Source organism: Turicibacter sp. H121, from assembly GCF_001543345.1.
GTDB lineage: Bacteria > Bacillota_I > Bacilli_A > MOL361 > Turicibacteraceae > Turicibacter > Turicibacter bilis.
The window spans coordinates 1,130,001-1,187,671 of sequence record NZ_CP013476.1 but is presented as its reverse complement, the minus strand read 5'-3'; the positions used below and the strand labels follow the sequence as shown (position 1 = coordinate 1,187,671).

Annotated in this window: 54 protein-coding genes and 2 riboswitches (2 of these 56 cut by a window edge); of the genes, 36 read left to right on the top strand and 18 right to left on the bottom strand. The window is 34.6% G+C overall.

Annotation, left to right across the window (positions count from 1 at the left end; genetic code table 11):
* On the bottom strand, positions 1–830 hold the 5' portion of the coding sequence (locus AT726_RS05775; protein ID WP_068759217.1) for a hypothetical protein. Its footprint begins 7 nt before the window's first position; the window shows 830 of its 837 coding nt (coding positions 1–830); it begins with the start codon at positions 828–830; its stop codon lies beyond the left edge, outside the window.
* A gap of 599 nt (positions 831–1,429) precedes the next feature.
* Entirely contained in the window at positions 1,430–1,765 is a 336-nt protein-coding gene (locus AT726_RS05770; RefSeq protein WP_082411231.1) for a manganese catalase family protein, read from the bottom strand.
* A gap of 246 nt (positions 1,766–2,011) precedes the next feature.
* On the opposite strand from AT726_RS05770, the gene AT726_RS05765 reads away from it, so the two are divergent.
* Positions 2,012–2,530, top strand: coding sequence for a nitroreductase family protein (locus AT726_RS05765; RefSeq protein WP_237252748.1), 519 nt, complete (start codon positions 2,012–2,014; stop codon positions 2,528–2,530).
* 15 nt (positions 2,531–2,545) lie between these two features.
* On the opposite strand, the gene AT726_RS05760 is transcribed toward AT726_RS05765, so the two are convergent.
* Entirely contained in the window at positions 2,546–3,841 is a 1,296-nt protein-coding gene (locus AT726_RS05760; protein ID WP_237297220.1) for an MATE family efflux transporter, read from the bottom strand.
* 395 nt (positions 3,842–4,236) lie between these two features.
* Here AT726_RS05760 and AT726_RS05755 point away from each other — a divergent pair, with 395 nt between their 5' ends.
* Positions 4,237–5,511, top strand: a complete 1,275-nt coding sequence (locus AT726_RS05755; protein ID WP_068759216.1) for an SLC13 family permease — start codon at positions 4,237–4,239, stop codon at positions 5,509–5,511.
* A gap of 52 nt (positions 5,512–5,563) precedes the next feature.
* On the top strand, positions 5,564–6,133 hold the full coding sequence (locus AT726_RS05750) for a hypothetical protein (protein ID WP_068759215.1): 570 nt from the start codon (positions 5,564–5,566) through the stop codon (positions 6,131–6,133).
* Between the two features lie 24 nt (positions 6,134–6,157).
* Here AT726_RS05750 and AT726_RS05745 read toward each other — a convergent pair whose 3' ends face one another.
* The 5 genes from AT726_RS05745 to AT726_RS05725 all read right to left on the bottom strand — a co-directional run bounded on the left by AT726_RS05745 (position 6,158) and on the right by AT726_RS05725 (position 11,802).
* Positions 6,158–7,459, bottom strand: a complete 1,302-nt coding sequence (locus AT726_RS05745) for an alanine/glycine:cation symporter family protein (RefSeq protein ID WP_055276656.1) — start codon at positions 7,457–7,459, stop codon at positions 6,158–6,160.
* Between the two features lie 116 nt (positions 7,460–7,575).
* Positions 7,576–9,036 (bottom strand): leucyl aminopeptidase, encoded by a 1,461-nt coding sequence (locus AT726_RS05740; protein WP_055276657.1) that lies wholly within the window; start codon positions 9,034–9,036, stop codon positions 7,576–7,578.
* Between the two features lie 164 nt (positions 9,037–9,200).
* Positions 9,201–10,013 carry a MetQ/NlpA family ABC transporter substrate-binding protein gene (locus AT726_RS05735; RefSeq protein ID WP_068759214.1) on the bottom strand — a complete coding sequence of 271 codons (813 nt, stop codon included), beginning with the start codon at positions 10,011–10,013 and terminating at the stop codon, positions 9,201–9,203.
* Positions 10,014–10,120: 107 nt separating this feature from the next.
* Positions 10,121–10,789 carry a methionine ABC transporter permease gene (locus AT726_RS05730; RefSeq protein WP_055242896.1) on the bottom strand — a complete coding sequence of 223 codons (669 nt, stop codon included), beginning with the start codon at positions 10,787–10,789 and terminating at the stop codon, positions 10,121–10,123.
* A complete protein-coding gene (locus AT726_RS05725) occupies positions 10,789–11,802 on the bottom strand; it encodes a methionine ABC transporter ATP-binding protein (protein ID WP_068759213.1) in 1,014 nt (337 codons plus the stop codon). Before AT726_RS05725 ends, AT726_RS05730 begins: the two co-directional genes overlap by 1 nt.
* Positions 11,803–11,925: 123 nt before the next feature.
* A riboswitch (SAM riboswitch) is annotated at positions 11,926–12,026 on the bottom strand.
* Between the two features lie 204 nt (positions 12,027–12,230).
* Here AT726_RS05725 and AT726_RS05720 point away from each other — a divergent pair.
* The 3 genes from AT726_RS05720 (at position 12,231) to pflA (ending at position 16,181) form a co-directional block, all read left to right on the top strand.
* Positions 12,231–12,812: a manganese efflux pump MntP gene (locus tag AT726_RS05720; protein WP_237297219.1), complete on the top strand. Its 582-nt coding sequence runs from the start codon at positions 12,231–12,233 to the stop codon at positions 12,810–12,812.
* A 380-nt stretch (positions 12,813–13,192) separates the two neighbouring features.
* Complete coding sequence (gene pflB / locus AT726_RS05715; RefSeq protein WP_055276661.1) at positions 13,193–15,418, top strand: formate C-acetyltransferase; 2,226 nt, start codon at positions 13,193–13,195, stop codon at positions 15,416–15,418.
* Positions 15,419–15,449: 31 nt separating this feature from the next.
* The gene (pflA, locus tag AT726_RS05710; protein ID WP_055276663.1) at positions 15,450–16,181 is read left to right on the top strand and encodes a pyruvate formate-lyase-activating protein; all 732 of its coding nucleotides are present in this window, start codon (positions 15,450–15,452) and stop codon (positions 16,179–16,181) included.
* Between the two features lie 242 nt (positions 16,182–16,423).
* On the opposite strand, the gene rbr (AT726_RS05705) is transcribed toward pflA, so the two are convergent.
* From rbr (AT726_RS05705) to AT726_RS05680, 6 genes are all read right to left on the bottom strand, one after another.
* Positions 16,424–16,966 carry a rubrerythrin gene (gene rbr, locus AT726_RS05705; RefSeq protein ID WP_068759212.1) on the bottom strand — a complete coding sequence of 181 codons (543 nt, stop codon included), beginning with the start codon at positions 16,964–16,966 and terminating at the stop codon, positions 16,424–16,426.
* A 125-nt stretch (positions 16,967–17,091) separates the two neighbouring features.
* Positions 17,092–17,634: a rubrerythrin gene (rbr, locus tag AT726_RS05700; protein WP_055276667.1), complete on the bottom strand. Its 543-nt coding sequence runs from the start codon at positions 17,632–17,634 to the stop codon at positions 17,092–17,094.
* Between the two features lie 161 nt (positions 17,635–17,795).
* On the bottom strand, positions 17,796–18,605 hold the full coding sequence (locus AT726_RS05695) for a Cof-type HAD-IIB family hydrolase (protein WP_068759211.1): 810 nt from the start codon (positions 18,603–18,605) through the stop codon (positions 17,796–17,798).
* A gap of 17 nt (positions 18,606–18,622) precedes the next feature.
* Positions 18,623–19,582, bottom strand: a complete 960-nt coding sequence (locus tag AT726_RS05690) for a polyprenyl synthetase family protein (RefSeq protein ID WP_237297218.1) — start codon at positions 19,580–19,582, stop codon at positions 18,623–18,625.
* Complete coding sequence (locus AT726_RS05685; RefSeq protein ID WP_055276672.1) at positions 19,563–19,997, bottom strand: hypothetical protein; 435 nt, start codon at positions 19,995–19,997, stop codon at positions 19,563–19,565. Before AT726_RS05685 ends, AT726_RS05690 begins: the two co-directional genes overlap by 20 nt.
* Before the next feature lie 76 nt (positions 19,998–20,073).
* Positions 20,074–20,493 (bottom strand): HIT family protein, encoded by a 420-nt coding sequence (locus AT726_RS05680; RefSeq protein WP_055276674.1) that lies wholly within the window; start codon positions 20,491–20,493, stop codon positions 20,074–20,076.
* Positions 20,494–20,661: 168 nt separating this feature from the next.
* Here AT726_RS05680 and AT726_RS05675 point away from each other — a divergent pair, with 168 nt between their 5' ends.
* The 3 genes from AT726_RS05675 to AT726_RS05665 are packed head-to-tail and all read left to right on the top strand — an operon-like array spanning position 20,662 to position 22,719.
* Positions 20,662–21,210: a Gx transporter family protein gene (locus AT726_RS05675; protein ID WP_055242915.1), complete on the top strand. Its 549-nt coding sequence runs from the start codon at positions 20,662–20,664 to the stop codon at positions 21,208–21,210.
* A gap of 13 nt (positions 21,211–21,223) precedes the next feature.
* Positions 21,224–21,994 carry an energy-coupling factor transporter transmembrane component T family protein gene (locus tag AT726_RS05670; protein ID WP_055242918.1) on the top strand — a complete coding sequence of 257 codons (771 nt, stop codon included), beginning with the start codon at positions 21,224–21,226 and terminating at the stop codon, positions 21,992–21,994.
* Between the two features lie 59 nt (positions 21,995–22,053).
* Positions 22,054–22,719, top strand: a complete 666-nt coding sequence (locus tag AT726_RS05665) for a uracil-DNA glycosylase (protein WP_068759210.1) — start codon at positions 22,054–22,056, stop codon at positions 22,717–22,719.
* Between the two features lie 36 nt (positions 22,720–22,755).
* Here the strand turns inward: AT726_RS05665 and gerQ are convergent, their stop codons facing one another.
* Together gerQ and AT726_RS05655 are read right to left on the bottom strand one after the other, a co-directional pair.
* Positions 22,756–23,469, bottom strand: a complete 714-nt coding sequence (gene gerQ, locus AT726_RS05660) for a spore coat protein GerQ (protein WP_055276677.1) — start codon at positions 23,467–23,469, stop codon at positions 22,756–22,758.
* Between the two features lie 24 nt (positions 23,470–23,493).
* The gene (locus AT726_RS05655) at positions 23,494–23,940 is read right to left on the bottom strand and encodes a cell wall hydrolase (protein WP_269465081.1); all 447 of its coding nucleotides are present in this window, start codon (positions 23,938–23,940) and stop codon (positions 23,494–23,496) included.
* Positions 23,941–24,060: 120 nt separating this feature from the next.
* On the opposite strand from AT726_RS05655, the gene pta reads away from it, so the two are divergent.
* Together pta and AT726_RS05645 are read left to right on the top strand one after the other, a co-directional pair.
* The gene (gene pta / locus AT726_RS05650; protein ID WP_055242926.1) at positions 24,061–25,026 is read left to right on the top strand and encodes a phosphate acetyltransferase; all 966 of its coding nucleotides are present in this window, start codon (positions 24,061–24,063) and stop codon (positions 25,024–25,026) included.
* A 129-nt stretch (positions 25,027–25,155) separates the two neighbouring features.
* Complete coding sequence (locus AT726_RS05645) at positions 25,156–25,407, top strand: DUF1450 domain-containing protein (protein ID WP_055242928.1); 252 nt, start codon at positions 25,156–25,158, stop codon at positions 25,405–25,407.
* A gap of 99 nt (positions 25,408–25,506) precedes the next feature.
* On the opposite strand, the gene AT726_RS05640 is transcribed toward AT726_RS05645, so the two are convergent.
* Positions 25,507–25,830 carry a hypothetical protein gene (locus tag AT726_RS05640; protein WP_055242929.1) on the bottom strand — a complete coding sequence of 108 codons (324 nt, stop codon included), beginning with the start codon at positions 25,828–25,830 and terminating at the stop codon, positions 25,507–25,509.
* Positions 25,831–26,041: 211 nt separating this feature from the next.
* On the opposite strand from AT726_RS05640, the gene AT726_RS05635 reads away from it, so the two are divergent.
* The 12 genes from AT726_RS05635 (at position 26,042) to AT726_RS05580 (ending at position 39,151) form a co-directional block, all read left to right on the top strand.
* Entirely contained in the window at positions 26,042–27,340 is a 1,299-nt protein-coding gene (locus AT726_RS05635) for an HD domain-containing protein (RefSeq protein ID WP_082411232.1), read from the top strand.
* A 30-nt stretch (positions 27,341–27,370) separates the two neighbouring features.
* Entirely contained in the window at positions 27,371–27,913 is a 543-nt protein-coding gene (rnmV, locus tag AT726_RS05630; protein WP_055276683.1) for a ribonuclease M5, read from the top strand.
* Positions 27,914–27,944: 31 nt separating this feature from the next.
* On the top strand, positions 27,945–28,817 hold the full coding sequence (gene rsmA / locus AT726_RS05625; RefSeq protein ID WP_055305917.1) for a 16S rRNA (adenine(1518)-N(6)/adenine(1519)-N(6))-dimethyltransferase RsmA: 873 nt from the start codon (positions 27,945–27,947) through the stop codon (positions 28,815–28,817).
* Positions 28,818–28,906: 89 nt separating this feature from the next.
* Entirely contained in the window at positions 28,907–29,719 is an 813-nt protein-coding gene (gene yabG, locus AT726_RS05620; RefSeq protein WP_055242936.1) for a sporulation peptidase YabG, read from the top strand.
* A gap of 111 nt (positions 29,720–29,830) precedes the next feature.
* Complete coding sequence (locus AT726_RS05615; protein WP_055242938.1) at positions 29,831–30,064, top strand: Veg family protein; 234 nt, start codon at positions 29,831–29,833, stop codon at positions 30,062–30,064.
* 96 nt (positions 30,065–30,160) lie between these two features.
* Positions 30,161–31,015, top strand: coding sequence for a 4-(cytidine 5'-diphospho)-2-C-methyl-D-erythritol kinase (ispE, locus tag AT726_RS05610; protein WP_068759209.1), 855 nt, complete (start codon positions 30,161–30,163; stop codon positions 31,013–31,015).
* 215 nt (positions 31,016–31,230) lie between these two features.
* A complete protein-coding gene (spoVG, locus tag AT726_RS05605) occupies positions 31,231–31,485 on the top strand; it encodes a septation regulator SpoVG (RefSeq protein WP_055242941.1) in 255 nt (84 codons plus the stop codon).
* A 262-nt stretch (positions 31,486–31,747) separates the two neighbouring features.
* The gene (glmU, locus tag AT726_RS05600; RefSeq protein WP_055242943.1) at positions 31,748–33,115 is read left to right on the top strand and encodes a bifunctional UDP-N-acetylglucosamine diphosphorylase/glucosamine-1-phosphate N-acetyltransferase GlmU; all 1,368 of its coding nucleotides are present in this window, start codon (positions 31,748–31,750) and stop codon (positions 33,113–33,115) included.
* A 116-nt stretch (positions 33,116–33,231) separates the two neighbouring features.
* Complete coding sequence (locus AT726_RS05595; RefSeq protein WP_055242944.1) at positions 33,232–34,206, top strand: ribose-phosphate diphosphokinase; 975 nt, start codon at positions 33,232–33,234, stop codon at positions 34,204–34,206.
* A gap of 228 nt (positions 34,207–34,434) precedes the next feature.
* Positions 34,435–34,995: an aminoacyl-tRNA hydrolase gene (pth, locus tag AT726_RS05590; protein WP_068759208.1), complete on the top strand. Its 561-nt coding sequence runs from the start codon at positions 34,435–34,437 to the stop codon at positions 34,993–34,995.
* A 27-nt stretch (positions 34,996–35,022) separates the two neighbouring features.
* Positions 35,023–38,553, top strand: coding sequence for a transcription-repair coupling factor (gene mfd / locus AT726_RS05585; protein WP_055242948.1), 3,531 nt, complete (start codon positions 35,023–35,025; stop codon positions 38,551–38,553).
* A 58-nt stretch (positions 38,554–38,611) separates the two neighbouring features.
* The gene (locus AT726_RS05580; protein ID WP_055242950.1) at positions 38,612–39,151 is read left to right on the top strand and encodes a stage V sporulation T C-terminal domain-containing protein; all 540 of its coding nucleotides are present in this window, start codon (positions 38,612–38,614) and stop codon (positions 39,149–39,151) included.
* Between the two features lie 395 nt (positions 39,152–39,546).
* On the opposite strand, the gene guaB is transcribed toward AT726_RS05580, so the two are convergent.
* Positions 39,547–41,022: an IMP dehydrogenase gene (guaB, locus tag AT726_RS05575; RefSeq protein WP_055242952.1), complete on the bottom strand. Its 1,476-nt coding sequence runs from the start codon at positions 41,020–41,022 to the stop codon at positions 39,547–39,549.
* A 495-nt stretch (positions 41,023–41,517) separates the two neighbouring features.
* Positions 41,518–41,618, top strand: a riboswitch (purine riboswitch).
* A 246-nt stretch (positions 41,619–41,864) separates the two neighbouring features.
* Here guaB and AT726_RS05570 point away from each other — a divergent pair.
* From AT726_RS05570 to AT726_RS05515, 13 genes are all read left to right on the top strand, one after another.
* Positions 41,865–43,526 carry a formate--tetrahydrofolate ligase gene (locus AT726_RS05570; protein ID WP_068759207.1) on the top strand — a complete coding sequence of 554 codons (1,662 nt, stop codon included), beginning with the start codon at positions 41,865–41,867 and terminating at the stop codon, positions 43,524–43,526.
* A gap of 256 nt (positions 43,527–43,782) precedes the next feature.
* The gene (gene purE, locus AT726_RS05565; protein ID WP_212723735.1) at positions 43,783–44,277 is read left to right on the top strand and encodes a 5-(carboxyamino)imidazole ribonucleotide mutase; all 495 of its coding nucleotides are present in this window, start codon (positions 43,783–43,785) and stop codon (positions 44,275–44,277) included.
* Positions 44,270–45,400: a 5-(carboxyamino)imidazole ribonucleotide synthase gene (gene purK / locus AT726_RS05560; protein WP_068759206.1), complete on the top strand. Its 1,131-nt coding sequence runs from the start codon at positions 44,270–44,272 to the stop codon at positions 45,398–45,400. Before purE ends, purK begins: the two co-directional genes overlap by 8 nt.
* 16 nt (positions 45,401–45,416) lie before the next feature.
* Positions 45,417–49,124 carry a phosphoribosylformylglycinamidine synthase gene (locus tag AT726_RS05555; RefSeq protein WP_055276694.1) on the top strand — a complete coding sequence of 1,236 codons (3,708 nt, stop codon included), beginning with the start codon at positions 45,417–45,419 and terminating at the stop codon, positions 49,122–49,124.
* Between the two features lie 310 nt (positions 49,125–49,434).
* A complete protein-coding gene (gene purC / locus AT726_RS05550) occupies positions 49,435–50,145 on the top strand; it encodes a phosphoribosylaminoimidazolesuccinocarboxamide synthase (RefSeq protein WP_055242960.1) in 711 nt (236 codons plus the stop codon).
* 10 nt (positions 50,146–50,155) lie between these two features.
* Entirely contained in the window at positions 50,156–51,586 is a 1,431-nt protein-coding gene (gene purF / locus AT726_RS05545) for an amidophosphoribosyltransferase (protein ID WP_068759205.1), read from the top strand.
* Positions 51,587–51,600: 14 nt separating this feature from the next.
* Entirely contained in the window at positions 51,601–52,626 is a 1,026-nt protein-coding gene (gene purM, locus AT726_RS05540) for a phosphoribosylformylglycinamidine cyclo-ligase (RefSeq protein WP_068759204.1), read from the top strand.
* A complete protein-coding gene (gene purN / locus AT726_RS05535; RefSeq protein WP_068759203.1) occupies positions 52,623–53,183 on the top strand; it encodes a phosphoribosylglycinamide formyltransferase in 561 nt (186 codons plus the stop codon). The genes purM and purN overlap by 4 nt, the downstream gene beginning before the upstream one ends.
* A 14-nt stretch (positions 53,184–53,197) precedes the next feature.
* Entirely contained in the window at positions 53,198–54,730 is a 1,533-nt protein-coding gene (purH, locus tag AT726_RS05530) for a bifunctional phosphoribosylaminoimidazolecarboxamide formyltransferase/IMP cyclohydrolase (protein ID WP_055242968.1), read from the top strand.
* 26 nt (positions 54,731–54,756) lie between these two features.
* Positions 54,757–56,010, top strand: coding sequence for a phosphoribosylamine--glycine ligase (purD, locus tag AT726_RS05525; RefSeq protein WP_068759202.1), 1,254 nt, complete (start codon positions 54,757–54,759; stop codon positions 56,008–56,010).
* A 132-nt stretch (positions 56,011–56,142) separates the two neighbouring features.
* Positions 56,143–56,487, top strand: a complete 345-nt coding sequence (locus AT726_RS13160) for a hypothetical protein (protein ID WP_237297217.1) — start codon at positions 56,143–56,145, stop codon at positions 56,485–56,487.
* Entirely contained in the window at positions 56,466–57,233 is a 768-nt protein-coding gene (locus tag AT726_RS05520) for a pyridoxal-phosphate-dependent aminotransferase family protein (RefSeq protein ID WP_237297216.1), read from the top strand. Before AT726_RS13160 ends, AT726_RS05520 begins: the two co-directional genes overlap by 22 nt.
* A gap of 19 nt (positions 57,234–57,252) precedes the next feature.
* Positions 57,253–57,671: the beginning of a phosphoenolpyruvate carboxykinase gene (locus AT726_RS05515; protein WP_237297215.1), read on the top strand. Its footprint extends 1,090 nt past the window's final position; 419 of the gene's 1,509 nt are visible here — the first part of the coding sequence; the start codon lies at positions 57,253–57,255; its stop codon lies off the right edge, out of view.

The following is a 57,671-nucleotide window of genomic DNA, read 5'->3' as shown; positions in this document are numbered from 1 at the left end:
TGCCCCCCTTTAAGCATAAAAACTGTTGGTTTTCCGACTTTTCGAGGAGTATATGGATCGTAAAGTGCATTAAATGTAGTTCCTTGTTGTAACGTTTGAGTTGGATCATCGAATCCAGTATAAGTTTGTGTTCGAATATAAGTAGTTGCAAGCGGTAAGTTTTCACACGTTAATGCGGTTTGATCAGCTCTTGTTCGTGGTGAAACAGTTTTTTTGTAAGTTGGTTGATCATCAGAATAATATTCATTTTCCATTAAATATAAGTTATAATCTTGCATCGTTGAATTTTTTAATGGTTTTTGCTCAACATAAACAATCTCATCACTTACAGGATATGTTTTTTTCTCAACAACTTTTTTTGAAACAGTTGGCTGCATTAATGGAACCTGTGCATCCACTGGTTCTAAATAGGCTTCAACATACGTTGTTTTTTTGTGTTGAGCAGTCGTTGCTTGTGTGCTAGCAACTTGTGGTTGAACGGGTTGGACTTGTTGAACCGGTTGGACTTGTTGAACAGGTTGAGGAATAACCACTGGTTGTGCCATTGGAACTCCACAAACCGGAGTAGGAACACCACAAGTTGGAACTGGGACAGTTTGAACAGCTGGGAATGCTTGTTGAACGGGTTGATAAGCAGTTGTGTTAGCTAATTGTGTTGTTGCTGAAGTTGGATAAGTAGCTGTAGGCATAACAGATTGTTGGGCTACTGGATAGCTAGATTGTTGTAGCATAGAAGATTGTTGTGCTGCTGGATAACTAGTTTGTTGTAGCATACCAGGTTGCATAAGCCCTGGATTTTGAACGGTTGTATTATAAGGATTATAAATCACGTTTGCACCAAATCAAAACGACTATGTTTTGACACTGTTCACATGAGCTCGCTAGACTCATGCAGTTCATTGAAGAACATCTCATATTTTCATATGAGTGCAGACTATATCATTACCCTTTTATAAAGTAGAAGGGTATCCTCCGCTTCGGCTATCAATCGCTTATAGCCTACTCCTATTTAGGATAGTCGTTGAAGTTTCCTCTATTCGAGGCTTACCTGCTGATGATCCATTGTCCTAGCACTTAGGATTTAACCATATGCCATCTCATTCATTTTTTCTACTTTCGTCACCTTCACGCTTAAAGCTATTCGCTTTTACGTTGTGGTTGAATGAGCTTTAGGAAATTCCAGCAATTCAAAGGATGTTGAAGAGTGATCTCTTACTCCATGCTCGTTTCTGAACATGGGAGGCATTACCTCCATATAACATGTTTAAGAAACTACATAACATCCTCCAAGTAATGAAGCTTCTTAAACTAATAGGCATCATCATCTTGCCTAATTTAAAATATGTCTATTGGCTTATAATGGTGACATTGAACGAGTATTAAAATAAAATCCCTTAATCATTAGATTAAGGGATTAGTATATCAATTATCATTTGCTATCTTTGAAAAAATATTTATCATGAGCTAAGTGCTCTTGAACATGAACTAGTGTTTCACCAAAGCGTTGGAAATGAACAATTTCACGTTCTCTTAAATAAGCAAGGACTTTTTTAACATCTTCATCTGTTGTCATATCGAGTAAGTGTTCATATCCAGCACGAGCGCGTTGTTCAGCCCCCATATTCGAGGTGATGTCAGCAACTGGATCACCTTTCATATCAATATAAGCAGCTGTCCAAGGTGTGTTTTCAGGATCAGCTAGGAATACAGAAGTACCACGTGAAGCATATATTCCATCAAAACCAGCACGTTTAATCTCTTCCATTGTTGCTCCAGTAGTTTATCTATAATTATATCAATTAGATCGTTTATTTGTAAGTGACTATTTATGACAGGATAAATAGTAGCGGGATTAAATTCTCATCCGCATGCTTTAGTATATGATCGACATTTTTCAATGAAAAGGATGATTATCTCGTTAAATTAAAATTTAAGAAATAAAATTATCGATTACGTTTAAAGATTTTGGATACGCTAATAATGTTAATAGTTGATGAAGGGAGATGATTTGTTGAATACACTAGAAGCAATTGCTAAACGAAGAAGCCATCATGAATTTAAAGGCACAAAATTATCGAAAAATCAGTTGGAACTATTAATCAAATGTGGTCTTAGTGCGCCAAGTTGTAATAATGAGCAGCCTTGGTTTCTAGTTGGTATTTTAAACTGTGAGATTATTCATCAATTAAATGATGAGATTGGAATGGTTAAAGGCCATATAGGACATGATTATTTTTATGGAGCACCAGCTCTAATTTTGATTTTAGGAGATAAACTTGCAACTAATGCTATGGTTGATTGCGCAGTGTGTACTCAAAATATTTTACTTGCTGCTGAAGATTTAAATCTTGCAAGTTGTTGGATTGATGAAGTTAAAGCGTTGAATCAAAGTGAAAAGTTTTATGACTATGAAGGAAAATTAAAAATTCCAGAGGGTTATGAATTTATGGGTGGTGTTGCCTTAGGCGAACGTGTAAACACACCGGAAGAACCTGAACAACGAAGAGGAACATGGACGATTATCGATTAAAAAAAGCGACGACAATTAATTGTCGTCGCTTTTTTTATTAAGATGATGCCAAGCTCGCCAAAGAATAAGGGCTGAAATAACAAAGGCCGTAAAATCAGAAATGGGAAAAGAATACCAGACACCGTTTAATCCAAGTGAGGTATATCGAGGTAAGATGAGAATAAGTGGGATTAAAATAATGAATTGTCTAAGGATTGAAAGAAATAGTGAAGGGATTGGTTTTCCTAATGATTGATAAAAGGTTGAGGCTACCATTTGTAGTCCGATGGTCCAAAAGAAAAGAAGTTGTAATCGTAAAACAAAAGTTGCCTCGGAAATTAAACTTTTATCTTTTGTAAATAAGTTAATCACCGTACTTGGAAATAAAATTCCGACGATTGATCCAATAGCCCCGATGATCGTCGTATATATAAGTGCGAGTTTAACGACTTGTTTAATTCGATCCGGTTGTTTGGCTCCGTAGTTATAACTAGCGATCGGTTGTAATCCTTGATTGATTCCCATGATTGGTAAAAAGAAAAAGGAGATGATTCGATTAACTGTTCCAAAGGCTGTTAGCGAAACAGTTCCTCCATAACTTCTTAAGGTTGCGTTCGTGATGAGAGCAAAGAGTGAGCTTGCTCCATTTCGTGCAAAGGCCGAAAACCCCACACTAATAATTGAAGTGGAAACTTTTAAATTTGGGATGAAGTATTTTCGCTCAAACTTAACAATACTGCGATGACTAAGAATAAAGAATAAAGAGAAAGCAGTCGCTAAGGCTTGTGCAAGGACAGTAGCTAAAGCTGCACCTTTAATTCCCCAGTTTAAAACAAAAATGAATAAAAGATCGAGTGCTATATTGAATAATGATCCAATTAACACTGTGATCATTGAAATTTTAATATTTCCTTCGGAACGAAAGACAGCGCTAGAAAGTAAAGCAAGAGCATTAAAAGGAATAGCCCAGATTGAAATGAGCAAATAATCACGTGCATAAGGAATTAATTCTTCATTTGATCCAAAGATATATAAGATTTGATTAATAAAAAAGAAGCTAGTAATCATTAATAAGATTGAGATAATGGTTGTCAAAATATAGGCATTAGTCATTACCTGATTAGCACGATTATTATTTTGTTCACCTAAACTTCTTGAAATTGCTGAAGCTGCTCCAATGGAGATCATTTGAGCAAATGCAGCATATAACGTTTGAATGGGAAAAACAATCCCAATCCCACCTATAGCTAAAGTTCCGATTCCTTTCGCTACAAAGATAGTATCGACTATATTATAAATCCCACTAGCAAGCATGGCGATAAAAGCGGGCATAGAAAAAGACAAAAGGAGTTTGCTAATTTTTTCAGTTCCCAAGAATTCACTACTACAATTTGCTTTCATTAATGTTTCACTCCATTACTTAAATCATTCTGTTTTAGTATGTCTAATTCTACGGGTATTAAAAAAATGTGGGTGTATTTTAAAATTAAAATAAGTCATCGTCTCATAGGACTAAATATTCAAAAAAAGTAAATATTAATAATTAGTATAAGTAGGTGATAAAACGGTTTATAAATTTGATTTTGTTCCATAAATTATGAAAATAATCCAATAATAAACTAAAATTATCTATTTTATCCCTAATTATTACATAAATTACGTGTATTAATTACTAATCAATTATCCTATAATGAATTCTGCAAAATTTTCATAAAGGAGTGAACATCTTGGAAAATCCACATTTTCTTCCTGCAATTATCATATTTCTGATTGCTTATGGAATTATTATTTCTGAAAAATTTAATCGAACTGTGATTGCATTAATTGCAGCAGTTCTAATGGTAGTTTTTCATATCTTTAATCAAGAACAAGCTTTAGAATTTATTGATTTTAATACCGTTGGTTTATTAATTGGAATGATGATTATTGTTAACATTTTAAAGCGTACAGGAATTTTCCAATACGTTGCAATTAAAACAGCTAAGTTATCAAAGGGAAGTCCTTGGCGAATTATGGTTTATTTCGCTATTATTACTGCTGTTTCATCTGCTTTACTCGATAATGTTACAACCATTTTATTAATTGCTCCAGTGACCTTTGTTATAACAGAAACATTAGGTTTAAATGCAATACCGTTTTTATTAACCGAAGTCTTTAGTGCAAATATTGGTGGGCTTGCGACATCAATCGGGGATCCAACCATCATTATGATTAGTGGGGCAACAGGATTATCTTTTACGGATGTTTTATTTAATTTAGGACCGATTGTGCTTGTTATTTTCACTGTTGTGTTATTGATTTTAAAACTTATATTCCATAAACAATTACACATTAGTGAAGATAATAAGAAGAAAATTGAACAGTTTGATGTGTCTAAGGCAATTACTGATTCAACCCTACTCAAAAAAAGTGGAATTATCTTATTGTTAACAATTGCTGGATTTGCTACACACCATGCAATCGGAATTGAATCAGCGACTATTGCCTCATTAGGTGCTGGTATTCTTTTATTAATTAGTAAAGTTGACGTAGAAGAAGTGTTAGAGGAAGTAGAGTGGCCAACCATCTTCTTCTTTATGGGATTATTCGTTATGGTTGGAGCACTTGAAACAGTAGGTGTCCTTGAAGTATTAGCAAGTGGATTAATTAGCCTAACAGGTGGAAGTGTGATGATTACGTCACTATTAATCTTATGGGTAGCGGCCATTGCTTCGGCTTTCTTAGATAATATCCCATTCGTCGCAACTATGATTCCGTTAATTTTAAATATCGGACAAATGACAGGAATGGATACAACGGCTTTATGGTGGTCATTAGCTTTAGGTGCATGTTTAGGTGGAAATGGTAGTATCGTTGGTGCTTCATCTAATGTTATTGTTAGTGGGATGTTGCACAAAAAAGGATATAAACTATCATTCGGTGACTTTTTGAAAATTGGGTTCCCAATCATGATAATTGCTGTTGCCATTTCCACAGTCTATATTCTGATCTTTTATGTCTAATTAGAATAAATATCCTATAAATACTATTACTTCTTTTAAAGGAGAATGAATTATGCCAAAATACTCGCGAACTTATAGACCTACTCGATCTTATACAACTTCAGGCGTTTTAACTCAAGCTAGTTATTTAGAAATGGAAGCTGAACAACATGAAATGAAACTAAGACAAATGGGGGGAGAAGTTCTCCAATTAAGTGCAAAATGTTGTTATGTGAGATTTCATATTGGAGAATTTAAATTATCTTATGTCTATAATATCAATCGATCAAATCGTTATTTCTTAGAACGTCTTAAACCGTATCCACTTCCCTTAAAAGAATACGAAAATGAAGATGATGTAATTGAAATGATTCGCCTTGATTTAGAACATTTCCAAAATGCAGCTAAGAGTAAAAATATCACTTCGTTTATTAAAATTAATCAAGAGTTAAATCGAACAGCTAAAGCGTTTGAAGATTTATTTTTATACTATAACGTAGAAACATTCCATACAGATACAATTTTACAAAAGCTAGATGAAATTAAGGATGAAATCCGTAAAACAGTAGATGATTCAGAACGTTTATTTGATGATGGTGAGCCATGCTCATTAATTCAATTTTTAGAAACTCCAGTAAAATAACAGAAAGGGTCGTAAAGTTTAACTTTACGACCTTTTCTTATTCATAATAACTTTAACCTCTTTAGCCAAATAACAAAGGGCCATAACATTAATTGTGGCAGTTAATGCAACTCCTAAGTCGACAAGTGACCAAATCAATGAGGCTGAGCCGATGGATGAAATCAAAATCACAATTAACACAATTACTCTGACAGGATAAAGAATCTTTTCATTCTTACATAAATATTTTACATTACATTCACCATAAAAATATCCAGTTAAAATGGTACTAAAAGCGAAGAAGAAAATAGAAATCGCTAAAATAACTCCACCAATTGGGCCAAATAGTTCTGTTAAAGCATACTGAGTTAACTCGATTCCATTACTGTGAGTCGTGCCAACTTCCACGGCATTAGTCACCATAATTAAAAAAGCAGTAATCGTACAAATAAATAGTGTTGTAACATAAACTCCAAAAGATTGAATATAGCCTTGATCAGTAGGATTATCGCTATTAGTTACCGCGGCTGCATGAGCACCCGATCCCATTCCAGCTTCATTAGAAAAAACACCACGTTTAATTCCAATGATGATGGTATACATCACGGTTCCTCCAATTAAGGGAGATGGCTGAAAAGCATCTTGGAAAATAGTCATAAAAAAAGTTGGAATATAATCAAAGTGAGTAATCATAACAAAAAGACCAATTCCTATATAGAATAGAGCCATAATTGGAACAATCTTTGATGTCATTTTAGCAATTGTTGAAGCCCCACCAAAAATAATCATTGAAGTGATCAATGCTAATCCAACTCCAGTTAATAGTGGAGGAATAGATAATACATCCCTAAATGACGTTGCAATAGTATTGGCTTGAATTGCACTGAAGCCAAATGTATAGGTTAAGACGATAATAAAAGCATAAATAACTGCAAATCCTTTTTGATGCATTCCATATTCAATGTAGTAAGCAGGCCCTCCAATATAAATATCCCCATCTCTTTTTTTATACAGTTGTGCAAGTGTACTTTCAACGAATGAAGCGGCTGCTGTAATTAAGGCGCTTATCCACATCCAAAATACACTTCCAGGTCCTCCGATGTAAATTCCAAGAGCAACTCCAGCTAATGAACCAACGCCTACTCGCGCAGCTAATGCCATTGTAAATGACTGAAAGGAGGACACACTACTATTAGATGATTTTTTAGTTAAGCACTGAATCATTTTTTTAAATCTAAATTGAACGCCTTGAAAATAGAACGTAAATATTAAACTAACAAATAACAATATTGGAATTGCTAAGTATGACCAGATAATATGTTCCAAATCTTTGACTAGTTCTGACATATTTAATCCTCCATCAATGTTTCATAATTAATATCTAATGTATTTTAAGAAGTGGAGGATTATGATTAAAAACAAAAAAAGAGATATCGTTAGACGATATCTCTTTAGATTAGGCATTATCCTTGTAATTCTAAGTATTTTGCGATTGTACGAACCATAACTCCAGTTCCACCTTTTGGACCTAAATCATAAGCTGTTTTTGAATCAGCAGTTCCAGCAATATCTAAGTGAATCCATGGTGTATCTTCAACGAATTCTTTTAAGAAGGCTGCAGCCATAATCGCTCCAGGTTTTCCGATTGGAGCATTGTTTAAATCAGCTACATCACTATTACGAAGAGCTTTTTGATCACGAGGGAATAAAGGCATTTGCCACATATATTCATTTGTTAAATCAGCAGCTTTCTGAAATTCATCTAAGAAGGCTTGGTTATTAGTAAAGGCTCCTGTTGTATCAGCACCTAATGCTGCAATAATTGCTCCTGTTAAAGTAGCTAAATCAATGATTTTGCTTGCACCTAAGTGTTTAGCAAATGTGATACCATCTGCTAAGATTAAACGTCCCTCAGCATCTGTGTTTGTTACTTCGACAGTTTTCCCACTCATTGTTGTTAGGATATCACCAGGTTTGATTGCATCTCCGCTAATCATGTTATCTGTTGATGGAATAACAAGTAATAAGTTGACTGGTAAGTTTAAGCGTACCGCAACTTGGAAAGCACCGAATGCAGAAGCGGCTCCCCCCATATCACCTTTCATTGCTTCCATCCCAGAACGTGGTTTTAGACAATATCCACCTGTATCGAACGTTAAACCTTTACCAACTAAGGCAGTGATATTTTCAAAGCGTGGTGTTCCTTGATATTTCACGACAATCATTTTTGGAGGTTGGACGGATCCGCGGTTAACACCAAGGATTCCACCCATTCCTAGTTGTTCCATTTCATCTTTTTCAACGATGCGAATTTCTAATTCATGTTCATTAGCGAATTGAGCGATATGACTCGCTAAATCTGTTGCCGTTAATTTATTACCTGGCTCATTTAATAATTGACGAGCACTGTTTGTTGCCTCTCCGTAAATCACTCCACGATTTAAATCATCTGTAATTTGTGAATCGCAATGGATGAAGAAATTAACAGGTGTTGTAGCTTTCTCTTCAGTCTTATAAGTTTCCATTTTATATGTTGATAAAGTGATAGCTTCAGCACAAACTGTCGCTAATTCATTAATTGAGACAGCTTTACAATCGAATGTTTCTAATAAGATGGTTACATCCTCTTTTGCTGCTTTTGCGACTTTTCCTAAAACTTTACGACATTTTTCAACCGTAAAATCTGTTGATTTGCCTAATCCCACAATATAAACTTTTTTACTTTCAATTTGCCCTAATGGATAAATTGGCGTGATATCTTTAAAGTTAGTTGGAATTAATCCCTCTTCTAATGAAACTGATAAACGTTTATTTAATGCTTTATCTAATTGAGTAATAATGTCATGAGAGATATCTGAGAAAACGCCAACTACTAAATTTGTTTTTTCATTTTTAATCTTTAAACTCGATTTGAATTCAATCATCGTTCTCACCCTTTCTTTGTTTCAATATTATACCATAAATTACCTGTATTTATGGTATAATCTATCAATTTATATTATGGCTCTTTTATAGCATTTATTATTTCATACTTTTTAAACGTAGGATATGAAAAAGCACTCGATTTACTTGAGTGCTTTTAAATGAATTATTCAGAAACAGGAACAACCGCTCCTGCATATGTTTCAACAATGAAATCTTGGATTTCTTTAGAACGTAAAACTTCAACTAATGTTTTAATATCATCACGGTTTTCATCTCCGCTATTAACAGCGATGATATTTACATAAGGAGATTCAGATCCTTCCATAGCAATAGAATCAGTCATTGGATTTAATCCACCGTCTAATGCATAGTTTGTGTTAATTAAAACCGCATCTCCTTCATTTTGTTCATAAACAGTAACTAACATACCTGGATCAATATCGGTTTTGAATGTTAAGTTTTTAGGATTTTCAATAATATCTTCTACTGTAGCAACACTAGCATCTACATTAGAATCTAAAGTAATTAATCCTTCTGTTTGTAATAAGGATAACATACGTCCATGATCAGCAACTGAATTACTCATGATAATTGTAGCGCCTTCAGGTAATTCATCTAAAGATTTATAATTTTTAGAGTAAATACCGATTGGCTCGATGTGAATTCCACCTGCATTAACTAGATGTGTTCCATGCTCTTCATTAAATCCCTCTAAGTAAGAGATGTGCTGGAAGTAGTTCGCATCTAATTCTCCTTCATCTAAAGTTGTATTGGGTAAGACATAGTCTTGGAATGTGACAACATCTAATTCAATTCCTTTTTCCTTAAGTAATGGTTTGGCTTGTTCTAAAATCTCTGCATGAGGAACAGCTGTTGCTCCAACTTTTAATGTTGTTTTCTCTTCACCACTATTTCCACATCCAACTAAAGAAATAGCTGCCACTAAACTTAATAAACCTAATGATAATTTTTTCATTTTTAACTTCCTCCTTAAATTTTCATATTCTTTGCTCGTTTTCCCCAACGAGTGATATATAAATCTTAATCAACTGATTAAGGATTTAACTGAATAAATAGTTTTTATTAACGTTTGTCAATTTGTTTAGTGATCATATCTCCGATAAACTGAATCACAAAGACAATTACTAAAATAATGACGGTTGCTACAAAAACAACGTCAAATCGATGACGTTGGAATCCATCTAAGTAAGCTAGATTTCCAAGACCACCTGCACCGATAACACCAGCCATTGCTGTATATCCAACAAGTGAGATCGTTGTAACCGTAATTCCTGAAACTAAAGCAGGTAAGCTTTCAGGAATGAGGACTTTTCGAATAATCGTCCAAAGTGAAGCTCCCATTGCAATGGAAGCTTCTATGACACCTTTATCAATTTCGCGAAGCGCGATTTCAACAAGACGCCCATAGAAAGGAGCGGCTCCTATAATTAAAGCTGGTAGGGCTGCATTCGGCCCAAGGACCGTCCCAACTAAGAATTTTGTAAAGTTTAACAAAAGAATGATTAAAATGACAAATGGAATTGAACGAAAAATGTTAACAAATGCTGATAAAACACGATTAATCCATTTATTTTCTAAGAGTTGATTCGGTGCTGTTAAAAATAAGACTAACCCGATAATTAATCCTAAAATAAAGACGAAGATACCTGCGATAGCAGTCATATATAATGTTTCAAGCGTTGCCGAGAACATTTTATCCCATTTGACATTTGGTAGTAATAATAAAAACATTATGAAATCACCTCAACTTCTACCCCAACTTCTTTTAAATAATTAAGAGCTGGAATGATTTCTAGACCCGTAAGTTGAACATAAAGAGAACCGTAGCCACCCTCTTGAGTTTGTACGACCTTTCCTTGAATAATATTAATGTCCACTTGGTAGTTACGAATAACGTTTGTGATGAAAGGTTGTTCTGCTTTTTCTTTTAGATATTTCAGAAGAACAATTTTTCCTTTAGGGAACTTTTTAATTAGATGTTCGACCGTCTCAATTGAGTCATCTTCACTCGCTACTTGTTTAACGAAACGTTCAGTAACTGGATGCTGAGGATTAGAGAAAACCGTTAAGACATCTCCTTGTTCAACGATACGCCCACTTTCCATAATCGCCACATGATGACAAATTTTTTGAATCACACGCATTTCATGTGTGATTAGAACAATAGTTAAGTTATATTTTTTATTAATTTGAACAAGTAAATCTAAAATTTCATCTGTTGTTTGCGGATCAAGGGCTGAAGTGGCTTCATCACAAAGTAGAACTTTAGGATTGTTAGCCAATGCACGTGCAATCCCAACGCGTTGTTTTTGTCCACCACTCAATTGAGAGGGATAATTGTCTTCTTTTCCACTTAAACCAACTAATTGAATAAGCTCTAAAACTCGTGGCTTGATTTCGTCTTTGTTTACTCCTGCAATCTCAAGTGAGAAGGCGATATTTTCAAATACCGTACGTGACCAGAGTAAATTAAAGTGTTGAAAGACCATTCCAATTTGTTGTCGAGCCAATCGAAGCTCTTTAGAGGAGATTTGAGTTAAATCTTTCCCATCAATGGTAACTGTCCCTTCAGTTGGACGTTCCAGTAAGTTTAACATTCGAATTAGTGTACTTTTTCCAGCCCCACTGTAACCGATAATTCCGAATATTTCCCCTTTTTGGATAGACAAGTTAACTGAATCTACAGCAGTGACACGTCCAGAATTCGTATTAAATATTTTTTTTATTTGATCAAGAACAATCATGAAATTCTCCCCTTTCGTTCTCTTAATCAGATGCTACAATTTTCTTATTTATGAAATAAAAAAACCTTTCTACTTCGATAAGCAGAAAGGTGTATTACATAATTTATATGTAGATCACACTTTCCCTTATCTTTCAGACAATGTCTGCAGGAATTGGCACCGTATCATGACTGATTGGTTGCCGGGCATCATTGGGCCTGTCCCTCCGCCTCTCGTGATAAGAGTTTGTTAAGTTGTATAAAATTGTAAATCTTAATAACTATTATAAATCCTATTTGTGGAAAGTCAATCATTTTTTACCATAAATGAAGCGAAGTTATTAAATCTTATATAAGGATAATACGAGATAGAAAAATTTTAATCATATATTTGTAGTGATTTAGATAAGATGTAAAGATACAAGGAAACTAAAGTTGGGGTGAGAATCGTTGAAAGAATATTTAGTAGTTATCATGATAATGTCAGTTGCATTAGCTATGGATGCATTTGCGGTCGCTATTACATTAGGAATGGATGGATTAGCCCATACAGTGAGAGATCGTCTTAAAGTATCCATTAGTTTTGGCTTTTTTCAAGGTCTGTTATTTGTCATTGGAATTGTTTCATTAAAGTTTGTTAGTGGAGAAATCACGACATATAATCATTTAATCGCTGGTGTGATTTTAATTATATTAGGTGTCAGAATGTTAAAAGAAGCTTTTGAAAGTTCGAAAGAAGAATATATTGAATCTCATGAGATGGGCTTCAATAAAAAAAAGGGTTTATCCTTAAAGTTACTTGCGATGTTTGGGATAGCGACAAGTATTGATGCTTTAGCAGCCGGAATTACTTACGGGTTAATTTACGAGCAATTAATTTTGGCTACTATTCTCATAGCAACTATTGCATTTTTATTTTCCTATATAGGATCAACCTTTGGAAAAACATTAGGGCATATGATAGGAAATAAAGCAAACATCTTTGGAGGAGTTATGATTATTTTACTTGGAGTTAACGCCTTATTTTTTTGATTACAATCAGTAGCAGATACGCTTTATTTTATTAGGAAAGAGATATCTTTTTTTAATATCAAAATTATGATTTTATCTTTATTTTCTATATTATATTGGTAAATTATCCATAAGATTGTAAGCGTAACCCCTTATATTAGAAAAAAATAAAAATATTTAAAAAAAATTAATGTATATAAGTTGATTTTTTCCAGTGTTGGAAATATAATAATAACTGTAAAAGATATATACGTTATAATGTTTAAGGGGAGTTATTAAATATTATGTTCGTATAGTGTAACCCCTTTACAAAGGGAAGAATCTTATTGTAAAATTATGGTAACAATAAGATTTGAAATTTCAGAGAGAGGTTCTTAAGAGAACTATAAGGAGGAACTATCATGGAAGCTTGGCAAGGCTTTAAAGGTACAGAATGGCAAGAAAAAATTGATGTGCGTGACTTTATCAATCAAAACATCACTGTTTATGAAGGGGATGACTCTTTCTTAGCAGGACCAACTGAAGCAACAACAAAATTATGGGACCAAGTAATGGAGTTAACTAAAGCTGAGCGTGAAGCTGGCGGAGTTTTAGACTTAGATACAAAAATCGTATCTACAATTACTTCTCATGAACCAGGATATTTAAATAAAGATTTAGAAAAAATCGTTGGTTTCCAAACTGACAAACCATTCAAACGTTCATTACAACCATTCGGTGGAATTCGTATGGCTGAAAAAGCTGCTGAATCTTATGGATTCCATGTAGATCCAGAAGTATCTCATATCTTCACTGAATACCGTAAAACACATAACCAAGGTGTATTCGATGCTTACACTCCAGAAATTCGTGCAGCTCGTAAATCAGGTGTTATCACAGGATTACCAGATGCTTACGGACGTGGACGTATTATCGGAGACTACCGTCGTGTCGCTTTATACGGGGTAGATCGTTTAATGGCTGAAAAATTAAAAGACCATAACAACACTTCACGTGTCATGGATGAAGAAACTATTCGTTTACGCGAAGAAATTTCTGAACAATATCGTGCTTTAAATGAATTAAAACAAATGGCAGCAAAACATGGTTTCGATATCTCTAAACCAGCAACAACTGCTAAAGAAGCAGTTCAATGGTTATACTTCGGATACTTAGCTGCAATTAAAGAACAAAATGGTGCTGCGATGTCTTTAGGACGTACTTCTACATTCTTAGATATCTATATTGAGCGTGACTTACAAAATGGTGTAATTACTGAAGAAGAAGCACAAGAGATTATGGACCACTTCGTAATGAAATTACGTTTAGTTAAATTCTCTCGTACTCCAGATTACAATGAATTATTCTCAGGAGATCCAACTTGGGTAACTGAGTCAATCGCTGGTATGTCAACTGATGGATTCCCATTAGTAACTAAAAACTCATTCCGTGTATTACACACATTAGATAACTTAGGACCAGCACCAGAACCAAACTTAACAGTATTATGGTCAACAAAATTACCTCAAGGTTTCAAAGAATACTGTGCAAAAATGTCAATCAAAACTTCAGCAATCCAATATGAAAATGATGACATCATGCGTCCAATCTACGGTGATGACTATGCTATCGCATGTTGTGTATCACCAATGAAAGTTGGTAAACAATTACAATTCTTTGGTGCACGTGCTAACTTAGCGAAAGCATTATTATATGCAATCAACGGTGGTCGTGATGAAAAATCTAAAGTACAAGTTGGACCACACTGGGCACCAATTACTGATGAAGTATTAGATTACAACAAAGTAATGGAACGTTACGATGAAGTAATGGAATGGTTAGCAGATTTATATGTTAATACATTAAATATCATCCACTATATGCATGACAAATATAGCTATGAGCGTATTGAAATGGCATTACACGATACAGATGCAGAACGCGTTTCAGCAACAGGTATCGCTGGATTATCAGTAGTAGCTGACTCATTATCAGCTATCAAATATGCAAAAGTTAAACCAATCCGTGATGAATTCGGTATTGCAGTTGACTTCGAAGTTGAAGGAGACTTCCCTAAATACGGAAATAATGATGATCGCGTAGACCAAATCGCAGTAGACGTTATGTCATCATTCATGACAAAAATCCGTAAACATAAACCATATCGTGCAAAATTACAAACTCAATCTATCTTAACTATCACATCAAACGTTGTATATGGTAAGAAAACAGGAACAACTCCATGTGGTCGTAAAGAAGGTGAACCATTTGCACCAGGTGCAAACCCAATGCACGGACGTGACTCTCACGGAGCAATCGCTTCAATGTCATCAGTAGCGAAGTTACCATTTGAATCTGCACAAGATGGTATCTCAAATACATTCTCATTAGTACCTAAATCATTAGGACGTACAGATGAAGAACGTAACAAAAACTTAGTAGCAATCATGGATGCTTATGTTGCTAAAAAAGGTCACCATTTAAATATCAACGTATTTAACCGTGATACTTTATTAGATGCAATGGAACACCCAGAGAAATACCCACAATTAACAATTCGTGTATCAGGATACGCTGTAAACTTCATTAAGTTAACACGTGCTCAACAATTAGATGTAATCAACCGTACAATGCACGAAAAAATGTAATTTGTGAATAAGAGAAGATAAGGTGATTAGTATGAATGGATATGTACACTCAGTAGAATCTTTCGGAACAGTTGATGGCCCAGGACTTAGATTTATTGTCTTTGTCCAAGGGTGCGGACTCCGATGCGCATATTGCCACAATCCTGATTCGTGGAAAATGAAAGAAGGAAAAGTAACGGAAGTTTCTGAAATTGTGTCAGAATTAGTGAAGTATAAAGAGTTTTTCGATGCCTCAGGTGGAGGGATCACGGTAAGTGGTGGAGAACCTTTATTACAGATGGAATTCGTGACTGAATTATTTAAAGAGTGTAAAAAACATGGCATTCATACTAACATTGATACTTCAGGTGATTTAAAGTTCAATACTGAGGAACGTAAACAACAATTAAAAGAGTTATTAGCTGTTACTGACATGCTAATGCTTGATATTAAAATGTTTGATGCACAAAAGCATAAACAATTAACAGGAAAAGACAACGCACACATATTAGAATTTGGTCATCTAGTCTCTGATGCAGGCATTCCAATGTGGATCCGCCGAGTTCTTGTACCAGGATTAACAGATGACGAAGATGATTTACAAAAAACTGCCGAATACATCAAAACTCTGAAAACCGTTAAAAAAATTGAAGTTTTACCATATCACAGTATGGGTGAATACAAGTGGAAACAACTCGGATATGATTATCCGTTAGATGGACAACTCCCACCAAGTGACGAACTTGTTAAACATGCAGAAGAGATTCTTGGTAAAGCTATCTAATCTTTTAAAACTAGCTTCCCTTTTTGGAGGCTAGTTTTTTTGTAGGCAATAATAGTATGAATAGAGAAGAAGCAGTAAAATTTTTATGACGTTAAAAAACTTTACCGTTTCTATTGATAACCTATATTCGAGTTTAATATAGATCCGATTATAAAAAAGACTGAGTTGTGGATAACTTCATTTGGAGTTATCCACATTTTTATTTTCCCATAATAAAAAGAGCCTTTCGGCTCTTTAAGAGATTAGTAGTTTTCTGAACGGATTTCGAAGTGTGCTTGATCGTATGAGCAAACTGGACATACTTTCGGCGCCTTTTTCCTGAAATGAATGTGTCCACATTCTTGACATACCCAAGCAACTTCTTCTTCACGTTCGAATACTTGACCTTCTTCAATATTTTTTAATAATTGTAAATAACGCTCTTCATGGTGTTTTTCAATTTTTCCCACCATATCGAATAAAGCAGCTACACGGTTGAATCCTTCTTCGCGAGCAGTTTGAGCGAATGTTGCATACATATCTGTCCACTCATCATTTTCACCAGCAGCAGCATCTTTTAAGTTTGTCATTGTATCTGCAATTTCACCTTCATGTAATAATTTGAACCATAATTTTGCATGTTCCATTTCATTACGAGCTGTTTCTAAGAAGATGTTTGCGATTTGTTCATATCCTTCTTCCTTAGCTTTAGCTGCATAATAAGTATATTTGTTACGAGCCATTGACTCGCCAGCGAATGCATGCATTAAGTTTTGTTCTGTTTTAGTACCTTTTAAGTTACTCATGAGATTCCCTCCATATATTTCATATAGGAGTAAATTATAGCATTGGTTTATGACCGTTTTAAGTTCGAATCATAGAAACCATATAAAAAGCTATCTCCATAGTGGAGATAGCTTAAGACGATTCATTAATAGTTCTCTGAGTTTAACTCAAAATAAGCTTTTGGGTGAGCGCATACCGGACATGCTTTAGGAGCTTTTTTTCCATAATGGATATGTCCACAATTTAAGCAAATCCAAGCAACTTCTTCTTCGCGTTCAAATACTTGACCTTCTTCAATATTTTGCACTAATTTTAAATAACGTTCTTCATGGTGTTTTTCGATTTTTCCAACCATTTCAAATAACACAGCGATACGATTGAACCCTTCTTCGCGAGCAACTTGCGCAAAACGAGCATACATATCTGTCCACTCATCGTGTTCACCAGCGGCAGCATTTTTTAAATTTGTCATTGTATCAGCGACTTGTCCATCATGAAGTAATTTGTACCACAATTTTGCGTGTTCTTTTTCATTGTTAGCTGTTTCTAAGAAGATATTAGCGATTTGCTCGTATCCTTCTTTTTTAGCTTGAGAGGCATAGAACGTATATTTATTACGCGCCATTGATTCTCCTGCAAAAGCAGTTAATAAATTCTCTTCTGTTTTTGATCCTTTTAAGTTATTCATGAAATTCCCCCCTAAACAATAATTACACGGTTATTTTAGCATCTTTCAATTATTTTTCAAGGTGAGAAAAAGAAGAGGTTTTGGCATAAAAAAGAGATTCATTTTTTGATAATTAAGTAGGAAGAAAATAACTAAAAAAGATAATCCGAAGATTATCTTTTTTAGTTATTAAGAATAAATTTTTCGATTACTTGAGCAATTCCATCTTCATCATTTGTAGCAGTAACATAGTTAGCAGCGGCTTTAACTTCATCAACTGCATTTCCCATTGCGACTCCAAGACCTGCAAATTCAATCATTGGTAAATCGTTGTATCCATCACCACAAGCGATTAATTGAGATTTATCTAATCCAACATGCTCTAATAATTTTTGTAATGAATAAGCTTTATTGATATTTTGAGGCATGAACTCTAAGAAGAATGGAAGAGAACGAGTAATACTTAAACGATTTCCTAAACGTTCTTTCATTTTAATTTCAACTTGAGCTAAATACTCAGGTTCTGCTGTGCATAAACATTTGACTGAGTTGAAAGTGACTGAGTCTTTAAAGTTTTCAACGCGATTGATTGGCATTCCGTTGATATGGGCTTCTTTTTGGATGTATTGATCATCATCAGCTGTTATAATAGCCTCATCTTCGTAAGCCATGATATTAACGTTCATTTCACGAGATAAATCATATAATTCATGACAAATCTCAGGTGTTAAGGAATCATCATAAATCATTTCATTTGTTTGAACTGAAATGATGCGTCCACCATTATAAGATAAGATATAACCTGGATATTCATCTAATCGTAATTCTTTAGCAGCTTTCACCATTCCATAAGTTGGACGACCAGATGCTAATACAATCATAACACCTTGTTCTTGGGCTTTAAATAACGCCTCTTTTGTTTTTGGTAAGATTTCATTTTTAGATGACATTAATGTTCCATCTAAATCTAAAACGATCATTTTATAACTCATATAACTCTCCCTTTCGGTTAATTAAATAGTAGGTCAATTAAATGCGACATCTTAGGTTTCAAATTGGGAAGTTTATTCATAATTGCCAATGTGTTATTAATATAAGATTGGCAAACGTCCTCTGATTGTTGAATATAATGTCCGGAATTAATTCGTTTGCAAAGTGAATCAAAGGTAGATGATTCTTTGTTCAAGTGTAATGACATCAACTCTTCTTTGATTAAATCATCCTCGAGAGCAAAAATCGTTGGAAGTGTAATAATGCCTTGTCTTAAATCATTACCAACGGGTTTCCCAAGACTTGAAGAGAGGCTTGTAAAATCTGAAATATCATCTTTTAATTGATAAGCAATTCCAATTGAATGACCAAGTGTTGATAGTTCATCAAGTTCATCATTTGATAAATGAGCAATTAGTCCCCCGATGACAAGACTCACAGAAATTAAAGTCCCTGTCTTTTGATGACTTTTTTCAATATAATCTTCGAGTTGAAGATTAAAGTTAAAAAGGTCCTCTTTTTGTTTGAGCTCTCCTAAACATAGTTGCTTCATGGTATGTGCTAATTGTAAATGAAGCCTTGGATCATCAAAGTGAGAAAAAAGTTCAAGACTTTTATTTAAGGTATAATTTCCTAGTTTAAGTGCTATTTTAGCTCCATAGCGTTCATGAAGGGTAAGTACATTATGTCTCATTGGAGAATGATCAATAATATCATCATGAATCAGTGAAGAAAGATGAAGTAACTCAATCGCAACGGCTGCTAAATAGCAGTCTTCTTTCTTAGGATAACTTCCTAAATCAGTTGCCATTAATAAAAAGAGAGGGCGAATTCTTTTTCCACCCTGACTAACTAATTCGCAAAGCGCCTTTTTTAATGCGTCATCCTGTTTTAATAAGGCATCATTCTCGATATTTTGAAGGAGAATTTTATTAAAATAGACCTCATCATATCCAAACTTAGATAAGTAACCCATCATTCAACCCCTCCTGTTTCATGATTTTAATCCATGTGTTTAATAAATAAACGGATGAATTTTGATGATGAATAGATTGAATTTCAATTGATTCGAGAACGCGAGCCATATTATGTTTAATCAGTGAAAAGGTATGTTTAATCGAGTATTCATAATAAAGACTATAAAATAAATCACCGTATAAAATAATATTTCTACATTGTTCTTCATTTGATGAATCTAATAATTGATTATGGGTATCTAAATGGAGTAGTAAAAGCCCATATGAGACAAAATAAGGGAAGTAATCTTCAGGATGCATGGATTGATCAATCATTCCATCATAAAGTTTTTGTAATTGATATTCGTTAATTTGACAATCGATGATATTTGCACATTGAAGTTGTTGTTTGATTTCACTTATGACTTGTTTAATCATCACCTAATCCCCCGTTTCTAATGAGAATATCATTAGTATTCCAAGGATTAGAATAAATATACAAATGTTAGAATTCTTATAAGTTTGTTAAGATTTCTTCTTTTAATGCCGCTAATGTCTCTGGTGTATAATTAGACATGTTATTTGTATATTTGACATCAAATGAATCTTCAAACGTATAGCGAGGAATTAAGTGAACGTGATAATGGAAGACCGTTTGTCCCGCTACAGGTTTATTGTTGTTGACAATGTTCATTCCATCCGCATTAAAGGTTGTTTTTAATGCATTTGCAATCTTTGGAACAACTGAGAAAACATGTGCCATATCTTCTTCAGTCATTGAAAAAACATCTTCCACATGGTTTTTAGGGATAACTAATGTATGACCTTTTGTTGTTTGAGAGATATCTAAGAAGGCTAACACATGCTCATTTTCAAATAAAATATGTCCTGGAATTTCTTTATTAATAATTTTACAGAAGATACATTGTTTCATTAGAGTTCCTCCTATCAGTTATTGAAATCGTTCTTAACTCTTGAATGACATAATTTTATCAAATATTAACAGAGTTTTAAAGTGCTAACATTCTGTCGAGAAAAGGTGTTTTTTGATTTGCTCCTCATGATATAATAGATTTTAATGTTAGGTGGGAGGTTTTAGACGTTGAATCAAAAAAAAAATCGTGAAAACTTAGAAAAAATGATGTTAGTTATTTTGATTGGGGCATTAGCCATTGTATTAGGAATTATTGAATCGATGATCCCTATTAAATTACCGATTCCAGGAATGAAACTAGGATTAGCTAATATTATGATTGTGATTGGGTTGTATTATTTAGATGTTAAAGATATGTTTTTTGTTATTATGTTAAAAACATTTTTAACAACGTTATTGCTTGGAACATTTTCTATGTTTGCTTATGGTTTTGTAGGTGCTTTATTGAGTTATATTTGCATGGTATCAGCCTTTAAAGTATTAAAAGAGAAGATTAGTTTAATTGGGATTAGTATGATTGGTGGGGTCATGCATAATATTGGTCAAATTATAGTAGCTATGATTTTAATTAAAACTAAGGCCATTGCATATTACATGATGTTTTTACTTCCAATAGGACTTTTAACGGGAGTTGTTATTGGATTAGTTGCAAAATTAGTTATGTCTCGTTTAAATGAATTTCAATTATTTCGAAATCACTATAAATTAAATAACTAATGAGGAGAATTGTATGAAAAAGTTATGGCTTGGAAGATATATTAGTGTTCCATCATTTTATCATTCACTTGATTCACGTGCTAAATTATTAATGATGGTTCTTAATATCATCATGATGATTTGTATTTCAAGATGGATACAACTTTTACTTGCCGCTTGTTTAATATTCATGTTCTTATATTTAAGTAAAATTCCATTTTCTTTTTATTTGAAGCAAGCAATGTTTCTTAAATATATGTATTTATTTTTTATCGTGTTCTTCACCTTAACAGAAGGCACAAAGACATTATTTCAAATTGGATTTCTTCAGGTCACATTAGACGGATTGATGTTAGGAATATTCTACACCGCAAAAATGATGTTATTCGTATTCATGGGTGCGCTACTAACTTTTACAACCGCTCCAAGTGAACTCGTCGCAGGAGCAAAAGCCTTAATTAAAGGCCAGTCTATGGAGCAGTTTGCTTTTATGACAAGTTTAGCGATTCGTTTAATTCCGATGATTTTAGATGAGGTGAAGCTCATTTATAGTGCTCAACAATCTCGAGGATTAGATTTTAGTGAGATCTCATTACAAGAAAAATTATCAAAACTAATGGCTATTATTATTCCGGCGATCTCAAATACAATTAAACGATTAACCATGATGATGGATGCGATGGAATGTCGAGGATATATTGTCGGTCAACGTCGTACTTCGATTTATCGTTTAACATGGAAAATGGAAGATACTGTTATTTTAGCAAGTGGAATTATTACGTTAGTCGGTATTATTTTGCTGTAAGTCGCAGAACCTGTTAACAGGTTCTTTTCTTTTAAAATAAATGAAAGGGTGATTATAAGATGTTTATTCATAATGATTGGGATTTAATCTTAAAACAAGAATTTGAACAGTCGTATATGAAGGAGCTTTTTAATCAATTGCATCAGCAATACGAGACGGAAGTCGTTTATCCTCCAAAAAATGAAGTGTTTCATGCCTTCCAGTTAACCCCGTATTCAGAAGTCAAGGTCGTGATTTTAGGACAAGATCCTTATCATGGTCCAAATCAAGCGAATGGTCTAAGTTTTTCAGTTGAAGCAGGAACGAAGCTGCCACCTTCTTTGCGTAATATTTTTAATGAGTTAGTGGAGGATATCAAATGTGAGTATCCAAGTAGCGGAGATTTAAGTAAGTGGGCGAAACAAGGCGTTTTATTATTGAATACGACGTTAACAGTCAAAGAAGGTCAACCGATGTCACATGTTGGAATGGGATGGGAGACCCTTACAGATGCAGTTTTACGTTATTTAAATGAAAAACCAACACCTGTTGTCTTTATTTTATGGGGGAAACACGCCCAAAGTAAGAAAAAGCTGATTGATTTAAATAAGCATTTTGTGATTGAATCAGCCCATCCTTCGCCATTATCTGCTCGTCGTGGATTTTTTGGAAGTGCTCCTTTTTCAAAGACTAATGAATTCTTAGCTTCAAAAGGATTGAATCCGATTGACTGGTCATTAAATTAAAAAAAGCATCTCTTTTTTGTAGAGATGCTTTTTTGCTTAAAATTGTTCTGAATTACCATAAGGTGGTTGAGGCATATAGTTATTTGATTGTTGAATTTGTTGGTGAGTAAAGCTTTCAGGAAGTTGGTTATAGTATGGATACTTTTGCTTATAAAGTTCGTCTTGTTGTTTTTGATAGTTATAAAGTGCCCCTAAAGAAGGGAATTTTTCAAATAAGTCAGGATCCACCATATTAAGTGTATTATCGAGTGGATAATAGTAGTTGATTTCTTCTGGGAATTCAACATAATCTAAATAAACAGTTAATAAAATGAAACGATGACCTGTGTTTGGATCACTTAAAACGATATGGTCGCGTCCTGCCGCTTCAATAATTCCGACAAAAGTACGTCGAGCAGTTGCTGCATCATTACCACTGAATGTCATATAAACGGTAGCTAACTTCCCACGATTAAGTCTTAGAATATTACTTACGTAACTGCTACCTTGTGCCATTGAGATCACATTTCCTACTGGAACTTCAAATCCTCCAAATGTTACACCACTTACTGATGGTCCAGTTATTCCTTGTCCAGGTTCAGTTGGCGTTTGTGGTGTAATTGGGGCCCCTGCTGGAAATGGTGGTTCCACTGTATTTGGGTTTACATTAGAGTAACTTCCTCCCATTGGATTTGCTTGTTGATATCTCCAGTATGGATCACTTGGATTTGGAAAAGGTCCCCCATAAGGATAAGAGTAATAATAATTCATAATGTCTCTCCTTTCAAATTACAATTAGTCATAACAGTGTTCGGATTCAAGTGGGATATAGAAGCAGTGATCTCCATATCGACCTGAATTCCATTGTCCCCAAAACTGAGGCGGACAACTTGGTTGGAAAGGATCGTAGAACCATAATGCCGTTGTCGCAGGTTCAAATCGCTCTCCATTAATGACCCTTCGCGCTAGCCTAATTTCATTATCTCTCGCGCGTTGATAGAAGTAATCGAATTGTACGGCTTCAAATCCCCCAGGAGATTGAAAGACCATTTGCTGAATGGTATTAATGTTTTTAAAATCGTGACAATTAGCTAAGACACGATTGACACAAACATTACCGACAAGTAACATTCCCATATTTCCATCGCTTTCGGCTTCAGCACGCATGAGTCGGGCAAGTAACTCAATATCTTTTTGGGTTGCTTGAACAACTCCCATGATAATCACCTCTCGTTTCATCATATGGTCGACATTGACGAAACATGAATAAATTATTTAAAAAAATAAAAGGTATTAACCTTTTATTTTTATGGAAAAAAGAGTACAATAAAAGTAACAAAAACATTAAAGGTGGTAAATTCAATGGATATCATGACAAGTTTAAAAAACCAAATCATTGGAAAAAATATTCGCATCGTTTTCCCAGAAGGTAACGAACCACGCGTTGTTCAAGCCGCTAGTTTGTTAGCACGCGAAAACATGTTAAAACCAATTTTAATTGGATCAATTGAGGAAGTACAAGCTGCTGCTGGAACCTATTCACTAGAAGGATGCGAAATTATTGATCCAAAACATTATGACAAATTAGATGAAATGGTTACTGAATTAGTTGCTGTTCGTAAAGGAAAAGTAACTGAAGAGCAAGCACGTGAATTAGTCTTAAACGTGAACTACTTCGGAACGATGTTAGTACACATGGGATTAGCCGCAGGTTTAGTTTCAGGTGCTATTCACTCAACTGGAGACACGGTACGTCCAGCCTTACAAATTATTAAAACAAAACCGGGAATCTCTAAAACATTCGGATACTTTGCTATGTTACGTGGAGATGAGCGTTATATCTTTGCTGACTGCGCGATCAATCCAAACCCATCAAGCAGTGATTTAGCAGAATTCGCCATTGAATCAGCACGTGTTGCACGTATGTTTGATATTGAACCAAAAGTTGCCTTATTAAGCTTCTCAACAAAAGGTTCAGCTAAAACTGAAGAAACTAAAAAAGTAACAGAAGCAATGGAAATCTTAAACGGAATGGAATTAGATTTCGATTATGATGGAGAGTTACAATTTGATGCTGCCTTTGTTCCAGCAGTAGCAAAAACAAAAGTTAAAGATTCTAAAGTAGCAGGACAAGCCAATGTATTCGTATTCCCTGATTTAAACTCAGGAAACATCGGATATAAAATTGCTCAACGTTTAGGTGGATTTGAAGCAGTAGGACCAATCTTAGCTGGATTAAATAAACCAGTTAATGATTTATCGCGTGGATGTTCTCCAGAAGATGTTTACGGAACAGCAATCATCACGGCTAACCAAACATTATTATAGAAATAAAGTTATTTTTTAAATAAATGAGAGAGAGATGAGCTTTGTGTTTTCATTGACAGAAAGCTCATTTTTTTATAAACTTTTATAGAGATACACTTCAAAAATTTTAGAAAAGGGAAGGTGTAATCGATGTTTAATTTAGATGATTTATTTGCAGAACCAAATGAGTTCCGCGTTTGTGATAAATGTAAAGCAACAAATTTAAATACATTATTACCACGCTTAAAAGCGATTGACCCAAAAGCGAAAATTTATCAAGGATGCCAGTCATATTGTGGACCAGGTCGTGATCGTTCTTTTGTTTTCGTTAATAATAAGCCAATTTTAGCGGAAAATGAAGATGAGTTAATCCAAAAAGTAAAAGAATTCTTAGGAAAATAAAGAATAAGAAAAGGACAAGGAGTCAAAATAATCGACTTTCTTGTCCTTTTTTGTGTTAAGTGCATAAAAGTAGTAAAAGATAAAAATATGATTAATTAATTATGATTCACCAAGATAATAGTATTCATTTCCAAAGTGATGGATTTTAAATGTTTTATTAGCTAGTAAATTAGCCATATAGGAAACTATATCGAGTTCATTTTTAAATAAGATTAGCGCCTGTGGTTCGTTTTTTATCACAAATCGAATGCGAGCTTTTAGAAAAGGGGTTAATTGTTGAAAAATTTGCTCAATGCTTAAAGGTTCAGGTTGATGAAGGGTGAGAAGGTCATAGATTTCACAAATCATCATGGAAAAAAGTTGATGATGCTTTAAGAAAGACTCTTGATCATTAATGAAGTAATCTCTTGTTTTCAAACACATAGAACCACGCCCTTTAAAAACGTTATCATATTGGTATTATAACATATTTATATGATATTATTTCAAAAAGGTATAGATTATTTTTAATATTTAGGAAACGTTTTGTCATGTTAGTTCAAGTCTGTCAAGAATGTGGTATACTTATAATGTAAGAAATCAAGATTTTTGCATTATTTTTAAAAATAATGATGGTATATAGATGGTGATGCGAATGACAAAGTTAGAAGAAAAAGTATTTAGAGATCCGGTATATGGATATGTTCATGTTTATGATCAATTAATTTGGGATTTAATTCAAACAAAAGAGGTGCAACGATTACGCCGTATTAAACAGTTGGGTGGAACGTATATGGTTTTCCATACGGCAGAACATAGCCGTTTTTCACATTCATTAGGTGTGTATGAAATGGCACGAAAAATTATTCGAGCATTAATGCATCGTGGAACGATATTAAGTGAAGATGAACGTTTACTAGTTTTATCAGCTGCGTTACTTCATGATTTAGGTCATGGTCCTTTTTCACATTCATTTGAATCTGTTTTTAGTGTACGCCATGAGCTATTTACAGAACGCATTATTATGGAAAACACGGAAGTGAATCGAGTATTAGAAGCCTATCAAAAAGGATTTGCTACGAAAGTTCGAGATGTGATTAATAAAACATATCCGAATCCATTAATTATTAGTATTATCTCAAGTCAATTAGATGCTGATCGCTTAGATTATTTACTTCGTGATGCTTATTTTACGGGGGCTCCGTATGGAGAAATTGATGTTGAGCGAATTCTAAGAACGATGCGTGTTGTTAATAATAAAATTGTGTACAAAGTGTCAGGAATGCATGCGATTGAAGATTATTTAATGAGTCGTTATCAGATGTACTGGCAGGTCTATTTACACTCAACCGGTCGAAGTTTTGACTTAGTTATTCAAAATATGCTTCGTCGTGTTCGTGAATTGATTTTTTCTGGCTATGAATTTAAACGTCCACTGGAGGCACTAAAAGATTTATTTTTAGAGGAAGAGCCTTCAGTTGAAACATATTTAAAATTTGATGATTCAACAATTAGTTATTATGCCTCTTTATTTACCGATGAGGAAGATGAGATTTTACGTGATTTAGCCGATCGTTTTATTAATCGTCGATTATTAAAAGAGGTGCACTATACACCAAATGATGAAACTAATGAAAAGCTAAAGCAAGTGAAAGAATATATGATTGAATTAGGTATTAATCCAGACTATTATTTATTAACTGATCATAGCGTCAAAACACCATACGATTACTATGGACATAAAACGAATTGTTTACCAGACTGTATTGAATTATTGATGCGTGATGGCTCAATTCAAGAAATCTCTGAAGTATCAACCATCATTAAAGGAATTATTGCGGTCAAACCAAAACAAGAACATAAAGTTTATTTCCCATTAGATTTAATTCGATTAAGTCCAGATGGGGAAGCGAAACAAAGAATTCTAGAATTATTACATGAGAATGTTCAATAAAATTTTATAAAAGAAATTGAGGAAAAAAATATGTTTAAAGAAGTTATTGTCGTAGAAGGTCGCGACGATACCCGACGTCTAAAAGAAGTCTATCCTGAAATTGAGACGTTAGAAACGAATGGCTCAGCCATTAATGAGAAAATATTAGAGCAAATTACAACACTTCAAATGAGTCGTGGAATTATTGTTTTTACTGATCCTGATTTTCCGGGAAATAAAATTCGCCAGACCGTTATGCAGGCTGTTCCAAATTGTAAACATGCTTATTTACAAAAAGTTGATGCCATTGCTAAAAATGGAAGTGGGGTTGGTGTTGAACATGCGAGTGATGAGGCGATTAAAGCGGCATTAGGTAATTTAGTGACACCAAAAGAAGCGGTCATTGAGGAAATTGAAACACAGTTCTTATTTGATTTTGGACTCATCGGTCATCCAAATAGTGCAAAGATTCGTGAGAAGCTGAGTGAAGCCTTAGGGATTGGCTATGTGAATGGTAAACAACTTCAAAAACGTCTAATGATGTTTGGGATTACGAAACAACAAGTTGTAGATGTCTTAACTGACTCAAACTAGAATTGTTTAAAATAAAGGAGCTATTTAATATATGAGAGATATTGCAACAAAGTCGAACACAAAAGAAATCATTGAAAGACATGGATTTACTTTTAAAAAGAGTTTCGGACAAAACTTTTTAACGGATACTAACATTTTAAATAAAATCGTGAATGCGGCTGATTTAACAGATGAAGTTGGAGTCATCGAAATCGGTCCTGGTATTGGGGCGTTAACAGAATTCATTGCTCGTAAAGCGAAAAAAGTTGTCGCTTATGAGATTGATCCTCGCTTAATTCCAATCTTAGCTGAAACATTAGCCCCTTATGATAATGTAAAGGTGATTCATCAAGATATTTTAAAAGCTGATGTGGCTTCTATGATTGAAGAGGAATTCAAAGATGTAAAAGAAATTGCAGTTGTTGCAAATTTACCATATTATATTACAACGCCAATTTTAATGGGATTAATTGAGAAGAAATTACCAATCGATCGTTATGTGACGATGATGCAAAAAGAAGTAGCGGAACGCTTATCTGCAAAACCAGGATCAAAAGACTATAATGCATTGTCAATTGCGGTTCAATACTATACAGAAGCAAAAATAGCTTTAACAGTTCCAAAAACAGTCTTTATTCCAGCACCAAATGTCGACAGTGCAGTTGTTCGTTTAACAAGACGTGAGCAACCAGCGGTTGAAGTGATTAACGAAGACTTCTTTATGGAAGTGGTTCACGGAGCTTTCAAACAACGTCGTAAAACATTACAAAATAACTTAAATCAACACTTCGCAGATTTAACGAAGGAAGAGGTCACAGCTGTTTTAGAAGAAGCTGGTATCTTACCAAATCGTCGTGGAGAATCATTATCAATCGAAGAATTTGCGAAATTATCAAATGCATTTTATCAACATTTAAATAAGTAATAAAAAGAAGGTCTTCTATCATAAGAAGGCCCTCTTTTTTTATGTACCGATTTTTTAGGGATTGCATATAATAACGTGAGGTGATGAGGATGAGTCAGGAAGTCAAAGTAGGAGATATTGTTGGACGACGTTCGTATAACTCTGATACAATGTTCCGAATTGAAGAAATAGTAGGTGATACAGCTTATTTGAAAGGGATCTTTTTTAGACTGACCGCTGATGCTCCGATTAGTGATTTAGAAATCATTTCACGTGAAGAATATCAACGGGCTGAACAAGTCGAATTTGATCAATATCGGACAATCTTACCACCTGTTATGAATCAAATGCGTAGTTATGATAATGGTGATTTTTATATTAGTGGACGAATCTTACATATTGATGGAGATGAAGAGTATCTCCAGAAGAGTATAAAGTTATATAAATATGCAAAAGTTTATGCCCAAGCTTTTGCCGTTCCAGAAAAAGAGATGAAGACTAAAGTCCCGGAATTGGTCAAGAGATTAAGACCGAATATCGTGGTGATTACTGGTCATGATGCGTTAGAAGATAAAGAACACGAAGACGATTTAAATTCTTATCGAAGTTCTAAATATTTTGTTGAAACGGTTAATGCTTTACGTGAGATAGAGCCTTCCTTGGACTATTTAATTGTCATTGCGGGCGCTTGCCAATCACATTTTGAAGCATTGATTGGTTCAGGTGCAAATTTCGCGTCATCTCCTAAACGAATTAATATTCATGCACTGGATCCGGCGATTATTGCTGCAACAATCGCGTTAACTCCGTATGAAGAACAAGTTGATTTACGAGAAGCGATTGAGAAAACTATTGCGAAAATTGCTGGTATTGGAGGGCTTCAAACGAAGGGAACCCTTCGTTATGGTATCAGAAAATTGTAAAAATATTTAATTTTATCATTGTTAATGCATAATTTCAAGTGTTTAGCACATAATAATATTGAAAATTTTTTCTTTTTGTGGTATGCTTTATAATAGAAAGGGCGTGATGTTTTGGCTAATAATATTGTTAATATTCGTCAAGAGTTAAGTGAACAAGTAGGTAAGGAAGTAAAGCTTACTGCCTATGAAAGTCGTAACCGTGTGGTTGAGCATACAGGTGTTTTATCTAATACGTATCCTTCTATTTTTGTAATTGATTTAGATAGCGAACGCGATTCAGTTGATCGTGTTTCTTATAGCTATATTGATGTTTTAACTGGATCAGTTGAATTAAAGTTTAATTAATATTAAAAAAAGTAGTCAACATTGTTTACTACTTTTTTTGTATAATTAAATAAAGTCATATGATAAAATAAAGTCATACTGATTGGAGGAATGGCTATGATAACAATTAAAGCTCCAGCAAAAATAAATTTAGCACTCGATACGCTCTATAAACGTAAAGATAATTATCATGAAGTTGAAATGATTATGACAACTGTCGACTTAGCAGACTATATTACGGTCACTCCCCTTGAAAAGAATGAAATTGTAATTAAATCAAATGAGTTCACAATGCCACTTAATGAAAAAAACTTGGCGTATCAAGCCGCCAAACTTTTTAAGCAACATTTTAATATTGATAAAGGTGTTGAAATCTATATTAAAAAGCGAATTCCAGTTGCAGCAGGATTAGCAGGTGGAAGTAGTAATGCTGCCGCAACACTAAAAGCATTAAAAGAGCTTTGGAAAGTAGATTGTACAATAGACGAATTGGCTGAACTAGGGGCACAGCTAGGGTCAGATGTACCGTTTTGTGTTTATGGAGGAACAGCGCTAGCAACAGGACGCGGGGAAATCATTCAACCAATTCCATCTCCCCCAAAATGTTGGGTCATTTTAATCAAGCCACGAATTGGCGTATCAACCAAAGAAATTTATGAAGCGTTAGACGCTAACCAAGTTGAGCATTTAGATATTGAGGGAATGTTAAAGTGTATTGACAATAAAGACTATCAAGGAATTTGTGATCGCTTAGGAAATTCACTTGAAGAAGTCACATTAGAACGTTATCCAGTGGTTGCTGAGATTAAAAATAAACTTGTCCAGTTTGGAGCAGATGCTGTATTAATGAGCGGTAGCGGACCGACAGTTTTTGCGCTAGTACGTAAAGAGTATAAATTACGACGAATTATAAACAGTATTAATGGATGTTTTAGAGAGCATGAAGTTCATGCAGTTCGATTAATTGGGTAACCATTAGAAGTATCTTAATCCTAGAGTTGATTAAGGTACTTTTTTATTTATCTAAAAGTAGTAAATTCGAGTAAACAACATAAATCTCTTGAATTCTAACAAAAAAATGTATATAATTGTAAAAAATGACAGAGAACACAAAAATGACATAAAAGTGCTTACAAAAAATGGTATATTAAATGTGAGATCAGGACAACTTAGGAGGATGAGAAAGAATGAATATTACAGATGTAAGAATTCGTAAAGTAGAGACAGACAACAGAATGAAAGCTATCGCATCTATTACTTTAGACGATTGTTTTGTCATTCATGACTTACGTGTCATTCAAGGGGATGAACACTTATTTGTAGCAATGCCAAGTCGTAAAACATCAACAGGGGAGTTTAAAGACATTGCACATCCAATCAATCATGATACACGTAAAGAGTTAGAGCAATTTGTCATTAAAGCTTACGAAGAAGCAGAATAGTCATTTTTAAAATTAGGGGAGTTTAATTAATCTAGATTAAACACGATTAAATAATCGATTTATGATAAATATAATAAACTTCACGAAAAGGCATCAAGTAAGAAGCTGCCATCCTTTAGGGTGTCAGCTTCTTTTATTTGTATCTTGAAGAGAAAAAGTGAAATGTCAGTCTTGCTCAAGGACATCTCATAAAAATTAAATTTGATGAAAGGTTGAAGTATGCTATACTAAAAGAAATAAGACAAAATAACGGAGGATTGTTATGAACAAGTATGCGGTTGTATTAGCGGCAGGAAAAGGAACTCGTATGAAGTCGAGTTTACATAAGGTGCTACATCAAGTATTAGGGAAATCGATGGTTGACCATGCAGTTACAAATTTAGAAAAAATTGGGGTAGATAAAATTGTAACTGTTATTGGTTATGAAGCTGAATCAGTTCGTGCTGAATTACAAGATCGTGTTGAATATGCGATGCAAACTGAACAATTAGGAACTGGTCATGCGGTCATGATGACGAAAGAATTATTAGAAGGATTAGATGGAGTAACGATTGTTACCTATGGAGATGTTCCACTTTTAACAGAACAAACAATCTCTAATTTATTTGACTATCATCAATCACAAAAAGCAGCTATTACTATTTTAACGGCGTGCACTGATAATCCGACAGGATATGGACGTATCATTCGTGATGAAGAAGGAAATGTGTTACGTATTGTTGAACAAAAAGACGCAAATACCGAAGAATTGCTTGTAAAAGAAATTAATACAGGTGTTTGCTGCTATGATAATAAAGTATTATTTGAAGCTTTAACAAAAATCACAAATAATAACTCACAAGGGGAATACTATTTAACAGACCTAGTTGGAATCATTCGTGATATGGGATTGAAAGTAGTCGCGTATGTGAATGAAGATTTTGAAGAAACATTAGGTGTTAATGATCGTGTTCAATTAGCTTATGCTGAAAAAGTATTACGTAAACGCATCAATGAATTCCATATGCGCAATGGAGTGACAATCATTGATCCTGAAGCAACATATATCGGAACAGATGTACAAATTGGACAAGATGTTATTATCTATCCAGGAACGATGATTACAGGTCCATCTATTATCGCCAACAATGTAGTTATTGGAGCGAATTCTCAAATTATTAATTCAACAATTGGAGAGCATACGACAATTAACGCGTCAGTTATCTCTGATTCAATAATTGGAGCTTCGACAACAGTAGGACCATTCGCACATATTCGCATGCATGCTGAAATCGGAAATAAAGCTCGTATTGGAAATTTCGTAGAAATTAAAAAATCTGTGTTTAAAGATGGAGCAAAATCAGCACACTTAAGTTATATTGGAGATGCTGAACTTGGTGAAAATGTCAATATGGGTTGTGGATCAATTACTGTTAATTACGATGGAAAGAACAAACATAAAACAGTCATTGGTGCAAATACCATGGTTGGATGTAATGTCAACTTAGTAGCGCCAGTTACAGTGGAACCGAATGCTTATTTAGCAGCGGGATCAACAATTACTAAAAATGTACCAGAAGATGCTTTAGCTATTGCTCGTTCAAAACAGGAAAATAAAGAAGGATATGCAAAAGTTATTCGTCAAAAATAGTAAAAAATTTAAAAATTGGTAATATGTCTTAAACATTTACTGAAATAATTGAAAAAAAATAAGAAATTGTGTAAAATACTGTCTGAAGTGTGTTTATTCTAGGAGGTTAAATCATCATGGCAGAAATTAATCGTAAGAAGTTTAAAATTTTTAGTTTAAATGCTAATCGACCATTAGCGCAAGAAATTGCAGATCGTATCGGAGTACCATTATCTGATTTAACAGTTAACCGATTTGCCGATGGAGAAGTACAAGTTAACATTAACGAAACTGTTCGTGGACACCATGTATTCGTTGTTCAGCCAACACATAATCCAGTTAATGAAAATTTAATGGAACTTTTAGTAATGATCGATGCACTTAAACGTGCATCAGCGAAAACAATTAACGTGATCATGCCTTACTATGGTTATTCACGTCAAGATCGTAAAGCAAAAGCTCGTCAACCAATTACAGCTAAGTTAGTAGCTAACTTAATTGAGGCAGCGGGAGCAACACGCGTAATGACGATGGATTTACACGCAACACAAATTCAAGGATTCTTCGATATTCCAATCGATGATTTCCGTGCAATGCCAATTATTGCGAAATATTTCATTGATAAAAACTTAGAAGATATCGTTGTTGTTTCACCAGATCACGGAGGAGCAACTCGTGCTCGTGTATTAGCTGAGTACTTAAATGCACCTATTGCTATTATCGATAAACGTCGTCCAAAACCAAACGTTGCAGAGGTTATGGGATTAATCGGTGAAGTTGAAGGTAAACATGCCATCATCATTGACGATATGATTGATACAGCAGGAACAATTCAAATTGCAGCAAATGCATTAAAAGAGCGTGGAGCATTATCTGTTTATGCAGCATGTACGCATCCAATTCTTTCAGGACCTGCGGTTGAGCGTATCGAAAACTCAGCAATCAAAGAATTAGTCACAACAAATACAATTAATCTGCCAGAAGAAAAACGAAGCCCTAAAATTACACAATTATCAGTTGGTGAATTATTAGCGGAAGGTATTTTACATATCTTAAATGACGAACCAGTTTCGGATTTATTCGTTTACAATCGTGATTTATACAATTTCTAATTATTTTAAAATCAAAAAAGTGAAGCTTAACATTTAGCTTCGCTTTTTTTTTATTTACTTGCAATAAATCTGTTTAATTTAGCAGAAAATAAAGTGAAATGTCTCTTTTTTTAAAACGTATTCCATTAAAAAGAAAACCACTCAAATACTAGAAGAAATATTGGTAAAACGTATGCGATTACTGTAAAATAGGATATGTTATTTAAACTCTGAATGAGGTGAAATTTTATGAAATTGTTTGTAGGTCTGGGAAACCCAGGTTCAAAATATGAAAGAACACGCCATAATGCTGGATTTATGGTTATTGATGAATTAAGCAAATCATGGAATATTGATTTATCAGAAGAAAAAAAATTTAAAGGTGAGATTGGGCGTGGAGTTGTTAAAGGTGAAAAGGTTATATTATTGAAACCAACAACTTTCATGAACTTATCTGGAGAGTCAGTTCGTTCAGTTATGGATTTTTATGATGTTGATATCGAAGATTTAATTGTCATCTATGATGATTTAGATTTACCACACGGAAAGATTCGAATGCGTTTAAAAGGAAGTGCAGGTGGCCATAATGGAATTAAGTCATTAATCGCACACACTAAAACACAAGAATTTAAACGTATTCGTGTGGGAATCGATCGCCATCCCAAAATTCCAGTAGTGGATTATGTGTTAGGAAAATTTACAGAAGATGAGTTAGCACTTGTCAATCAGGCGATTGATTTATCAGTAAAAGCTTGTGAAATGGCATTAACAGAATCATTTAATAAAGTGATGACTGAGTATAGTAAATAGGACTTGTCACAGAAGGTGGGTGTTTGAATGAATGTGATGAATCAGTATATTTCAAAGTCTGAACAACTTCAAACTTTGATGAATACATTAGATAAGGATAATCAAAATGTTTTATTAAGCGGGGTTACAACTTCTTTTTATGCACCATTATTACAAATGATTTTCGAAAATAAAAAACGACCGATGATCATTATGATGCAAAATTTATATCACGCTCAGCGTTTGTATGATCAACTCATTGATTTGATGGACATGAATTCGGTCCGTCTTTTTCCTATGGATGAATTTATAACAGCTGAGATGCTTGCTTCAAGTTCTGAGTTACGTATCGAACGAATGAATACACTAGCTTCAATAATTGAAAATCAAAATAAAATCGTTGTAACACATGTTGCTGGTGCGACACGATTCTTAACACCAAAAGAGATTTTTAAACAAGCCGATATTCAATTAGAGGTTGGTGGAACTTACGAACTTGATGAACTAAAACGTAAATTAGTTGAGTTAGGTTATCAATCGGTTCGTGCTGTTGAGCATATGGGTGAATTTAGTGTTCGAGGCGGAATCTTAGATGTTTTTCCGATGACAGAAGAGAATCCAATTCGTATTGAATTCTTTGATGATGAAATTGATACAATTCGTTATTTTTCAACAGAAACTCAACGTTCGATTAATAAAGTTGAAAAGGCAGCTCTCGTTCCAACATTTGAACTTGTTTATTCAGACGAGCAAGTTGAGCGTTTTGAAAAAAATATTAAAGAACGCTTAACAAAAACGGCACCACTTGTTGAAGGGGAAACACGTGATAATTTATATGCTAGAATCTATGGTGATATAGAAAAGATTAAAAATCATCAAGATTTAGAGGTCATGCATAAATATATTTCATTATTGTATGAAAAACCAGATACATTGCTATCTTATTTCGATGATCCATTGGTAATCTATATTGATTACAATCGTATTTTAGAGAATCAAGAGCATATGAATGAAGATGCATTAGCCTGGCAAGAAGGAGCTATCGAAAACGGAAAAACAGTCGTTGATTTAAATTTATATCATCCAATTACTCAAACGAAAGTCTCTAGACAGCTATTTTTACTTGAACATACGAGTTCATTACAAGAAATCAAATTGACAGAACACGTTAAGCTAATGACTAAGAGTGTTACTGAGTTTCATGGACAACTTGAATTTTTTGCGAAAGAGTGTAAACGACTCAAAGAAAATGGGGTTACAGTCTTTGTCACAGTTTCAAGTGTCGAGGCACGTAATAACTTAGCCAATTATTTAGAAGAATCAGGAGTGACTGTTGCATTCCCAACCACAATCGATGAAATTAGAGAAGGTTCGATCCATCTTGTCTATGAGCGATTACCATTAGGTTTTGAACTGTTAGAACCGAATATTGTTGTTTATACGGATTATGAGGTTCATACAAAACGAAAAAAACAAACAGCTTATAAAAGTAATTTTAAAGAAGGTAAGAAGATTAAAGACTATAATGAACTCAAACTCGGAGACTATGTGGTTCATGTTCAACATGGAATTGGACAGTATATTGGGATTGAGACATTAGAAACAAATGGAGCTCGTAAAGATTTCTTAATGATTGCTTATCGTGGAGGCGATAAACTATATGTTCCAATCGACAAAATTGAGATGGTTCAAAAATATGTAGGATCAGAGGGTGCAAAACCCAAAATCCATAAGCTAGGAACATCGGAATGGGAGAAAACGAAGGCAAAAGTTAAGAAGACGGTTAAAGATATTGCAGATAAACTAATCAAAATTTATGCTAAACGCGAGCATTTACCTGGTTACGCATTCTCAAAAGACACGATTGAGCAACATGCGTTTGAAAATGCCTTCCCATATGTTGAAACAGATGATCAGCTAAGGGCTGTGGCTGAGATTAAAGAAGATATGGAAGCGCCACATCCAATGGATCGTTTATTAATCGGAGATGTTGGATACGGAAAGACGGAAGTAGCGATGCGCGCTGCATTTAAAGCAGTCCAGGATGGGAAGCAAGTTGCCTATTTAGCACCAACAACAATCCTTTCTAAGCAACATTATGAGTCATTTGTGGCACGTTTTAAGGATTTTGATGTAAAAATTGGATTACTTAATCGTTATGTGTCAATAAAAGAACAACAGGAATTGCTAACAAATATAAAAAGTGGTAAAATAAATATCGTTGTCGGAACGCATCGAATTTTATCAAAAGATGTAATCTTTAAAGATTTAGGACTTTTAATTATCGATGAAGAACAACGCTTCGGGGTTGAACATAAAGAGAAAATCAAAGAGTTTAAAACTGAAGTTGACGTCTTAACGCTTACTGCAACACCAATTCCAAGGACATTACAAATGTCGATGATTGGTATTCGAAGTTTATCATTGATTGAGACTCCACCAATGAATCGCTATCCGGTACAAACTTATGTACTGGAAGAACATGATGGAGTAATTCGTGATGCAATCGAACGTGAATTGGCTAGGGATGGACAAGTATTCTATTTATATAATAGAGTATCAGATATAGAGAAAAGAGCGGCAAGAATACAAAAGTTAGTGCCGGATGCAGTGGTTGAATATGCTCATGGACAAATGAGTAAAGAACAACTTGAACAAACGATGGCGGATTTCGAAGAAAAGAAATTTAATGTCTTAGTTTGTACCACTATTATTGAAACAGGGATTGATATACCAAATGCGAACACTCTGATTATCTCAGATTCGTATCGATTAGGCTTATCACAACTATATCAGCTAAGAGGTCGCGTCGGGAGAAGTGATCGTATTGCTTATGCTTACTGCATGTATCCTAGAAATAAAGTATTAACTGAAAATGCTGAAAAAAGGCTACAAACAATTAAAGAATTTACTGAACTTGGTTCAGGATTCAAGATTGCCATGCGTGACTTAGCAATACGTGGAGCTGGAGATATGTTAGGAGCACAACAATATGGATTTATAGATACAGTTGGACTGGATTTATATACCCAATTGTTAAGTGAAGCAGTAGTTCACGCAAGAGAAGGTAGCAATTTTGAAGTCGCTTCATTTGAATTACCAAAATTAGAATTTGACTTTCCGACGAAAGTTGATGCGTACATACCTGATTTTTATATCAGTGATGAATCGACAAAAATTGAAATTTATCAAAAAATTAAAAAAGTTACTAATGATGAAGAATATAAAGACGTTATCGATGAATTAATTGACCGTTTTGGTGATTTCCCTGATGATGTTAAATATTTAATTGACCTGACCTTTTTAAAGAATATAACCGAACCATATATTGAAAAAACAAAATCGACTAAAAATACGATAGAATTCATATTAAAGGAAGAAATTACACAAGATATTGATGGACAGAAATTATTTGAAGCTGTTCACAAGATCGGTTCTATGATTCGTCTGGCGTATAAGGATAATCGAATAAATATTATTTTTGATTTACCAGTTGTTAAAAGGTTACAATGGTTCGAATATGCATTAGATTTATTTAAAAATTTCGAAAGATTCAAAAAAGATGTAAAAAAGGTATAATTTATTAAAAAACATAAAAACTAATGTTAGATAATTTGAAAGTGAGGTTTTGAGAAAGATGAAAGCTACTGGAGTTGTTCGTCGTATAGATGACTTAGGTCGTGTTGTAATCCCGAAAGAAATTCGTAGAACGATGCGTATTCGCGAAGGGGATTCTTTAGAAATTTTCGTTAATCAATCAGGAGAGGTTGTATTAAAAAAATATTCTCCAATCGCTGACATTTCTGCATTTGCACAACAATACGCTGATGCAATGCAAGCATCTACTAAAAAAGGTATTTTAATTGTAGACCGTGAAGATATTATTGCAGCTTCTGGAGAAATTAAAAAACAATATTTAAACCGTCGTGTTAGCCGTCCATTAAGCGACATGATTGAAAACCGTACATCTAAAATCGCTGAAGGAAAAGAAGTTTTAGAAATTGTTGATGGTGAAACAACTGAGCGTTCATTCGTAATGATTCCAATTATCTCAAATGGAGATAGTTTAGGAGCAGTTATTTTAGTAGGAACTGAAGAAGATGAATTAGTTAATGAATTAGATATTAACAGTGCTAAAATCGCAACATCATTCTTAGGTAAATACTTAGAAGGTTAATTTGAAAACAAAAAAGATACTTATCCACAATTGAGTAAATAAGTATCTTTTTTATTTTAGCTGTGTTACAAAATCTTGTTCATAATAAATTTATTGATACCAACCGGTACTCAGTGTAAAGTTTTTTTGTGATCTGTGGATAAGGATGATAATAATTAAGTTAAGTCAATATTATATTCAAGGATATTATTTTAGAGGATAGCTAAAAATTATTTATGTTATTATCCATTCGTATGAAGGATACTATTAATTGATTTATACATACATGGCGAAATATAATTCATGGTTTTGAAGTCACCTATTCCTTATCAAATTTCATCAAATTTTATGATAAAATTTAGGTAAATTAAATTTAAACTCAAATAAAAAAGTGTAACCGAAGTTACACTTTTTTATTATTTTTGGTAGTTTGGAGCTTCTTGAGTGATTTCAACATCATGTGGATGAGATTCACGAAGACCTGCATTTGTAATACGTACAAATTTACCGTTTGTTTTTAAGTCTTCAATTGTAGCTGTTCCACAGTAACCCATTCCGGCACGTAAACCGCCACATAATTGATAGATGACATCTTCTAATTTTCCTTTGTAAGGGACGCGGGCTTCAATTCCTTCAGGAACTAATTTTTTAGCTTCTTGTTGTTTTCCTTGGAAGTAACGATCACTTGAACCACGTTTCATGGCAGCTAAAGATCCCATTCCAACGTAAGTTTTGTAACGGCGTCCATTAAATAAAATTTCTTCACCTGGAGCTTCTTCACATCCAGCGAATAAACCACCGAACATTGCGCAATCAGCCCCAGCAGCAATTGCTTTAACAAAGTCTCCACTTAATTTTAATCCACCGTCAGCAATAACTGGAACACCAACTGTTTTACAGTATTCATAGACATCATTAACCGCTGTAATTTGAGGAACACCTACACCAGCAACAACACGAGTTGTACAGATAGAACCTGGTCCGATACCAACTTTAACTGCATCAGCTCCAGCATCGATTAAATCTTTTGCTGCTTCTGGAGTAACAATGTTTCCACCGATAACTTGTAATTCTGGGAATGTTTCCTTAATCTGACGAACTGTATTAATAACACCTAAAGAGTGCCCGTGAGCTGAGTCAACTGTGATGACGTCAACACCTGCTTCAACTAAAGCAGTCACGCGAGCTAGTGTATCTGCACCAATTCCAACGGCAGCTCCACAACGTAAACGCCCTTGAGTATCTTTACAACTATTTGGATATGACATTGTTTTATCAATATCTTTGATTGTAATTAATCCGCATAATACACCTTCTTCATTGATGATAGGAAGTTTTTCAATACGGTGTTGCATTAAGATTTCTTTTGCTTCATCTAATGTGATTCCTACAGGAGCAGTGATTAACTTATCGCGTCCAGTCATAACATCACAAACTTTTACACTTTGATCAACGCGGTATTTCATATCACGGTTAGTGATAATTCCAGTTAACACACCATTTTCATCAACAACTGGGAATCCAGATACTTTATAGTGTTTGCATTTATCGTTTGCTTCAGCAATAGTGATATCTCCTGATAATGTAACAGGATCTGAAATCATACCATTTTGATATAATTTAACACGACGAACTTCTTCAGCTTGTTCCTCAATTGACATATTTTTATGAATAAATCCAACTCCACCTTGATGAGCAAGCGCAATAGCTAAGCGTGATTCAGTTACTGTGTCCATTGCAGATGAAATGATTGGAATATTTAATTCGATTCCACGTGTTAATTTTGTTTTTAAGCATACATCCTTTGGTAATACTTCACTACGTTGAGGGATTAATAAAACATCATCAAATGTTAATCCTGTAGAAACCACTTTACCGTTTAATAAGTTCATGGCGAGTCCTCCTCTAGTTATAATTATAGTTATTTTCTGTCCTTAAAGGGCATATGATTCAAGAGAGAATATGAATTAGCCCGTTTTTAGTTGTAAACATGATAGCATAACTCATAAAAGGTTGCAACACCAAAAAATACGACAATATTTAAGATTCCTCAAAAAATAAAATAAGAATGTTATATTTTAAATTCAATTTTCATAAATAAGAATATAGTTTATATTTTAAATTAAATTTATCCAAAATTTACAAATGTTGTTGATATTTGGATTTGGTTAGTTTATAATTCAATTGTAAATATTTTGAAATTAAATGGTTAATTTTGTAGGAGGACATCAAAATGAAGCGCATGGATATTCAACAAGAGAAGAAGCAATTTGCGACATTTTTATGCCTACAATTTCATATTTGTGATAAAAAAGTTAAACGTATGAGTTAAGTGTTTTTACTAGCGCATATGTTTTTTTTACAAGTTTTTTCACAAATGAAACAAGTCAAATGAAAATCACAACATTCATATATCATCGATAATAAGGTTCGAAAGTTTCTACCCCTTGCCGTAAATATAGGGACTATGAAGGTTGCACAAATAAGATCAGTTAAGTACAATGGGGTACATTAACCGTTAAAATGAGATGAAAAGTATAAAATTAGGCTCAATTTAACCAAAAAGTACTTCCATAACTTTACAGAATATTATTGGCACCTTTAGTCACTGTTCTAAAGGTGCCTTTTATTTATGCTTCAAACGTTATATCATGGTATAGTGTATCCCGAGTAATCACTCTAAACAGAATACTTAGTAGAGAATCAATGAGGATATAAAAAAGGAGCGATCTTAATGAAAAATGATTTACAAATTGCTAAAGAAATTGAATTAAAACCAATTACTGAAATTGCAGAGCAATTAAATATCTCAGACGAGATTGAGTGCTACGGTAAATATAAAGCAAAAATTGACTTAAGTGTCATGAACAGTGAAAAAGAAAATGGAAAGTTGATCTTAGTTACGGCAATTAGTCCAACTAAAGCAGGTGAAGGAAAAACAACGATGACAGTTGGGTTAGGACAAGGTTTCTACCACGTTGGAAAACAATCGGTGATTGCTTTACGCGAACCGTCACTTGGCCCAGTTATGGGACTTAAAGGTGGAGCAGCTGGTGGAGGGTACTCACAAGTTCTACCAATGGAGGATTTAAACTTACATTTCACAGGAGATATTCATGCAATCACAACAGCGAACAATGCGATCTGTGCCTTACTTGATAATCACATCTACCAAGGAAATGAATGTAACGTTGATCCAACAAAAATCGTCTTCAAACGTTGTTTAGATTTAAATGATCGTACCTTACGCGACATTACGATTGGACAAGGTTCGCATGTTAATGGAATCGAACGTAAAGATGGATTCAACATTACAGTTGCTTCTGAAATCATGGCAATTCTTTGCTTAGCAACAAGCCTTGAAGACTTAAAACAACGTATCGGAAACATTATCGTGGCATACACACCTGAGGATCAACCGGTCTTTGTTAAAGACTTAAAAATCCAAGGTGCAATCACGATGCTATTAAAAGATGCACTTAAACCAAACTTAGTTCAAACATGTGAACATACACCAGCTATCGTACATGGTGGCCCATTTGCGAATATTGCTCATGGATGTAACTCAATCATCGCAACAAAAACAGCCTTAAAACTTGGAGAATATGTGGTGACTGAAGCAGGATTTGGAGCAGATTTAGGAGCAGAGAAATTCTTAAATATTAAATGTCGTGAAGGAAAATTAAACCCTGATTGTGTTGTTATTGTTGCAACAATCCGCGCGTTAAAAATGCATGGTGGAGTTGAGTACGATAACTTAAAAGAAGAGAACGTTGAAGCATTAGCAAAAGGTGTTGAAAACTTAGCGAAACACATTGATTCAATTCAACAATTTAATTTACCTTACGTCGTGGCAATTAACCAATTCACACATGATACAGAAGCAGAACTTAATTTCTTAAAAACATGGTGTGAAGATAACAATCATCCATGTGAAATCGCAAATGTTTGGTTAAACGGTGGAGCAGGAGCAAAAGAATTAGCGAACCGCGTGATTGAATTAATTGAAAACAATAATCAAACATTCGGTCATTTATATAACCGTGAAGATAAATTAGAAGATAAAATCTTAACAATTGCTCAAAAAGTATACGGGGCGCGTGATGTTATTTATACAGAACAAGCACAAGCTCAACTTGAAACTATCAAAGAATTAGGATATGAAGACTTCTTAGTATGTATGGCAAAAACGCCAGTATCTTTAAGTGATGATCCAAAAGTATTAGGCCGTCCAACAGATTTTGATATCACTATTCGTGAAATCCGTATCTCAGCTGGAGCAGGGTTTATCGTTTGCTTAACAGGAAATGTTTTAACAATGCCAGGACTTCCAAAACAACCAGCTGCATTAAAAATGGATGTAACACCAGAAGGTGAATGTGTAGGATTATTCTAAAAACTTCGCCGTTAGTCTTTTACACAATCTAGCTTTGAGTGACAATCTATAAAGTCTCTTCATTGTACTCTGATACAAAAGTAGTATCAATGACAACGAATTTTGACTTTTACGGTGACTTGTAAAATTTAATTTTGCATAGTCGTTAGTTCCCCTTTAGGGTTACGTGTGCTTAATTGTCACCTTAGTTTTATATATTATAAGGATAGAAAAGATAAATATAGGGGAGGACACGATCGTGGAGAGAATTTATGAAATCTCAGAAAAACCATTAGTCGGAATCATCATGGGAAGTAAATCTGACTTAGAAACGATGCAAGAAACAATGGCAATTTTAGATGAGTTGCAAATCTCATATGAAGCAAATGTGGTGTCAGCACATCGGACACCAGATAAAATGTTCGAATATGCTGAACTTGCTCGTGAGCGAGGAATTAAGGTTATCGTTGCTGGAGCTGGTGGAGCCGCTCATTTACCTGGAATGGTTGCAGCAAAAACAACCCTTCCAGTCATTGGTGTTCCAGTTCAATCCAGAGCATTAAATGGAATGGATTCACTTTTGTCAATCGTTCAAATGCCAGGAGGAATTCCAGTTGCAACAGTTGCTATCGGAAAAGCAGGGGCTAAAAACGCAGGATTACTTGCCGCTTCAATGTTAAGTACATCTTACGACACTATAGCAACAAAACTTGATGAGTACCGACAAATGATGACAGATACCGTGTTAAAGGATAGTGATCTTAATGACTAATCTTATCTTACCTCCTTCAACAATCGGAATCATTGGTGGCGGTCAGCTTGGACGCATGATGGCCATATCAGCAAAGCAAATGGGATACAAAGTAGCAGTATTAGAGCCTGCTGCTTTGGGACCACTTGCACAAGTAGCAGACCTAGAAATTAATGCACCTTATGACAGTGAAGAAGCTTTAACACAATTATTAGCCGTAAGCGACGTTGTCACTTACGAATTTGAAAATATCGATAGTCATGTCGTGGAAAAATTAGCATCAGCTGGTTATATTCCACAAGGATATCGACCACTTGCAATTACACAACATCGCTACATTGAAAAAACATCAATTAATAACTGTGGTTTTAAAACAGCACCATTTGAAAAAGTAGATAACTTTAATGACTTAAAAAATGCTATTAAAAAGATTGGATATCCTAGTATCTTAAAAACAGTAAGTGGTGGGTATGACGGAAAAGGCCAATGGACATTAAAATCAGATTCTGATTTAGAAAATGTTCATTCTGTTGTAGAAAACCAAAACTGTATTTTAGAAGGATTTGTACCATTTACAAAAGAAATTTCAGTCATCGTTACTCGAGGAACAAACCATCAAGTTGAAACGTTCCCAGTTGTTGAAAACATTCATCAAAATCATATTCTTCATTTAAGTATCGTTCCTGCAAGAATTGATGCTAATTTAGCAAAAAAAGCAGAAGAAGTTGCAGCAACATTAATTGAAAAATTAGATTTTGTCGGAACATTAGCGATTGAAATGTTTGTTGTCGAAGATGACATTATCATCAACGAACTAGCACCACGACCACATAACTCAGGACATTACACCATCGATGCATGCAATGTATCACAATTTGAACAACATATTCGTGCAGTTTGTGGGTTACCGCTCATCAAGCCAACCTTAATTCAGCCAGCAATCATGGTGAATTTACTTGGTCAACATGTCGAATATACGTTAAATATGTGGACAAAACCTGAATTTTCAGATGCAAAGCTTCACCTTTATGGGAAAGAGGAGATGCGAGCCAATCGAAAAGTTGGGCATTTAACATTCATGAACGATTTTGAAACAAAGTTAGAAGAAACAGTTAATCAGTTTTTAATTAATTTTCCAAAGTAAAGGATGAGGATGAGAAATGAGTCAGTATCGTGTTTTTGTAGAAAAGAAGGAGATGTATGCCACAGAAGCGAAAAGCTTATGTCATGATTTAAATGAGAACTTACATTTATCATTAACAAATGTGCGTACGATTAACGTTTATGATGTCTTTAACGTTAACGGGCAAGAGATTGAGACAGCAAAGCAAAATGTTTTATCAGAAACAGTAACAGACATCGTTAGCATGTCGTTAGACTTAGAAGGTAAAACGTATTTTGCTGTTGAGTTTTTACCAGGTCAATATGATCAACGTGCCGACTCTGCAATTCAATGTATTCAACTTTTAACAGGAAATGACGAAGTTCGTGTTAAGAGTGGTAAAGTGATTATTTTAGATGGAATCGCATCAGAAGTAGAAATCGAAAAAATTAAACAATACTACATTAACCCGATTGAAATGCGTGAAAAAGATTTACAAGCACCACTATCTTTCGATGAAAATGTAGAAATTGAAGATGTTCCAACTTATGAAGGGTTTATCGATTATAGTGATGAATTATTAAATAATTTCTTACATGAACACGGAATGGCAATGACACTTGATGATATTAAAATGATTCAAGCCTACTTCCGCAAAGAAGAACGCCGTAATCCAACAGAAACGGAGTTAAAAGTGCTTGATACTTACTGGTCAGACCACTGTCGTCATACAACATTCGAAACATTAATTGAAAATGTGACATTTGAAAGTGGACGTTTCCATGATATTTTACAACAAACATTTGAAGAGTACTGCATGATGCGTGAGCGTGTGCATCATAATCGTAAGCCAATGACTTTAATGGACATGGCAACAATTGCAATGAAAGAACAACGCAAATTAGGATCATTAAATGATTTAGAAGTTTCAGATGAAATCAATGCGTGCAGCATCTATATCGATGTTGATGTTGATGGAGAAACTGAACCATGGTTATTAATGTTCAAAAATGAAACACATAACCATCCAACAGAAATTGAACCATTTGGTGGAGCCTCAACATGTATCGGAGGAGCTATTCGTGACCCACTATCAGGACGCTCTTATGTTTACCAAGCGATGCGTATTAGCGGTGGAGCAAATGTTTTAGAAACAGTAGAAGAAACAATGGAAGGAAAGCTTCCACAAAAAATTATTTCTAAACGTTCAGCTGATGGAAATAGTTCATATGGAAATCAAATTGGTTTACCAACAACATTCGTTCGTGAAATTTATCATGAAGGATATAAAGCAAAACATATGGAGGTTGGAGCAGTTGTCGGAGCTGTTAAAGCAAGTGACGTTCGTCGTGAAAAGCCTGAAGCAGGGGATATTATTGTTTTATTAGGTGGACGTACAGGACGTGATGGAATCGGTGGTGCAACTGGATCATCAAAAGCCCACACTGAAACATCAATTCAAACCGCTTCATCAGAAGTTCAAAAAGGAAATGCACCAACTGAGCGTAAAATCCAACGCTTATTCCGTAACGGTGAAGTGACTCGTTTAATCAAAAAATGTAACGACTTTGGAGCAGGTGGGGTTTGTGTTGCCATCGGTGAGTTAGCAGATGGATTAAATATTGACTTAAATGCTGTTCCTGTCAAGTATAGCGGATTAAATGGAACAGAACTTGCCGTATCAGAATCGCAAGAACGTATGGCGGTCTTAGTAGCTAAAGAAGATGTGAATGCATTAATTGAGTTCGCGAATAAAGAAAATTTAGAAGCAACAATCGTAGCAGAAGTGACAGATACTAACCGTTTAGTGATGAACTGGAACGGACGTGCTATCGTTAACTTATCACGTGACTTCTTAGATACAAATGGAGCACGTCAATCAACTAATATTATCGTACCAACTGATTTAGAAGATAATCCATTTGTAAGTAAAGTAGAAGGAAAATCAATTAAAGAAAAATTCTTAAATAACTTAAAACAACCAAACGTTGCCTCACAACAAGGAATGGTTGAAATGTTCGATTCGACTATCGGAGGAACAACTGTTTTAATGCCTTACGGTGGGAAATATCAATTAACTGAAACAGAAGGTTCAGTTCATAAAATTCCACTTCGTCATGGAGTGACAAACACTGTCAGTATGTTAACTTACGGATATAATCCTGAGATTACATCATGGTCACCATTCCACGGATCAGCTTATGCTGTTGTTGAATCAATGGCTAAAATCGTGGCATTAGGTGGTAAATGGCAAGGAATTCGTTTCTCATTCCAAGAATATTTCCGTCGTTTAGGTCAAGATCCTAAGAACTGGGGACAACCATTTGCAGCTTTATTAGGATCAATTTACGTTCAAAAAGGATTTGGCTTACCAGCAATTGGTGGGAAAGATAGTATGAGTGGTTCATTTGAAGATTTACACGTTCCACCAACATTAATCTCATTCGCAGTACAAGTTGAAAAAGCAAATAAAATTTTATCACCAGAATTTAAAGCCCCAGAACATTATATTTACTTAATTAAACATGAACCAACCAAAGATTTAATGCCAAATATCGAACAATTAAAAGAAAACTTTAACTTTATCTATGACATGGTTACCATTGGTCATATCAAATCTGCCTTCACAATTAAACAAGGTGGGATTGCTGAAGCGATTGCTAAAATGTCATTTGGTAATAAAATTGGAGCAAATATTAAAACAGGCTATGATTTATTTAACTTAGAATTAGGTTCAATCATTGTTGAATCAGATCGTCCATTATTATTCGATCAGGCACACTTATTAGGAAAAACAACAACTGATCCGTTAATCGTAATCAACCAAGAAGTCATTACCATTGAGGAGAGCTTAGCTGCATGGCAAGGAACATTTGAAAACTTATATCCAGTCGCATCTGCAGCTGAAGAAGAAAAAGTTCCAACAGTGAATTATGAAAATACAATCATCACAACGTCATCGTTAGGTGCAACACCCCAAGTCTTCTTACCAGTCTTCCCGGGAACAAACTGTGAGTATGATACTGCACGTGCTTTCGAACAAGCAGGAGCTAAATCAATGATTGATGTATTCTGTAACCAAAACCATCAAGATATCGAAGCGTCAATCGAACGTATGGTTAAACATATCAATGAATCACAAATTTTAATGTTATCAGGAGGATTCAGCGCCGGAGATGAGCCAGATGGATCAGGAAAATTCATTACATCAGTATTAATGAATGAACAAATCCGTGAAAGTATTGAAGGATTATTAGAGCGTGATGGATTAATTTTAGGGATTTGTAACGGATTCCAAGCCTTAATCAAATCAGGATTATTACCATATGGAAAATTTGGAATGGTGACAGAAGATTCACCAACATTAACGAAAAATGATATTAACCGTCATATGTCTAAAATTATTCGTACACGAATTGCTTCAAATAAATCACCTTGGTTATCAGGAACAAATGTTGGAGATATCCACAACGTAGCCATCTCACATGGAGAAGGGAAATTCGTTGCTAACGATGCTATGATCAAACAATTAATTGAAAATGGTCAAATTGCGACACAGTATGTTGACCTAGACGGAAAACCAACAATGAATGGAATCTATAATCCAAATGGATCAATTGCAGCCGTAGAAGGTATCACAAGTCCAGACGGACGCATTCTTGGTAAAATGGGACACTCTGAACGTATGGGTGAACAAATCTTTAAAAATGTACTAGGTGACTACGATCAATTAATCTTCCAAAGTGGAGTTAAATACTTTAAATAATATAAAAGGTTAAATTAAGCGGTTAGCTTCGCGTAAAAGTTATGAAAACTGGCAGTGACACATAGAGAGTCGTTAGATAGTTTGTAACTTTATAGCCAAGCTGCTATTTGAAACTAGATTGAGTAAAAAAACAAGTAATTAGGATGAGAGAAGAAAGGAACCTTGAGAATAAACAATCCTAACTCCTCACAGAGGTTCGGAGAGTTTATTCAACCCACAGGATAAGACAAACTAGCTCCTCGCAAAAGCTCGGAGCGTTTGTCTAAAATTCCTTTCTATATTATATAGAGATAAAATGGAGGGCATAGCCATGAATCAAGAGCGAGTAATGTTATACGAAGGAAAAGCAAAACAAATTTTTAAAACAGATGATGAAGCAAAAGTAATCATCCACTATAAAGATGATGCGACAGCGTTCAATGGGGTAAAAAAATCAAGTATTGCTAACAAAGGAATTTTAAATAACGCGATTACAACTATTATTTTCGAAATGTTACAAAAACGTGGAGTTAAAACTCACTTCATCGAAAAATTAAATGACCGTGATCAATTATGTCACAAAGTTGAAATCGTACCATTAGAAGTTATTGTCCGTAACATCATCGCAGGAAGCATGGCAAAACGCTTAGGAATCGAAGAGGGAACAATTCCAAGCAATGTGGTATACGAATTATGCTACAAAAATGATGCATATGGAGATCCGTTAATCAATGACGATCATGCCGTAGCATTAGGATTAGCAACATATGAAGAATTAGCAACAATCAAAGAAATGACATTAGAAATCAACCAAGCCTTAATTGAATTCTTCGATGCACAAGGAATCCGTTTAATCGACTTTAAAATCGAATTCGGACGTACAGAAGACGGGACAATCGTATTAGCAGATGAAATTTCACCAGATACATGTCGTTTATGGGATAAAGAAACGAATGAAAAATTAGATAAAGACCGTTTCCGTCGTGACCTTGGAAATGTAGAAGAAGCTTATATTGAAATTTTAAATCGCGTAAGTCGCTAAGGTGGGGAATATGTCAGAATTAGATTTATTTTTTGAAAATAAGATGAATGAAGAATGCGGCGTGTTCGGAGTATTTAACCACGAAAACGCAGCTGAATTAACTTATTACGGTCTTCATGCTCTTCAACATCGTGGTCAAGAAGGAGCAGGAATTGTCACAAGTGATGGAAAAATGCTTCATCAACATAAAGGAGAAGGACTTGTTCGTAACGTCTTTACTCAACAAGATATCGATCGTTTAAAAGGAATCCATTCAATTGGTCACGTTCGTTATTCAACAGCTGGTGGAGGAGGAATCATGAATGTTCAGCCCTTCTTATTCCGTTCTCAATCTGGTCCACTTGGATTATGTCATAATGGAAACTTAGTTAATGCCAATCAATTAAAAGTGTATTTAGAAAATGAAGGAAGTATCTTTCAAACAACATCAGATTCAGAAATTTTAGCTCATTTATTAAAGCGTCAACGTGGAGATATGCTGACTGCTTTAAAAGAGTCATTACTTTATATCGAAGGAGCTTTTGCCTTCTTATTATTAAAAGAAAACGAAATGTACATTGCTTTAGATAAATTTGGTTTACGTCCACTATCACTTGGACGCATTGGGGACAATGGAATCGTTGTTGCCTCTGAAACTTGTGCTTTTGATGTTATCGGGGCTGAGTATATTCGTGACGTCAAACCAGGAGAAGTTATTCGTATCGATTTAGAGGGAATAACATCAGAACGATATGCAACAACATGTGATCAAAGCATGTGTAGTATGGAGTACGTTTACTTTGCACGCCCTGACAGTGATGTCGAAGGAATTAACGTTCATCAAGCTCGTAAAAATTGTGGTCGTATTTTAGCACAAGAAGCACCGATTGAAGCCGATATCGTAGTAGGTGTTCCTGATTCAGGATTAAGCGCGGCTATTGGATATGCCGAAGAGGCAAACATCCCATTCGAAATCGGAATGGTAAAAAATAAATATATCGGTCGTACATTCATTCAACCTTCACAAGCACTTCGTGAACAAGGTGTGAAGATGAAATTATCAGCTGTTCGCTCAATTGTTAAAGACAAGCGCGTGGTCTTAATTGATGACTCAATCGTTCGTGGAACAACGTCTCGTAGAATGGTTGACATGTTGCGTGAGGCAGGAGCTAAGGAAGTCCATGTACGCATCGCTTCACCTGAAATTAAATTCCCATGTTTTTATGGAGTTGATTTCTCAACATATGATGAACTCATTGCGGCAACCCATACAACAGAGCAAATTTGTGAAGTGATTGGTGCCGATTCGCTTGCTTTCATCTCAGTTGATGGATTAACAAAAGGAGTGGGACGCAGTCCAAAACTCGGAAAAAACTGCGGACAATGCGTCGCTTGTTTTAACGGCGATTACCCAACCTATTTATATGAAGATGTAAAATGTGCAAACAAAGAAGTTAAATAAGAGGTGGAAGAGAAATGAGTAAAGCATATGAACAATCTGGGGTTAGCTTAGAAGCAGGCTACGAATCGGTTAACCGTATTAAAAAACACGTAGCAAAAACACATCGCAAAGGGGTATTCTCTGGAATTGGAGCTTTTGGAGCCATGTTTGACTTATCGTCCCTAAACTATAAACAACCCTTATTAGTTTCAGGAACAGATGGTGTTGGAACAAAACTAATGGTTGCTATTAAAGCTGATGTTCATGACACGATTGGAATTGACTGCGTAGCTATGTGTGTTAACGACATCGTTGTACAAGGGGCAGAACCATTATACTTCCTTGATTATGTAGCAGTTGGAAAAAATGAGCCTGCAAAAATTGAAGCTATTGTTAAAGGAGTGGCAGACGGATGTGAACAAGCAGGTGCTGCCTTAATAGGTGGAGAAACTGCTGAAATGCCAGATATGTATGACTTAGACCACTATGATTTAGCAGGATTTGCTGTTGGAGTTGTTGAAAAAGATCAATTAATCACAGGTGAAAAAGTAAAAGCAGGTGATGTCATCATCGGATTATTATCGAGCGGAATTCACTCAAATGGATACTCACTAGTCCGTAAAATCTTATTCAAAGATAACAACATCGATTTAAACACATACGAAGAATCATTAGGAATGACAGTTGGAGAAGCTGTATTAGCTCCAACAAAAATTTATGTTAAACCAATCTTATCTTTATTAAAAGAGGTAGACGTTCATGGAATGGCACACATTACAGGTGGAGGATTTGATGAAAATATTCCTCGTACTTTACCGGCTGGTCATGGGGTGAAAATCAATAAAGACTCATATCCAATGCCACCAATCTTTAACTATTTAAAAGAATTAGGAAAGTTAGATGAGCGTGAAATGTATAACATCTTCAACATGGGAATTGGGATGGCTATTATCGTAGCGGCAGAAGACGTGGAAAAAGCAATGAATAGTTTAACAGAAGCTGGAGAAAAACCACACGTCATCGGTGAAGTAACGAATCACGAAGGAGTTCAATTAGTATGAAAAAAATAGTTGTTTTTGCATCAGGAAGTGGAAGCAACTTTCAAACTATTGTTGATAAGTTACATCAAAAAACATGTGAAGTGGCATTACTAGTTTGTGATAAACCAGGGGCTTACTGTTTAGAACGTGCAGAAAAATTACACATTCCGACATTCGTCTTTAATCCAAAAGAGTATGAAACAAAAGCAGATTTCGAAAAAGAAATCTGTCAACGATTAAATTTGATTCAACCAAATTTAATTGTCTTAGCAGGTTATATGCGTATTATCGGGGAAACCTTACTCAATGTCTATGAAGGTAAAATTATTAACATCCATCCAGCGTTATTACCTGCTTTTCCAGGTCGTGATGGAATTGGAGATGCTTTAAATTATGGTGTAAAAGTCATGGGAGTGACTGTACACTATGTTGACGCAGGGATTGATACAGGAAATATTATCGATCAAGCATGCTTTAAACGAACAGGAAATGAAACAAGAGAAGAAGTTGAAACGCGTATTCACGCATTAGAACATGAGTTGTATCCGCAAGTTATTACGCAACTTTTACAAGCTTAGGAGGAGTACGAGAGATGAAACGTGCATTAGTTAGTGTATCAGACAAGACAAATTTAGTATCATTCGTTCAAAACTTAGTCGAATTAGGATATGAAATTATCTCAACTGGGGGAACAAAGAAAACATTAGAAGAAGCAGGTATGAACGTCATTGCTATTGATGAAGTGACAGGATTTCCAGAAATCTTAGAAGGACGCGTTAAAACGTTACACCCAATGGTACACGGTGGATTATTAGCTAAACGTGACGATGCTCATCATCAAGAACAAGTCACACAAAACAACATCGAATACATCGACTTAGTTTGTGTTAATTTATATCCATTTGCTAAAACCATTCAAAACCCTGAAGCCACTCACGAAGATAAAATCGAAAATATCGATATCGGTGGACCATCAATGTTACGTTCAGCAGCGAAAAACTTTAATGATGTCACAGTAGTTGTCGATGCAAATGATTACGATTTAATCATTTCTGAAATTCGTGAGCAAGGCAATACAACTCTAAAAACACGTCAAATGTTAGCTGGAAAAGTTTTTAATCATACAGCAGCATACGATGCGATGATCGCTAACTATTTTAATGAAATTAACGAAGTAGAAGTTCCAGAAAAACTAACAGTCACTTATGACTTAAAGCAAACGTTACGTTACGGAGAAAACCCACACCAAAAAGCAGCATTTTATCAAACATTACAACAACCATCATATAGTGTTGTATCGAGTGAGCAATTACATGGGAAAGAATTATCTTACAATAACATCTCAGATGCAAACGCAGCTTTAGAAATTTTACAAGAGTTTGAAGGAGCTGCAGCCGTTGCGGTTAAACATATGAATCCATGTGGAGTAGGACTTGGAACAACAATTGAAGAAGCTTATGCAAAAGCTTATGAAGCCGATCCAACATCAATCTTCGGTGGAATTGTTGCCTTAAACCGTGAAGTATCGAAGCCATTAGCTGAAGAATTACATAAAATCTTTTTAGAAATCGTCATTGCACCAAGCTTCACAGAAGAAGCGTTAGAAGTTTTAAAACAAAAGAAGAACATTCGCTTATTAACAACAGATATGAGTCAACGTCTACAACCAGGACAAAAATTAGTTTCAGTTAAAGGTGGATTATTAGTTCAAGAGTTAGACACAGTTCAAGTGAAAAAAGAAGATTTAGAATGTGTCACTGAAGTTAAACCAACGGAAGAAGACTTAGAACAATTATTATTCGGATTCCAAGTTTGTAAACATGTTAAATCAAATGCCATTACATTAGTTAAAAATGATATGACAATCGGAGTTGGAGCTGGACAAATGAATCGTGTTGGATCAGCTAAAATTGCATTAGAACAAGCTGGAGCATTAGCACAAGGGGCTTACCTAGCGTCAGATGCCTTCTTCCCAATGTCAGATACAGTCGAATTAGCTGCAAAATATGGAATCAAAGCGATTATTCAACCTGGTGGATCAATTAAAGACCAAGACTCAATTGATGCATGTAATAAACATGGAATCGCAATGGTCTTCACAAAAGTTCGTCATTTTAAACATTAATTGAAGCGGGAATAGAGGAGAAAGAAATGAAAGTTTTAGTTATTGGACGCGGTGGACGCGAACATGCAGTCGTTAAAAAATTAGCTTGTGATTCAAAAGTAACAGAAATTTTTTGTGCGCCAGGAAATGACGGAATGATTGAAGCAACATTAGTTCCTATTGAAGAGACTGATGTAAATGCATTAGCTAACTTTGCAAAGAAAAATCAAATTGATTTAACCATCGTAGGACCAGAAATGACATTAATGGCTGGGGTTGTTAATAAATTCAAGGAATTAGATTTACCCGTATTTGGTCCAACAAAAGAAGCCGCTTTAATCGAAGGTAGTAAATCATTCGCTAAATATATGATGTCGAAATATAACATTCCTACGGCTGCTTATGGCGAGTTTACTCAAGTAGAAGAAGCATTAGCATACTTAGAAACTCAATCGATGCCAATCGTAATCAAAGCAGATGGTTTAGCAGCCGGAAAAGGTGTTGTTATTTGTCAAACATTAGAAGAAGCTAACCAAACAGTAAAAGAAATGCTTTTAGACCGTAAGTTTGAAGATGCTTCTTCAAAAGTAGTCATTGAAGAATTTTTAGATGGTGAAGAATTCTCATTAATGGCCTTTGTATCAAATGATATTTATAAAGCCATGCCAATTGCACGTGATTATAAACGAGCATATGATAATGATAAAGGTCTCAATACAGGTGGAATGGGAAATCATAGTCCACACCCATTAATCTTAGATACTGATTATGAAGAAGCTATTCAAACTGTTATTGAGCCGATGACCAAAGCAATGATTGAAGAAGGAATCCCATTTACAGGAATCTTATATGCTGGACTCATGAAAACAGCAAATGGAATTAAAGTGATTGAATTCAATGCACGTTTTGGAGATCCTGAAACAGAGGTATTACTACCTCGTCTTGAAACAGAATTAACAGATATTATATTCTCTTTACTTGATGGAAAAGATATCGAATGTGTTTGGTCGGATCAAGCCACAGTAGGAGTTGTATTAGCAGCAAAAGGATATCCAAGTTCATATGTCAAAGGAACTGTGATTGAAGGACTTGAAAACTTAGTAGATGTCGATGTCTGTCATATGGGAACAAAACTAGTAGATGGAAAGATTACATTAAATGGTGGACGTGTTCTGTTTGTGGTTGGAAGTGGAAACACATTAGAAGAGGCACGCCAAAAAGTTTATAAAGAAATTCAAAAAATTAATTGTGATGATCTATTCTATCGAACTGACATCGCAAAAAAAGCAACAAGTTGCTAAACATAGCATAAAGGGAGATGAGTAGCAATCTCCCTTTATATATTAAAAAAAACATTAGCAGATAATGACAAATTAAGGAAAAAGACGTATTTTATATATATACTGTTATTTATAAAGAAGTGGGTGACACAAATGAGTAAGATTTTATTTACACCTGGTCCTACGAATGTGCCTGAAGAAATTAGACAAGTATTAGGACAAGACTTAATTCATCATCGAATGGCAGATTATCATCAACTATTAAAAGAAATTAATGAAGATTTAAAAGTTGTCTTTGATACTAACAATGATGTTTTGATCCTAACATCATCTGGGACAGGATCGATGGAATCAACAATCGTCAACTTGTTCTCGACAAATGATGAAGTCTTAGTCATTAATACAGGATGGTTTGGGGAAAGATTTATTGAAATCTGTCAAGTTTATGGATTACAAGTTCATGAATTACGTTATGAGTGGAGAAAACTTATAATGTAGTAGATGTTCAGGAGATGTTAGAAAAACATCCAGCAATCAAAGGAATCTTTGTTACCTATCATGAAACTGCAACAGGTGTTGTGAATAATCTTGAACAATTAGGAAATTTAACAAAAAATACAGATCGTCTTTTAATTGCGGACTGTATTAGTGGAATGATCGTTCAACAGTTTCATTTAGATGAATGGGGAGTTGACTGTGCAGTCGCTAGTAGCCAAAAAGGATTTTTACTTCCTCCCGGACTTAGCTTTGTTGCTTTAAGTAATAAGGCAAAAGAAGCAGTAGAACATTCAAACATTCCAAAATATTATTGGGACTATCGTAAGTATTTGAATTATTTTTACAACAAAGCCGAGCAACCATTTACACCAGCTATTTCAATCGTTGTAGCATTAAAAGCCGCATTGCGTCAACTATTAGCAAAAGGATTACCTCAAATTATCGAGGACAAACAATCCATTCGTAAATATGCTGAAGATAAATTTAAAGAGTTAGGATTTACTTTATTTATTGAAGATGAATCCATTCGAGGAAATGTATTAGTGCCTGTTATCGTTCCAAAAGATATAGATGGAAGCAAGTTAACAGCACTAATTGATGAACGATATGACTTCACCGTTGCGGGAGGAATGGGAATTTACGCTGGAAGAATGCTACGCGTTGGAATTATCGGAGAAATCACAGAAAGGGAGATTGACTTACTAATTGAATACATTAAGGAAGTTCTTCCTGAATGTAAAAAGTAAGAAGAAAGGGGACAACGTAATGAAGCCACAATTTGAATTAGAACGTAATACCGCAGTTATCAACTTTTCTGCACACTATTGTAATACAGAAGATGAGTTATTAAATAGCCAAGGGTTCGAACGAGTTTTAACAAGATTCTTAAAAAAATTAAAAAAGAAAGAATCACCAGTATATGAGCAATTATCTTACGTATGCGGGGAAGGACAAATTGCAAGCGAATTAACTTCGTTATTTAAGTTATTATTAGTTTTAGAAATTGACGAAATCATGCAGATGAACCGTTCGTTCATCGTTTTATTACAACATAAAGACACATTAATTGAATTTATTGAAGCACTTTATGATTATTGGCGTCAATTAGAACGTTACAGTATTATCTATAACAGTGCAGAAGGAACAGGTATTCAGAAAATCAAATTTATTGAAGCAAATAATTC

Excerpts from the sequence above, each read along its gene's own strand:
- glmU (WP_055242943.1), top strand. The coding sequence starts at position 31,748 with ATGAACAAGTATGCGGTTGTATTAGCGGCAGGAAAAGGAACTCGTATG.
- purD (WP_068759202.1), top strand. The coding sequence starts at position 54,757 with ATGAAAGTTTTAGTTATTGGACGCGGTGGACGCGAACATGCAGTCGTT.
- pflA (WP_055276663.1), top strand. The coding sequence starts at position 15,450 with ATGAATGGATATGTACACTCAGTAGAATCTTTCGGAACAGTTGATGGC.
- purM (WP_068759204.1), top strand. The coding sequence starts at position 51,601 with ATGAGTAAAGCATATGAACAATCTGGGGTTAGCTTAGAAGCAGGCTAC.
- guaB (WP_055242952.1), bottom strand. The coding sequence starts at position 41,022 with ATGAACTTATTAAACGGTAAAGTGGTTTCTACAGGATTAACATTTGAT.
- AT726_RS05725 (WP_068759213.1), bottom strand. The coding sequence starts at position 11,802 with ATGATTGTTCTTGATCAAATAAAAAAAATATTTAATACGAATTCTGGA.
- AT726_RS05770 (WP_082411231.1), bottom strand. The coding sequence starts at position 1,765 with ATGGAAGAGATTAAACGTGCTGGTTTTGATGGAATATATGCTTCACGT.
- AT726_RS05685 (WP_055276672.1), bottom strand. The coding sequence starts at position 19,997 with ATGATTAAACAAGTCATAAGTGAAATCAAACAACAACTTCAATGTGCA.
- spoVG (WP_055242941.1), top strand. The coding sequence starts at position 31,231 with ATGAATATTACAGATGTAAGAATTCGTAAAGTAGAGACAGACAACAGA.
- AT726_RS05690 (WP_237297218.1), bottom strand. The coding sequence starts at position 19,582 with ATGATGGGTTACTTATCTAAGTTTGGATATGATGAGGTCTATTTTAAT.
- purH (WP_055242968.1), top strand. The coding sequence starts at position 53,198 with ATGAAACGTGCATTAGTTAGTGTATCAGACAAGACAAATTTAGTATCA.
- AT726_RS05735 (WP_068759214.1), bottom strand. The coding sequence starts at position 10,013 with ATGAAAAAATTATCATTAGGTTTATTAAGTTTAGTGGCAGCTATTTCT.
- purC (WP_055242960.1), top strand. The coding sequence starts at position 49,435 with ATGAATCAAGAGCGAGTAATGTTATACGAAGGAAAAGCAAAACAAATT.
- AT726_RS05730 (WP_055242896.1), bottom strand. The coding sequence starts at position 10,789 with ATGTTTTTATTATTACTACCAAATGTCAAATGGGATAAAATGTTCTCG.
- AT726_RS05680 (WP_055276674.1), bottom strand. The coding sequence starts at position 20,493 with ATGAAACAATGTATCTTCTGTAAAATTATTAATAAAGAAATTCCAGGA.
- AT726_RS05655 (WP_269465081.1), bottom strand. The coding sequence starts at position 23,940 with ATGATGAAACGAGAGGTGATTATCATGGGAGTTGTTCAAGCAACCCAA.
- pta (WP_055242926.1), top strand. The coding sequence starts at position 24,061 with ATGGATATCATGACAAGTTTAAAAAACCAAATCATTGGAAAAAATATT.
- AT726_RS05635 (WP_082411232.1), top strand. The coding sequence starts at position 26,042 with ATGACAAAGTTAGAAGAAAAAGTATTTAGAGATCCGGTATATGGATAT.
- rnmV (WP_055276683.1), top strand. The coding sequence starts at position 27,371 with ATGTTTAAAGAAGTTATTGTCGTAGAAGGTCGCGACGATACCCGACGT.
- AT726_RS05695 (WP_068759211.1), bottom strand. The coding sequence starts at position 18,605 with ATGAGTTATAAAATGATCGTTTTAGATTTAGATGGAACATTAATGTCA.
- purF (WP_068759205.1), top strand. The coding sequence starts at position 50,156 with ATGTCAGAATTAGATTTATTTTTTGAAAATAAGATGAATGAAGAATGC.
- AT726_RS05595 (WP_055242944.1), top strand. The coding sequence starts at position 33,232 with ATGGCAGAAATTAATCGTAAGAAGTTTAAAATTTTTAGTTTAAATGCT.
- AT726_RS05670 (WP_055242918.1), top strand. The coding sequence starts at position 21,224 with ATGAAAAAGTTATGGCTTGGAAGATATATTAGTGTTCCATCATTTTAT.
- rsmA (WP_055305917.1), top strand. The coding sequence starts at position 27,945 with ATGAGAGATATTGCAACAAAGTCGAACACAAAAGAAATCATTGAAAGA.
- AT726_RS05640 (WP_055242929.1), bottom strand. The coding sequence starts at position 25,830 with ATGTGTTTGAAAACAAGAGATTACTTCATTAATGATCAAGAGTCTTTC.
- AT726_RS05580 (WP_055242950.1), top strand. The coding sequence starts at position 38,612 with ATGAAAGCTACTGGAGTTGTTCGTCGTATAGATGACTTAGGTCGTGTT.
- ispE (WP_068759209.1), top strand. The coding sequence starts at position 30,161 with ATGATAACAATTAAAGCTCCAGCAAAAATAAATTTAGCACTCGATACG.
- purN (WP_068759203.1), top strand. The coding sequence starts at position 52,623 with ATGAAAAAAATAGTTGTTTTTGCATCAGGAAGTGGAAGCAACTTTCAA.
- AT726_RS05645 (WP_055242928.1), top strand. The coding sequence starts at position 25,156 with ATGTTTAATTTAGATGATTTATTTGCAGAACCAAATGAGTTCCGCGTT.
- AT726_RS05740 (WP_055276657.1), bottom strand. The coding sequence starts at position 9,036 with ATGATTGAATTCAAATCGAGTTTAAAGATTAAAAATGAAAAAACAAAT.
- AT726_RS05745 (WP_055276656.1), bottom strand. The coding sequence starts at position 7,459 with ATGTCAGAACTAGTCAAAGATTTGGAACATATTATCTGGTCATACTTA.
- mfd (WP_055242948.1), top strand. The coding sequence starts at position 35,023 with ATGAATGTGATGAATCAGTATATTTCAAAGTCTGAACAACTTCAAACT.
- pth (WP_068759208.1), top strand. The coding sequence starts at position 34,435 with ATGAAATTGTTTGTAGGTCTGGGAAACCCAGGTTCAAAATATGAAAGA.
- gerQ (WP_055276677.1), bottom strand. The coding sequence starts at position 23,469 with ATGAATTATTATTACTCTTATCCTTATGGGGGACCTTTTCCAAATCCA.
- AT726_RS05760 (WP_237297220.1), bottom strand. The coding sequence starts at position 3,841 with ATGCCCGCTTTTATCGCCATGCTTGCTAGTGGGATTTATAATATAGTC.
- pflB (WP_055276661.1), top strand. The coding sequence starts at position 13,193 with ATGGAAGCTTGGCAAGGCTTTAAAGGTACAGAATGGCAAGAAAAAATT.
- rbr (WP_068759212.1), bottom strand. The coding sequence starts at position 16,966 with ATGAGTAACTTAAAAGGTACTAAAACAGAACAAAACTTAATGCATGCA.
- purK (WP_068759206.1), top strand. The coding sequence starts at position 44,270 with ATGACTAATCTTATCTTACCTCCTTCAACAATCGGAATCATTGGTGGC.
- AT726_RS05750 (WP_068759215.1), top strand. The coding sequence starts at position 5,564 with ATGCCAAAATACTCGCGAACTTATAGACCTACTCGATCTTATACAACT.
- yabG (WP_055242936.1), top strand. The coding sequence starts at position 28,907 with ATGAGTCAGGAAGTCAAAGTAGGAGATATTGTTGGACGACGTTCGTAT.
- AT726_RS05665 (WP_068759210.1), top strand. The coding sequence starts at position 22,054 with ATGTTTATTCATAATGATTGGGATTTAATCTTAAAACAAGAATTTGAA.
- AT726_RS13160 (WP_237297217.1), top strand. The coding sequence starts at position 56,143 with ATGAGTAAGATTTTATTTACACCTGGTCCTACGAATGTGCCTGAAGAA.
- rbr (WP_055276667.1), bottom strand. The coding sequence starts at position 17,634 with ATGAATAACTTAAAAGGATCAAAAACAGAAGAGAATTTATTAACTGCT.
- AT726_RS05555 (WP_055276694.1), top strand. The coding sequence starts at position 45,417 with ATGAGTCAGTATCGTGTTTTTGTAGAAAAGAAGGAGATGTATGCCACA.
- AT726_RS05570 (WP_068759207.1), top strand. The coding sequence starts at position 41,865 with ATGAAAAATGATTTACAAATTGCTAAAGAAATTGAATTAAAACCAATT.